This window comes from uncultured Massilia sp. (assembly GCF_913773735.1).
In the GTDB taxonomy this organism is placed as follows: domain Bacteria; phylum Pseudomonadota; class Gammaproteobacteria; order Burkholderiales; family Burkholderiaceae_D; genus Telluria.
The window spans coordinates 170011-225947 of sequence record NZ_CAJYEB010000030.1 but is presented as its reverse complement, the minus strand read 5'-3'; the positions used below and the strand labels follow the sequence as shown (position 1 = coordinate 225947).

At 70.2% G+C, this 55937-nt stretch carries 53 protein-coding genes (2 of these 53 only partly in view); 25 read left to right on the top strand and 28 right to left on the bottom strand.

All coding sequences use genetic code 11. From position 1 onward, the window contains the following. Window positions 1-906 carry the 5' portion of a dienelactone hydrolase family protein gene (locus QZ749_RS15430; RefSeq protein ID WP_296948662.1) on the bottom strand. It extends 651 nt beyond the left edge of the window, so 906 of the gene's 1557 nt are visible here — the first part of the coding sequence; it begins with the start codon at window positions 904-906; its stop codon lies beyond the left edge, outside the window. Window positions 907-1054: 148 nt separating this feature from the next. On the opposite strand from QZ749_RS15430, the gene rpiA reads away from it, so the two are divergent. Continuing rightward, the gene (gene rpiA / locus QZ749_RS15425; RefSeq protein ID WP_296948659.1) at window positions 1055-1732 is read left to right on the top strand and encodes a ribose-5-phosphate isomerase RpiA; all 678 of its coding nucleotides are present in this window, start codon (window positions 1055-1057) and stop codon (window positions 1730-1732) included. Window positions 1733-1743: 11 nt separating this feature from the next. Beyond that, window positions 1744-2097, top strand: a complete 354-nt coding sequence (locus QZ749_RS15420) for a hypothetical protein (RefSeq protein ID WP_296948656.1) — start codon at window positions 1744-1746, stop codon at window positions 2095-2097. A gap of 338 nt (window positions 2098-2435) precedes the next feature. On the opposite strand, the gene QZ749_RS15415 is transcribed toward QZ749_RS15420, so the two are convergent. Beyond that, window positions 2436-2708: an oxidative damage protection protein gene (locus QZ749_RS15415; RefSeq protein ID WP_296948654.1), complete on the bottom strand. Its 273-nt coding sequence runs from the start codon at window positions 2706-2708 to the stop codon at window positions 2436-2438. Window positions 2709-2828: 120 nt separating this feature from the next. Beyond that, a complete protein-coding gene (gene argA / locus QZ749_RS15410) occupies window positions 2829-4142 on the bottom strand; it encodes an amino-acid N-acetyltransferase (RefSeq protein WP_296948651.1) in 1314 nt (437 codons plus the stop codon). A gap of 55 nt (window positions 4143-4197) precedes the next feature. On the opposite strand from argA, the gene hrpA reads away from it, so the two are divergent. Next, entirely contained in the window at window positions 4198-8394 is a 4197-nt protein-coding gene (gene hrpA, locus QZ749_RS15405) for an ATP-dependent RNA helicase HrpA (RefSeq protein WP_296948649.1), read from the top strand. A gap of 22 nt (window positions 8395-8416) precedes the next feature. Here the strand turns inward: hrpA and QZ749_RS15400 are convergent, their stop codons facing one another. Then, window positions 8417-8833, bottom strand: a complete 417-nt coding sequence (locus QZ749_RS15400) for a secondary thiamine-phosphate synthase enzyme YjbQ (RefSeq protein ID WP_296948647.1) — start codon at window positions 8831-8833, stop codon at window positions 8417-8419. 180 nt (window positions 8834-9013) lie between these two features. Here QZ749_RS15400 and QZ749_RS15395 point away from each other — a divergent pair, with 180 nt between their 5' ends. Further along, the gene (locus QZ749_RS15395; RefSeq protein ID WP_296948646.1) at window positions 9014-9448 is read left to right on the top strand and encodes an FKBP-type peptidyl-prolyl cis-trans isomerase; all 435 of its coding nucleotides are present in this window, start codon (window positions 9014-9016) and stop codon (window positions 9446-9448) included. A gap of 132 nt (window positions 9449-9580) precedes the next feature. Beyond that, window positions 9581-10498: a hypothetical protein gene (locus QZ749_RS15390; RefSeq protein WP_296948643.1), complete on the top strand. Its 918-nt coding sequence runs from the start codon at window positions 9581-9583 to the stop codon at window positions 10496-10498. Between the two features lie 6 nt (window positions 10499-10504). Here the strand turns inward: QZ749_RS15390 and QZ749_RS15385 are convergent, their stop codons facing one another. Together QZ749_RS15385 and QZ749_RS15380 are read right to left on the bottom strand one after the other, a co-directional pair. Continuing rightward, window positions 10505-11134, bottom strand: coding sequence for a PRC-barrel domain-containing protein (locus tag QZ749_RS15385; RefSeq protein ID WP_296948640.1), 630 nt, complete (start codon window positions 11132-11134; stop codon window positions 10505-10507). A 363-nt stretch (window positions 11135-11497) separates the two neighbouring features. Continuing rightward, window positions 11498-12511, bottom strand: coding sequence for an SDR family oxidoreductase (locus tag QZ749_RS15380; RefSeq protein WP_296948637.1), 1014 nt, complete (start codon window positions 12509-12511; stop codon window positions 11498-11500). Window positions 12512-12755: 244 nt separating this feature from the next. Here QZ749_RS15380 and QZ749_RS15375 point away from each other — a divergent pair, with 244 nt between their 5' ends. After that, entirely contained in the window at window positions 12756-13127 is a 372-nt protein-coding gene (locus QZ749_RS15375; RefSeq protein ID WP_296948635.1) for a lysozyme inhibitor LprI family protein, read from the top strand. Between the two features lie 48 nt (window positions 13128-13175). Here the strand turns inward: QZ749_RS15375 and yghU are convergent, their stop codons facing one another. The 7 genes from yghU to QZ749_RS15340 all read right to left on the bottom strand — a co-directional run bounded on the left by yghU (window position 13176) and on the right by QZ749_RS15340 (window position 22272). Next, a complete protein-coding gene (yghU, locus tag QZ749_RS15370; protein WP_296948633.1) occupies window positions 13176-14030 on the bottom strand; it encodes a glutathione-dependent disulfide-bond oxidoreductase in 855 nt (284 codons plus the stop codon). 189 nt (window positions 14031-14219) lie between these two features. Continuing rightward, window positions 14220-17027 (bottom strand): Hsp70 family protein, encoded by a 2808-nt coding sequence (locus tag QZ749_RS15365; RefSeq protein ID WP_296948631.1) that lies wholly within the window; start codon window positions 17025-17027, stop codon window positions 14220-14222. Between the two features lie 17 nt (window positions 17028-17044). Beyond that, entirely contained in the window at window positions 17045-18913 is a 1869-nt protein-coding gene (locus QZ749_RS15360) for an Hsp70 family protein (RefSeq protein ID WP_296948630.1), read from the bottom strand. Continuing rightward, window positions 18910-19506, bottom strand: a complete 597-nt coding sequence (locus QZ749_RS15355; RefSeq protein ID WP_296948629.1) for a DUF2760 domain-containing protein — start codon at window positions 19504-19506, stop codon at window positions 18910-18912. The genes QZ749_RS15360 and QZ749_RS15355 overlap by 4 nt, the downstream gene beginning before the upstream one ends. A gap of 116 nt (window positions 19507-19622) precedes the next feature. Continuing rightward, the gene (locus QZ749_RS15350; RefSeq protein WP_296948627.1) at window positions 19623-20096 is read right to left on the bottom strand and encodes a DUF86 domain-containing protein; all 474 of its coding nucleotides are present in this window, start codon (window positions 20094-20096) and stop codon (window positions 19623-19625) included. 24 nt (window positions 20097-20120) lie between these two features. Further along, entirely contained in the window at window positions 20121-21362 is a 1242-nt protein-coding gene (locus tag QZ749_RS15345; RefSeq protein ID WP_296948625.1) for a putative Na+/H+ antiporter, read from the bottom strand. Between the two features lie 139 nt (window positions 21363-21501). Then, window positions 21502-22272, bottom strand: a complete 771-nt coding sequence (locus QZ749_RS15340) for an NAD(P)H-dependent oxidoreductase (RefSeq protein WP_296948623.1) — start codon at window positions 22270-22272, stop codon at window positions 21502-21504. A 94-nt stretch (window positions 22273-22366) separates the two neighbouring features. Between QZ749_RS15340 and QZ749_RS15335 the strand changes: the two genes are divergently transcribed. From QZ749_RS15335 to QZ749_RS15295, 9 genes are all read left to right on the top strand, one after another. After that, window positions 22367-23278: a LysR family transcriptional regulator gene (locus QZ749_RS15335; protein ID WP_296948620.1), complete on the top strand. Its 912-nt coding sequence runs from the start codon at window positions 22367-22369 to the stop codon at window positions 23276-23278. 101 nt (window positions 23279-23379) lie between these two features. After that, window positions 23380-23712 carry a helix-turn-helix transcriptional regulator gene (locus tag QZ749_RS15330; protein WP_296948618.1) on the top strand — a complete coding sequence of 111 codons (333 nt, stop codon included), beginning with the start codon at window positions 23380-23382 and terminating at the stop codon, window positions 23710-23712. Between the two features lie 34 nt (window positions 23713-23746). Continuing rightward, window positions 23747-24259, top strand: coding sequence for an arsinothricin resistance N-acetyltransferase ArsN1 family B (locus QZ749_RS15325; protein WP_296948615.1), 513 nt, complete (start codon window positions 23747-23749; stop codon window positions 24257-24259). A 5-nt stretch (window positions 24260-24264) separates the two neighbouring features. Next, window positions 24265-24744, top strand: coding sequence for an arsenate reductase ArsC (locus tag QZ749_RS15320; protein ID WP_296948613.1), 480 nt, complete (start codon window positions 24265-24267; stop codon window positions 24742-24744). Window positions 24745-24772: 28 nt separating this feature from the next. Then, window positions 24773-26053 (top strand): arsenic transporter, encoded by a 1281-nt coding sequence (locus QZ749_RS15315; RefSeq protein WP_296948610.1) that lies wholly within the window; start codon window positions 24773-24775, stop codon window positions 26051-26053. Window positions 26054-26086: 33 nt separating this feature from the next. Next, window positions 26087-26803 (top strand): arsenical resistance protein ArsH, encoded by a 717-nt coding sequence (arsH, locus tag QZ749_RS15310; protein ID WP_296948607.1) that lies wholly within the window; start codon window positions 26087-26089, stop codon window positions 26801-26803. A 106-nt stretch (window positions 26804-26909) separates the two neighbouring features. After that, the gene (gene imuA, locus QZ749_RS15305) at window positions 26910-27653 is read left to right on the top strand and encodes a translesion DNA synthesis-associated protein ImuA (RefSeq protein WP_296948604.1); all 744 of its coding nucleotides are present in this window, start codon (window positions 26910-26912) and stop codon (window positions 27651-27653) included. Further along, the gene (locus QZ749_RS15300; protein WP_296948602.1) at window positions 27583-29058 is read left to right on the top strand and encodes a DNA polymerase Y family protein; all 1476 of its coding nucleotides are present in this window, start codon (window positions 27583-27585) and stop codon (window positions 29056-29058) included. Before imuA ends, QZ749_RS15300 begins: the two co-directional genes overlap by 71 nt. A 94-nt stretch (window positions 29059-29152) precedes the next feature. Beyond that, window positions 29153-29515, top strand: coding sequence for a translation initiation factor Sui1 (locus QZ749_RS15295; protein WP_296948600.1), 363 nt, complete (start codon window positions 29153-29155; stop codon window positions 29513-29515). Window positions 29516-29598: 83 nt separating this feature from the next. Here QZ749_RS15295 and QZ749_RS15290 read toward each other — a convergent pair whose 3' ends face one another. Next, entirely contained in the window at window positions 29599-30240 is a 642-nt protein-coding gene (locus QZ749_RS15290) for a M17 family peptidase N-terminal domain-containing protein (RefSeq protein WP_296948598.1), read from the bottom strand. Between the two features lie 125 nt (window positions 30241-30365). Here QZ749_RS15290 and QZ749_RS15285 point away from each other — a divergent pair, with 125 nt between their 5' ends. Continuing rightward, window positions 30366-31127 (top strand): S9 family peptidase, encoded by a 762-nt coding sequence (locus QZ749_RS15285; RefSeq protein WP_296948594.1) that lies wholly within the window; start codon window positions 30366-30368, stop codon window positions 31125-31127. Here QZ749_RS15285 and QZ749_RS15280 read toward each other — a convergent pair. Beyond that, window positions 31112-31618 carry an N-acetyltransferase gene (locus tag QZ749_RS15280; RefSeq protein WP_296948591.1) on the bottom strand — a complete coding sequence of 169 codons (507 nt, stop codon included), beginning with the start codon at window positions 31616-31618 and terminating at the stop codon, window positions 31112-31114. The two genes, QZ749_RS15285 and QZ749_RS15280, sit on opposite strands and share 16 nt — an antisense overlap. A 107-nt stretch (window positions 31619-31725) precedes the next feature. On the opposite strand from QZ749_RS15280, the gene QZ749_RS15275 reads away from it, so the two are divergent. Next, window positions 31726-32367 (top strand): CatA-like O-acetyltransferase, encoded by a 642-nt coding sequence (locus QZ749_RS15275; RefSeq protein WP_296948588.1) that lies wholly within the window; start codon window positions 31726-31728, stop codon window positions 32365-32367. Between the two features lie 125 nt (window positions 32368-32492). On the opposite strand, the gene QZ749_RS15270 is transcribed toward QZ749_RS15275, so the two are convergent. Together QZ749_RS15270 and QZ749_RS15265 are read right to left on the bottom strand one after the other, a co-directional pair. Then, window positions 32493-33263, bottom strand: a complete 771-nt coding sequence (locus QZ749_RS15270) for a hypothetical protein (RefSeq protein WP_296948585.1) — start codon at window positions 33261-33263, stop codon at window positions 32493-32495. Window positions 33264-33389: 126 nt separating this feature from the next. After that, complete coding sequence (locus tag QZ749_RS15265; RefSeq protein ID WP_296948582.1) at window positions 33390-35309, bottom strand: M61 family metallopeptidase; 1920 nt, start codon at window positions 35307-35309, stop codon at window positions 33390-33392. A 231-nt stretch (window positions 35310-35540) separates the two neighbouring features. Between QZ749_RS15265 and QZ749_RS15260 the strand changes: the two genes are divergently transcribed. The 4 genes from QZ749_RS15260 to QZ749_RS15245 all read left to right on the top strand — a co-directional run bounded on the left by QZ749_RS15260 (window position 35541) and on the right by QZ749_RS15245 (window position 40004). Next, on the top strand, window positions 35541-36014 hold the full coding sequence (locus tag QZ749_RS15260; RefSeq protein WP_296948579.1) for an Hsp20 family protein: 474 nt from the start codon (window positions 35541-35543) through the stop codon (window positions 36012-36014). Between the two features lie 401 nt (window positions 36015-36415). Further along, window positions 36416-37939, top strand: coding sequence for a DegQ family serine endoprotease (locus QZ749_RS15255; RefSeq protein ID WP_296948577.1), 1524 nt, complete (start codon window positions 36416-36418; stop codon window positions 37937-37939). Between the two features lie 53 nt (window positions 37940-37992). Next, window positions 37993-38655, top strand: coding sequence for a response regulator (locus tag QZ749_RS15250; RefSeq protein WP_296948574.1), 663 nt, complete (start codon window positions 37993-37995; stop codon window positions 38653-38655). Further along, window positions 38652-40004, top strand: coding sequence for an ATP-binding protein (locus tag QZ749_RS15245; RefSeq protein ID WP_296948572.1), 1353 nt, complete (start codon window positions 38652-38654; stop codon window positions 40002-40004). The genes QZ749_RS15250 and QZ749_RS15245 overlap by 4 nt, the downstream gene beginning before the upstream one ends. A 45-nt stretch (window positions 40005-40049) precedes the next feature. On the opposite strand, the gene QZ749_RS15240 is transcribed toward QZ749_RS15245, so the two are convergent. From QZ749_RS15240 to QZ749_RS15230, 3 genes are read right to left on the bottom strand one after another with little or no spacing between them, the layout of a single operon-like run. Continuing rightward, entirely contained in the window at window positions 40050-41885 is a 1836-nt protein-coding gene (locus tag QZ749_RS15240; RefSeq protein ID WP_296948569.1) for a hypothetical protein, read from the bottom strand. Between the two features lie 8 nt (window positions 41886-41893). Beyond that, window positions 41894-42811 (bottom strand): ABC transporter ATP-binding protein, encoded by a 918-nt coding sequence (locus tag QZ749_RS15235; RefSeq protein ID WP_296948566.1) that lies wholly within the window; start codon window positions 42809-42811, stop codon window positions 41894-41896. Then, complete coding sequence (locus QZ749_RS15230; protein WP_296948564.1) at window positions 42808-43221, bottom strand: GntR family transcriptional regulator; 414 nt, start codon at window positions 43219-43221, stop codon at window positions 42808-42810. Before QZ749_RS15230 ends, QZ749_RS15235 begins: the two co-directional genes overlap by 4 nt. A 230-nt stretch (window positions 43222-43451) precedes the next feature. Between QZ749_RS15230 and QZ749_RS15225 the strand changes: the two genes are divergently transcribed. Beyond that, on the top strand, window positions 43452-44075 hold the full coding sequence (locus QZ749_RS15225; protein ID WP_296948559.1) for a DUF6624 domain-containing protein: 624 nt from the start codon (window positions 43452-43454) through the stop codon (window positions 44073-44075). Window positions 44076-44381: 306 nt separating this feature from the next. Beyond that, a complete protein-coding gene (locus QZ749_RS15220) occupies window positions 44382-44780 on the top strand; it encodes a VOC family protein (protein WP_296948556.1) in 399 nt (132 codons plus the stop codon). Between the two features lies 1 nt (window position 44781). On the opposite strand, the gene QZ749_RS15215 is transcribed toward QZ749_RS15220, so the two are convergent. From QZ749_RS15215 to QZ749_RS15195, 5 genes are all read right to left on the bottom strand, one after another. Continuing rightward, a complete protein-coding gene (locus tag QZ749_RS15215) occupies window positions 44782-45543 on the bottom strand; it encodes an SDR family NAD(P)-dependent oxidoreductase (protein WP_296948553.1) in 762 nt (253 codons plus the stop codon). Between the two features lie 54 nt (window positions 45544-45597). Next, entirely contained in the window at window positions 45598-47154 is a 1557-nt protein-coding gene (locus QZ749_RS15210; RefSeq protein WP_296948550.1) for a glycosyltransferase family 39 protein, read from the bottom strand. Window positions 47155-47389: 235 nt separating this feature from the next. Further along, window positions 47390-49777 carry a TonB-dependent siderophore receptor gene (locus QZ749_RS15205; RefSeq protein ID WP_296948547.1) on the bottom strand — a complete coding sequence of 796 codons (2388 nt, stop codon included), beginning with the start codon at window positions 49775-49777 and terminating at the stop codon, window positions 47390-47392. Between the two features lie 146 nt (window positions 49778-49923). Beyond that, window positions 49924-50982 (bottom strand): AI-2E family transporter, encoded by a 1059-nt coding sequence (locus QZ749_RS15200; RefSeq protein WP_296948545.1) that lies wholly within the window; start codon window positions 50980-50982, stop codon window positions 49924-49926. Window positions 50983-51133: 151 nt separating this feature from the next. Next, the gene (locus QZ749_RS15195) at window positions 51134-52027 is read right to left on the bottom strand and encodes a LysR family transcriptional regulator (RefSeq protein ID WP_296948544.1); all 894 of its coding nucleotides are present in this window, start codon (window positions 52025-52027) and stop codon (window positions 51134-51136) included. 117 nt (window positions 52028-52144) lie between these two features. On the opposite strand from QZ749_RS15195, the gene QZ749_RS15190 reads away from it, so the two are divergent. Together QZ749_RS15190 and QZ749_RS15185 are read left to right on the top strand one after the other, a co-directional pair. Continuing rightward, on the top strand, window positions 52145-53020 hold the full coding sequence (locus QZ749_RS15190) for an NmrA/HSCARG family protein (protein ID WP_296948540.1): 876 nt from the start codon (window positions 52145-52147) through the stop codon (window positions 53018-53020). 15 nt (window positions 53021-53035) lie between these two features. Further along, window positions 53036-53524, top strand: a complete 489-nt coding sequence (locus tag QZ749_RS15185) for an AtaL-like protein (protein ID WP_296948537.1) — start codon at window positions 53036-53038, stop codon at window positions 53522-53524. 112 nt (window positions 53525-53636) lie between these two features. Here the strand turns inward: QZ749_RS15185 and QZ749_RS15180 are convergent, their stop codons facing one another. From QZ749_RS15180 to QZ749_RS15170, 3 genes are all read right to left on the bottom strand, one after another. Further along, the gene (locus tag QZ749_RS15180) at window positions 53637-54395 is read right to left on the bottom strand and encodes a type 1 glutamine amidotransferase domain-containing protein (protein ID WP_296948534.1); all 759 of its coding nucleotides are present in this window, start codon (window positions 54393-54395) and stop codon (window positions 53637-53639) included. Between the two features lie 58 nt (window positions 54396-54453). Next, on the bottom strand, window positions 54454-55788 hold the full coding sequence (fliD, locus tag QZ749_RS15175) for a flagellar filament capping protein FliD (protein WP_296948531.1): 1335 nt from the start codon (window positions 55786-55788) through the stop codon (window positions 54454-54456). Between the two features lie 145 nt (window positions 55789-55933). Further along, a protein-coding gene (locus QZ749_RS15170; protein ID WP_296948527.1) for a hypothetical protein crosses the window boundary here: on the bottom strand, window positions 55934-55937 show its 3' end. It continues 242 nt past the right edge of the window; the window shows 4 of its 246 coding nt (coding positions 243-246); the start codon falls outside the window, past its right edge — the gene reads right to left on this strand; it ends in the stop codon at window positions 55934-55936.

Genomic DNA, 55937 nt, shown 5'->3' with positions numbered 1-55937 from the left:
CAGGTCGGTGCCGATGCCGTTCTCGTCGTCGGCGCCCTGGCCCGCGCCCTGCACGCGGTTCACGTACAGCAGCGGGATGTCCAGGCTTTCCGGCGTGACGTAGCGCGCCGCGCGCGGGCCGCCGTTGACGTATTCGACGGCGGCGCGCAGCGAACCGTCCAGGCTGACGACGGCGCGGATGCGGTCGTCGCGCGCGGCCGCCAGCACGTTCGCCAGCGCGCCCCAGCTGTAGCCGATCACGCCGATGCGGCCGGTGTCGGCCTGCGCCAGCGTGTGCGCGTAGCCGACCAGGAAGCCGATGTCGGCGGCCTGCGCCTCGGCGCCTTCGAGGTCCGCCGTCATCGCGTGCGAGCGCGGTCCCAGCGAGGCGCTGGCGACCACGATATAGCCCTGGCTGGCCAGGTATTCGCACAGGTCGGCGTTTTCCATCGCGTAGGCGCTGTGGCTGGGCGCATAGATCACGACGGGGAACTTGCCGGGCCGCTCGGGCGCGTCGCGCAGCGCGCGCACCCGCTGCTCCAGTTCGCGCCGCACGCGGGCGCCGTCGGGACCGGCGGCGCGGCCCTCGACCAGCAGCTCGGTGGCGCGGCGCACCTGGTCCGGCGTGCGGCTGAATTCTTCCTCGGTCGCGACGGTCGCCACGTAGTCGCGGTAGTGCATCGCGGCGCCGCTGCCGATGGCCGGATACCAGACCAGCGTCTGCAGCGGGCGCGAACGGTCGGCGCCGGTGGCCTGCGCCGTGACCGGATTGCGCGCCGGCTGGTAGATGCGCGCGCGGTCGTACTGCTGGCGGACGTGGAAGCCGACGCGGTACGGGCCCGGGGCCGCGGACAGCTGGAAGTCGGCGGCCGCGGCGGCGTCGACGAGGAAATAGGCGAGCAGGAGGGCTGACAGGGTGCGGACCATGGCGGAAGTGGCGGGCAGGGGCGTGTGTTTCTCTTGTTGCAAGTTTATAGTATGAATCGCCAACTGTGCTGACGATGCGGCATTTTTTGTCGGCCGGCAGGACGCATCCGCTAGAATGGCGGATTCTTTGACTCCTACCCACATCATCATGACTCAGGACGAACTCAAGCAGGCGGTAGCCCGCGCCGCCATCGACTACGTGGTCGACGGCGAGATCATCGGCGTCGGCACCGGCTCGACCGCCAACTTCTTCATCGACGAACTGGGCAAGATCAAGGAGCGCATCAAGGGCGCGGTGGCCTCGTCGGAAGCGACCGCGAGCCGCCTGCGCGGCCACGGCATCGCGGTGTTCGACCTGAACGACGTCGAGTCGATCTCCGTCTACGTCGACGGCGCCGACGAGATCGACGCCTCGGGCGCGATGATCAAGGGCGGCGGCGCCGCGCTGACGCGCGAGAAGATCGTGGCCTCGGTGTCCGGCAAGTTCGTCTGCATCGCCGACGGTTCCAAGCTGGTCGAGACCCTCGGCACGTTCCCGCTGCCGGTCGAAGTGATCCCGATGGCGGCGGCGGCCGTCACCCGCAGGCTGGCGGCGCTGGGCGGCCAGCCGCGCCTGCGCACCCGGGCGGGCAGCACCGACGCCTTCGTCACCGACAACGGCGGCTACATCCTCGACGTGGCCGGCCTGTCGATCGTCGATCCGGTGGCGCTGGAGACCACCATCAACCAGATCGTCGGCGTGATCGCCGTCGGCCTGTTCGCCCAGCGCGGCGCCGACGTCTGCCTGCTGGGCACGGGCGAAGGCGTGCGCACGCTGCGCTTCTGAGCGCACGCGCCATGCGCCGCGCGCCCATCCCGGTGTCGATGCTGTGCGCGGGCCTGCTGGCCGCCGTCCTCGGCGGCTGCGCGGCCCGGCATGGCGCCATGCCGGCCGTGCCGGCGCCCGCGGGTACCACGGCCATCACGGCCACCACGGCCACCACGGCGCCGGACGCCGTCCAGCGCATCCCGTTTCGCACCGGCGTGTCGTCGGCGACGGTGGAGAAACTGGCGAAGCAGCAGGGCTGCACGGGCGGGCAGGGCGCGGGACTGGTGACGGAACCGGGACCGGTCGAGGTCTACCGCATGCTGTGCGACGGCGGCAGGGTCTTCATGGCGCGCTGCGAACTGCGCCAGTGCCGCCGGATGTGATGCGCGCGCCGTCGCCCTGGCGCTTCAGCCGGTAAGCCGCGCCGGCGCTGTTACCGCTGCCGAGGACCAGGCCGGGCCATCCCTGGCCGCCGGGCTGCCGTGCGTCGTATTCGTCCTGCAGCCCGGCGCGAGGGCGCACCCGACAAGTTGCAGGCACGCGGCATGCGGCCCGCTGGCGCCAGGGGCAGCCGCGCAAGGTGCTGTTCGATGCGGGGAGCGGACGGGTGCACGAGGTGCCGTGCCCGCCGGACCGGCGGCTGGCCTGCCGGTGGCGGAATCGTCGGATGGCTGGCGCTGCCTGGGCGGCGCGCCGGCGTGTACGCGGTGAGGGGGATGAATCAGGCGGTCGGCGGCACGTAGCCGGCGGCCTGGTCGGCGCCTTCGCCGAAGAAGTGGCGCTCCATCTGCGTGGCCAGGTACTTGCGCGCGCGGGCATCGGCCATGTTCAGGCGGTTCTCGTTGATCAGCATGGTCTGGTGCTTGAGCCAGCCGTCCCAGGCTTCCTTCGAGACGCTTTCGTAGATGCGCTTGCCCAGTTCGCCCGGGTACGGCGGGAAGGCCAGGCCTTCGGCTTCCTTGTTCAGTTTGATGCAGTGGACGGTGCGGGCCATGTTCTTGCTCCTGGTTGGATTTTTGAAACCGTGATTATACGAGGAGTGGGAGAATCGCACCGGGCGCGCGCCGGCCGCCCGGGCCCGCGCCGGGGCGGCCCGGTCGTGCCGCCGCCGGGTCTACAACTGCTTGATCAGCACCTGCGAACGACGCTGCCAGTTGTACATGTGCGCGCGGTCCTTCGGCAGGTCCTCGACGCTGGCCGGCACGAAGCCGCGCTTCTTGAACCAGTGCGAGGTGCGCGTGGTCAGCACGAACAGCTTGGTCATGCCGGCGGCGCGCGCACGGTTTTCCATGTGGCGCAGGATGCGTTCGCCGTCGCCCTGGGTCTGGGCGTCCGGGCTGACGGTCAGGCATGCCATTTCCGCCATCTTGTCTTCGGGGAAAGGATACAGGGCGGCGCAGCCGAAGATGATGCCGTCGTGGTCGATCACGGAGAACTGCTCGATCTCGCGCTCGATCAGCTCGCGCGGGCGCTTGACGAGGGTGCCGTCGGCTTCCAGCGGTTCGATGAGCTTGATAATTCCGCCGACGTCCTCAATTGTGGCAGGACGCAGGCTTTCCAGGTTCTCGTGCGTGATCATGGTGCCCACGCCGTCGTGGGTGAACAGTTCGAGCAGGGCCGAGCCGTCCATCGCGTAGGGAATGACGTGGGCGCGGTCGACGCCGCTGTTGCAGGCCTTGATCGAATGCTGCAGGTAGAATGCCGCGTCCGACGGCAGGAAGCCGGCCTGCAGCACGGCCTCGGCCAGGTGCGAGGACAGTTCGCGGATCTCGGCGCCGCCGGCGTCGCGCATCAGCGGGGTCTCGGTGATGAAGATGAGCTTTTCGGCGTGCAGGGCGATCGCGGCGGACACCGCCACGTCTTCCATGGTCAGGTTGAACAGTTCGCCGGTCGGCGAGAACCCCAGCGGCGACAGCAGCACGACGTTGTCCTCGGTTTCGAGGATGGTCTGGATCTTGTCGGCGGCGACCTTGCGGGTGACGCCGGTCAGTTCGTGGTCGACGCCGTCGATCACGCCGAGCGGGCGCGCCGTGACGAAGTTGCCGGAGACGACGCTGATGTGGGCGTTCGACATCGGCGTATTGGGCAGCCCCTGGCTGAACGCGGCCTCGATGTCCAGGCGCAGTTCGCCGGCCGCTTCCTTCGCGCATTCCATCGCCGCCGTGTCGGTGATGCGCACGCCGTTATGGAAGCGTCCCTCGACGTTGCGCAGCGCCAGCTGGTCGGCGACCTGCGGCCGCGAGCCGTGCACCAGCACGACGCGGATGCCGAGTCCGACCAGCAGGGACAGGTCCTGGGCCAGTACCGGCAGGGCGCCGGCGGCCACCAGTTCACCGGGAAAGGCGACCACGAAGGTCTTGCCGCCGAACGCATGAATATACGGCGCGACGGAGCGCAGCCACTGGACGAATTGGGTAGGGTTTTCCATTTGCCGCATTATAATTGGCTGCGCGATTTGCGCACCAAATACCTTGTAAAAATCAATGTCTGAACAGAGTAACAAGCCTGCGTCGAACCCGGCGCGCGCCGCTTCCCCCGAACGTCCATCGACCCAGCCGCGCGCAGGCCGCGACGGCGCGCGTCCGCGCGGCCGCGAGGGCGCGCCGCAGGGCCGCGGGGCGCTCGCCGATGCGCTGGCGCAGGCGCGCACGCAGGCGCCCGCGCCGGCATCCGGCGGCGCCGGCGCACGCCCGCAGGACGGCAAGCCGCGCGACGGCGAGCGCCGCCCGCAGGACCGCGCCGCGCGCGCCGAGGCGAGGAAGGATGCCGAGCGCCGCGCGGCCGTGCGCAACCCGCTGCCGCCGATCACGTTTCCGGAAGATTTGCCGGTCTCGGGCCGGCGCGCCGAAATCGCCAGGGCGCTGACCGGGCACCAGGTGATCATCGTGTCCGGCGAGACGGGGTCGGGCAAGACCACCCAGCTGCCGAAGATCTGCCTCGAACTGGGGCGCGGCGAAAAGGGCCTGATCGGCCACACGCAGCCGCGCCGCATCGCCGCGTCGTCGACGGCCAAGCGCATCGCCCACGAACTGGGCTCGCCGCTGGGCGAGCACGTCGGCTTCAAGGTGCGCTTCAACGACACGCTGTCGTCCGGCGCCTGGGTCAAGCTGATGACCGACGGTATCCTGCTGGCCGAGACCCAGACCGACCCGCTGCTCAAGGCCTACGACACCATCATCATCGACGAGGCCCACGAACGCAGCCTGAACATCGACTTCCTGCTGGGCTACCTGAAGCAGATCCTGCCGCGCCGCCCGGACCTGAAGGTGATCATCACCTCGGCGACGATCGACGCCGAGCGCTTCGCGCGCCACTTCGGCACGCCGGACAAGCCGGTGCCCGTGATCGAGGTGTCGGGCCGCCTGTACCAGGTCGAGGTGCGCTACCGTCCGGTCGAGCGCGACGTCGCTTCGGCCCCGGCCGGCGCGGCGGACGCCGGCAAGCCGGTGTCGAAGGCGCAGGCCGCGCGCGACAAGCGCGACCTGATGGATGCCGTCGTCGACGGCGTCGACGAATTGTGCCGCCTGGGACCGGGCGACGTGCTGGTATTCCTGCCGGGCGAGCGCGAGATCCGCGACTGCGCCGAGGCGCTGCGCAAGCACCATCCGCCGCACGTCGAGATCCTGCCGCTGTTCGCGCGCCTGTCGGTCGAGGAGCAGGACCGCGTGTTCAGGACCACCAACGCGCGCCGCATCGTGCTGGCGACGAACGTGGCCGAGACGTCGCTGACCGTGCCGGGCATCCGCTACGTGGTCGACTCGGGCCTGGCGCGCGTGAAGCGCTACAGCTATCGCAACAAGGTCGAGCAGCTGCAGGTCGAGCCGATCGCGCAGTCGGCCGCCAACCAGCGCGCCGGCCGTTGCGGCCGCGTCGCCGACGGCGTCTGCATCCGCCTGTACGAGGAAGACGACTTCCTGCAGCGCCCCAGGTTCACCGAGCCGGAAATCCTGCGCTCCTCGCTGGCCGCCGTCATCCTGCGCATGAAGTCGCTGCACCTGACGGACGTGGAGACCTTCCCGTTCGTCGAGTCGCCGCAGGGCCGCGCGATCGCCGACGGTTACCAGCTGCTGCAGGAACTGGGCGCCGTCGACGACGCCAACCAGCTCACCGCCATGGGCCGCAAGCTGGCCAAGCTGCCGCTCGACCCGCGCGTGGGCCGCATGATCCTGGCCGCCGTCGACAACACCTGCCTGACCGAGATGCTGATCATCGCCTCCGCGCTGTCGGTGCAGGATCCGCGCGACCGGCCGATGGAATACCAGCAGCAGGCCGACGAGAAGCACAAGAAGTTCGCCGACGAGAAGAGCGAGTTCCTGAGTTTCGTGAAGATCTGGCGCTGGTTCGAGCAGGCCATCGAGCACAAGAAGACCAACCGCCAGCTGCAGGAGAACTGCCGCGAGAACTTCCTGTCCCAGGTGCGCCTGCGCGAGTGGCGCGACGTGCATTCGCAGCTGCTGACCATCGTGAAGGAGCAGGGCTGGCGCCTGAACGAGCTGCCGGCCACCTACGACCAGCTGCACATGGCGCTGCTCACGGGCCTGCTGGGCAATATCGGCTACAAGATGGAAGAAGAGGGGGCCGGTGGCGCCTACCTGGGCGCGCGCGGCATCAAGTTCCACATCTGGCCGGGCTCGTCGCTGGGCAAGAAGGCGGGCAAGTGGGTGATGGCGGCCGAGCTGGTCGAGACCACGCGCCTGTACGCCCGCTGCATCGCCCAGATCCAGCCCGAGTGGGTCGAGAAGATCGGTGCGCACCTGCTGAAGAAGTCCTGGGGCGAGCCGCGCTGGGAAAAGCGCACGGCGCAGGTGACGGCGTCGGAGCGCGCCACGCTGTACGGCATCGTCGTCTACAGCCAGCGCCGCATCAACTACGCGCTGCACAATCCGCAGGAGGCGCGCGAGATCTTCATCCGCGACGCGCTGGTCGCGGGCGACTACGAGACGCGCGCGCCGTTCTATGCCCACAACCACAAGCTGATCAAGGACATCGAGAACCTCGAGCACAAGTCGCGCCGGCTGGACGTGCTGGTCGACGACCAGCTGATCTTCGCGTTCTACGACAAGGAGATCCCGGCCGACGTCGTGAACGGCGCCGGCTTCGAGAAGTGGTACAAGGACGCGGCGCGCGACAATCCGAAGCTGCTGTACCTGGTGCGCGAGGAACTGATGCGCCACGAGGCGGCCGGCGTCACGACCGAGCTGTTCCCGAAGACGATGAACGTCACCGGCATCGAGATGGGCCTCACCTACCACTTCGAGCCGGGCAGCCCGCGCGACGGCGTCACGCTCACCGTGCCGCTGTTCGCGCTGAACCAGATTCCCCGCGAGCGTCCGGGCTGGCTGGTGCCGGGCATGCTCAAGGAAAAAGTGCAGCTGCTGCTCAAGTCCCTGCCGCAGAAGCTGCGCCGCCACTGCGTGCCGCTGCCGGACTACGCCGCGAACTTCTTCGACCGCAACCAGGATCCGGTGCGCTTCGGGCGCGGCGACCTGGTCGACGCGCTGATCGCCGACATCCATGCGCACACCAGCGCGCGCGTCTTGAGCACGGACTTCAAGCTGGAGACGCTGCCGGCCCACCTGTCGATGAACTTCAAGGTCGTCGACGAGCACGGCCGCCAGCTGGACATGGGCCGCAACCTGGCCACGCTGCAGGCGGAGCTGGGCGGCCAGGCGCGCCAGAGCTTCCAGCGCATGGCGGAATCGACGCCGGCGTCGGGCGAGCGGGTGCAGGCGGCCTTCGGCAAGGGCCAGCCGGCGAAGAGCGCGTCCGCGCCGGCGCCCGCGGCCAGGGGCGGGGCGGCGGCGGGCGGCAATGCCGCGCCGGCCGTCAGCCAGCACACCAACATCACGGCGTGGACCTTCGGCGAGCTGCCGGAACTGCTGGAGATCAACCAGGGCAAGCTGACGCTGATCGGCTTCCCGGCGCTGGTCGACAAGGGCACGCACTGCGATTTGGAAGTGTTCGACGACCCCAACGTGGCCGCGCGCACCCACCGCATCGGCCTGCGCCGGCTGTTCGCGCTGCAGTTCAAGGACCAGCTGAAGTTCGCCGAGAAGAACGTGCCGGGCCTGCAGCAGATGGGCATGCAGTTCATGTCGGTCGGCTCGCCCGACGAGCTGCGCGAGCAGATCGTCAGCAAGGCGATCGACATCGCCTGCCTGCAGGATCCGCTGCCGGTCGATGCGGCGTCGTTCAACAAGCGCAAGGACGAGGGCAAGGGCCGCCTGGGCCTGCTCATCAACGAGATCGCGCGCCTGGTGGGCCAGGTGCTGGCCGAGTTCCACGGCCTGCCCAAGCGCCTGCAGGGCCTGCCGCCGGCGGTGGCGGGCGACATGCAGGCGCAGTTGCAGGGCCTGGTGCACAAGCGCTTCGTGGCCGAGACGGAATACGGCCAGCTGGCCCACTTCCCGCGCTACCTGAAGGCGATGAACATCCGCCTCGAAAAGCTGCGCGGCAACCCGACGCGCGACGCCCAGCTGATGGCCGAGTGGCAGACGGCGGCGTCGCAGTTCCAGCGCACGGTCAAGAACCAGCCGCTGAAGAACCTCGATCCGCGCATGATCGACTTCCGCTGGATGCTGGAAGAGCTGCGCGTGTCGCTGTTCGCCCAGGAGCTGCGCACGCCGATGCCGGTGTCGAGCAAGCGCCTGCAGAAGGTGTGGGAGTCGATGTTGCGCTGATCGGCATGCGGGCCGCTATCCTTCACTCTCCCATCACCGTCACCACCACCGTCCGCTGGTGTTCGGCCACGCGGTGCTCCCACAGGAAGATGCCCTGCCAGGTCCCGAGCAGCAGCCGGCCGCCGCCGACCGGCACCGTCAGCCCGGTCGCCGTCAGCATGCTGCGCACGTGCGCAGACATGTCGTCCGGGCCTTCCTGGTCGTGGACATAGGCCGGGTCGCCGTCGGGCGCGAGGCGGCGCATGATCGTCTCGAGGTCGTGGCGCACGTCCGGGTCGGCGTTTTCCGTGATCAGCAGCGAGCAACTGGTGTGCTGCACGAACACGTGGGCCAGGCCGCAGCGCACGCCGGACGTGGCGACCGCTTGCGCGACCGCGTCCGTGATGTCGCGGCTGCCGCGGCCGAAAGTGGAAAAGGCGAGGGTGGTCTGGTATGCCATGGCGGGCCTCCTGGATAGCCTTGGCCGGCACGGCGCCGGCATGGAGCATGGTAGCGCGTCCGCGCGCTTGTATTCGTCTGTTCGCGCTTTATGACAAATGGATACAAATGTTGCACAGATATGCGCGAGGCGCTGCGGTAATGTGGATAGCTATTCGTTCCACTTTTCCCAAGGACCAGCATGAAACTGAAGCTTCCCCTCGTCGCCGCATTCGTCGCCATCCTCAGCCTGAGCGCCTGCGGCGGTGGCGGCGGCGATTCGTCGAACAACGTGGCCGTCGCCAATCCGGCAGCGTTCAGCAAGACCGACACCACCGTGGGCACCGGCGCCGAAGCCACCACCGGCAAGACCGCGACCGTGACCTACACGGGCTGGCTGTACAGCACCACCGCCACCGGCAACAAGGGCAACAAGTTCGACAGCGGCACGTTCTCCTTCGTCGTGGGTTCGGGCCAGGTCATCAAGGGCTTCGACCAGGGCGTCACGGGCATGAAGGTGGGCGGCAAGCGTACCGTGCTGATCCCGTCGAGCCTGGGCTACGGCGCCAGCGGCTCGGGTTCGATTCCGCCGAATGCCGGCCTGGTGTTCGACATCGAGCTGACCGCGGTCAAGTAATCGCATAGCGCGTCATTCCCCCTTTGACGGAGCCGCCAGGCTCCGTTTTTTTATCGGGCACCGCCCAGCGTGGCGTGGGCGCAACAGCAATTTTGTATAATCGTAAATGCCATCCAAGGAGAGCACCGCACGATGCATGCCAAACGCCTGACCCTGATCGGAATCGCAGCCATCGCGGCGGGGTACGCGTTCCTGTCGAACGCCGGACCGGCCGTCGACCTGCCGCGCCTGAAAGTGGCGGCGGAGGGCGCGACGCCCGCATGCGGCCTGGGGCCGGCGCCCGATGCACCCGATGCGCCCGATGCGCCGCGTGCCAGGGCGCGGACGGCGCAGGATGCCGGACGCACGGGCTACCTGCGCGTCTGTCCCGCCGACCTGGACCGCTTTGACGTGTCCGCCGGATTGAGGCCGCTGCCGCTGGTGCTGGCCAGCCTCGATTTCACCCCGGTGAGCCTGGCCGATACGCCCATGGCGACCCTGACCAGCCTGGGCGGCATGGCCGGGACCGGCGGCAATGCGTGGACGCGGCTGTACCGCAGCTTCCGGCTGCCGGACGGCCGCACGCTGACGCTGTTCGAGCACGACCTGTCCGCCGACGACGGCCAGCGCGCTGCCGGACAAAGCACGGCACAAGGCACCGCATACGGCACCGCATACAGCACCGCATACAGCACCGCACATGGAGCCACGCATGGCGCCACACACAGCGCCCTGCAAGGCGCCCGGCAAGGCCCCGGGCCAGACGCGGCGGACGAGCCGGAGCGCGTCAACGGCCGCCCGGCGCACCTGGTGGTGCTGCAGGACGACGGCGGCAAGGCGGTGTCGATGCTGCGCTGGCGCGAAGGGTACCGTGCCTACGAGCTGTGGGTCGATGCCGACGTCGTGCGCGACGGTTCGCGCGAACGCCTGCTGGCGTTCGCCGCAGCCTTGCCCGCATCGGTGCCGGCGCGGCCGGCGCGGCCGGAGGGTGCCGATGCGGGACTGGCCGGCACGCACGCGCCGGACGGCCTGCCGGCCCTGGCGTCCGGCATCCGGACCAGCGCACGATAGCCGGCTTCAGCCGATATTGCTGCCGCGGATGCGGCTGAGGTCGGTGTCGTCGCCCAGGTTGCCCGCGCGCGGGTCGGTGCTGGCGCCGGCGCCGCCGCCCAAGTCCGCCCCGGCGCCCGTGCCCGCGGCGCCCGCATGCCCGGCGCCCATCGACGCCGCGCCGGCGCCCACGCCGCCGCCGACCATCCCGCCCGTCGCCACGTTCGCACCCGGACCCATGCTGGGGCCGCCGGCGCGGTCCGGATCGGTGCCGTAGAAGGTATGGATCTGCCCGGCCCATTGGGCGTCGGACATGTCGGGCCAGGCATGCTTGTCGAAGCCCGGCGCGGTCTTGAGGCGCTCCTTGTCCACGTTCAGCACGAAGCGCTTGTTGGCGGTGTCGAGGTGCAATGCCTGCCAGGGCACGGCGAACAGCTTCTCGCCCAGGCCCAGGAAGCCGCCGAAGGCCAGCACCGCATAGGCCACCTGGCCGGTCTGCATGTCGAGCATGATTTCCTTGATGTCGCCCAGGTCCTCCTCGGACGCGTTGACGACGTCCTCGCCGAGCAGCGTGTCGGCGCCCATCAGCGCCGGGCCGGGACCGGCGCTGCCGGAACCTGCGTACATGCCGTATTTGTCGCGATCTGCATAGCTCATTGTGTGCTCCTGAATCGATGTGGGTCGAACCGACGGGAATGCCGCAAGCGGCAACCCGTCAAGGGTAAGAGGGGCGGCGGGGGCAAATTTGAGATCGATCAATTGTGCATAGGCCCTGCCAGGTTGACTTTCGCGTGGCGTCGAACGCGGCCTCCTTGTGCGAGGTGCCGTACAGAACATGCCGTACAGCATGATTAATCTGTCAATAAATTGGAGACCACCGACATGCCCATCATCCAGCGCTGCAACCACGCCGGCCCGCTCGGCACCACGATCCCCACCCGCTCCCTGGCGTCGGCACTCGCGTCCGCGCTGCGCGCACTGGCCGGCCTGCGCCGCTGAGGCACGGGCCGGCCGCCGCCGTCAGGGGAATCCTTCGCCGCCGGTCACGCCATACACCTGTCCGGTGGTGAAGCTCGATTCCGCGGACGCCAGGATGACGTAGGCGCCCGCCAGTTCGCCCGGCTGGCCGGGGCGTTTCATCGGCGAGTCCGCGCCGAATTTCTCCAGGTTGTCCTGGGTCTGGCCGCCCGCGACCTGCAGCGGCGTCCAGACCGGCCCCGGCGCCACCGCATTGACGCGGATGCCCTTCGGGGCCAGCTGCTGGGACAGCGCCTTCGTGAAGGCGACCTGGGCCGCCTTGGTCGATGCGTACGCCAGCAGGTTGGGCGACGGCTTGTAGGCCTGCACCGAGGCCGTGACGATGATGGCGCTGCCCGGCTTCAGGTGCGGCACGGCCGCCTTGACGATCCAGAACATCGCGTACAGGTTGGTCTTGAAGTGCTGGTCCATCTCGGCCGTGGTGAGGTCGAGGATCGATTCCAGCGACTGCTGGCGCGCCGCATTGCTGACCAGGATGTCGAGGCCGCCGAGCTGCTTGACGGCGTCGTCCACGAGGCGCTTGCAGAACCCTTCGTCGCGGATGTCGCCCGGGATCAGCACGGCCTTGCGGCCGGCCTGGAGGATCAGCGCGGCGACGTCGCGCGCGTCCGGCTCCTCGGCCGGCAGGTAGTTGATGGCGACGTCGGCGCCTTCGCGCGCATAGGCGATCGCGGCGGCGCGGCCCATGCCGGAGTCGCCGCCGGTGATCAGGGCGCGGCGGCCGGTCAGCTTGCCGCTGCCGCGGTAGCTGGTTTCGCCATGGTCGGGCGGCGGATTCATCTTGCTGGCCAGGCCGGGCCAGTCCTGGCGCTGCTTCTGGAACGGCGGCTTCGGATAGTCCGGCGGGGCCAGGGGACGGGCGCCCGATGCCGCCTGCCCGCCGCCCTGGGCCTGGGCCAGCGCGGGCGCCGCGAGGCCGGCGGCGACGCTGCCCACGAAGCGGCGGCGCGAAGGTTGGACCTGGTCGTCATCGGGCTTGTCGTTCTGCGAATCCATCGGGGCTCCTGTTTGGTGGGTTGGCAATTGAACAAATACTAGCCCCGATCGATATCGGGCCGCGTCCGGTAGACGGCCGGAAACAGGGCATGCGGCGTACCACGCCAGGGAACGGTGGGGAGCGCGACGCAATACTTGGTGAGTTTGTGCGGGCCCGTGCTGGACTACCATAGCCAGCCTGACTCATCATGCGGCAGCGTCAAGCGCGCAGCATTTATCTGTTGACTTTGAAAATGGAGAACACATGAAACGACTCGTCCTGGCCCTCCTGGTGTGCGCAGCGGGCGCTGCGCAGGCGAATTCGGCGTGCGACAAGCCGAAGAAGGATTTCGACGGCCTGTATTGCCTGAACAAGGTGTACCAGGAAGCCGACAAGGAGCTCAACGACAACTACGGCAAGCTGGCCGCCAGGCTCGATGCGGACGGCAAAAAGCGCCTGAAGGCGGGGCAGCTGCGCTGGATCGAGGAACGCAACGGCAGCTGCTCGCGGCGCGACGGCGGGGCCTTCTTCGTCAACCTGGAATGCGCGACGTCGACCACGATCCAGCGCGCGCAATTCCTGCAGGACCGCGTGCGCGAGTGCGCGAGCGCGGGCTGCCAGAACAGCAAGCTGTAGCGCGCCAGCGAGCCTGCGTCGTCCCGGGCACGGGGACGACGTGCCGGTTCAATCCAGGTCCGACGCGGCGTGGCGCTCCGGCACCTGCTGCTCGGGCGCGCCGCGCACGCTGTTGACGCGGCGGCCGCGCTGCACGGCCGGGCGGGCCAGCACCTCGTCGGCCCAGCGGCGCACCTGCTGGTACTGGTGCACCGACAAGAATTCGCCGGCGCCGTACAGTTCGCCCAGCACCAGGCCGCCGTACCACGGCCAGATCGCCATGTCGGCGATGGTGTAGTCGTCGCCGGCGACGAAGCGGCGCTCGGCCAGCAGGCGGTCCAGCACGTCGAGCTGGCGCTTGGTTTCCATCGCGTAGCGGTTGATCGGGTATTCCAGCTTTTCCGGCGCGTAGGCGAAGAAGTGGCCGAAGCCGCCGCCCACGAACGGCGCCGATCCCATCTGCCACATCAGCCAGTTGAAGGTCTCGGTGCGGGCCGGAATGTCCTGCGGCAGGAAGGCGCCGAATTTCTCCGCCAGGTAGACCAGGATCGAGCCCGATTCGAACACGCGCACCGGCGTGTCGCCGCTGCGGTCGACCAGGGCCGGGATCTTCGAATTCGGGTTGACGTCGACGAAGCCGCTGCCGAACTGCGCGCCTTCGCCGATCTTGATCAGCCAGGCGTCGTACTCGGCGCCGCCGTGGCCGGCGGCCAGCAGTTCTTCCAGCATGATCGTGACCTTCTGGCCGTTCGGCGTGCCCAGCGAATACAGTTGCAGCGGATGCTTGCCGACCGGCAGTTCCTGCTCGTGCGTGGCGCCCGCGATCGGGCGGTTGATGCTGGCGAACGCGCCGCCCGAGGGCGTGGCCGGGGACCAGACCTTGGGCGGGACGTAGGGCGTGAACGGATTGCTGTTGCTGGACATTCGAGACTCCTTTTCATCGATGGTGTCGAAACGTCCATGATGCCGGAAAAGCTACTTCCTTGCAGGAGACCAGGCCGTCGCCCCGGCGCAGGCCGGGGTCCAATTTCGCATGCGTCGCGGCTGCGCCCAAAAATCGGGTCCCGGCCTGCGCCGGGACGACGGGTTTCGGTCCAGGAGGGGCGACGTGTCTCAGTGCAGCAGCTTCAGCCCGGGCGGCAGCGCATCGCCGAACATGCGGGTGGCGCTGGCCTGGTCGAGTTCGACCACCTCGCGCACCATCGCGCTCCACGACGGCGGCGCGCCGGCCGCCTGCAGGCGCTGCAGCACCGTCGCGCGCAAGGGCTCCGGAATGTCGCGCGAGCGGTCGCCGGTGCGGCGCGCGATGTGGGCGGCGGCGAAGCCGGCCGGCTCGATCTTCTTCCAGTCCAGCGTCAGCAACGCGTCCAGCCAGCGCGCCGCCGCGTCCGCCGGCGCCACCTCGTGGGCGCTGCCGTGCAGCGAGCGGCGCGTGCCGACGCGCGCCAGCGCCCACAGGTAGCGCGCATAGGTGGCCGCCGCCTTCGGATCGGGTTTCGCCGACACCGGCACGGCCATGATCCGGCCCGTCATCCAGTCGCCGATCTCGGCCTTGTAGGCGGCCGGGATGCGTTCCAGCGAGGCGCCCAGGCGCAGCATGTCGTCCTCGCTGCCGTCGACCAGCGTGGCCGGGCGGCGCGCGCGGTCGGCCGGCTCGGCCTGCAGGTTGAAGGCGAAGTCGTCGAGCAGGCGCAGCTGCATCTCGGTCGACAGGCCGCCGGCCACGCGGCGCCACAGGGTCCACCATTCGGCGCGCACCTGGCTGTCCCTGGCGTACTGGGCGCCGGCCGCGAACAGCGGCCACAGCTGCTCGATGCGCCAGCCGTCGAGCGGGTCGCCGAAGCCGGGGCGCAGGCACCAGCCGGCCAGGTTCAGCCACGCGCGCTCGTGCTCGGCCGAGCGGCGCCGTCCCCTGGCGCGTTCCATCAGCGCGTCGAACAGGCGGCGCAGCAGCGGGGTGTCCCAGCGCTCGCGCCCGCCCAGCAGCTGTTCCAGGCCCGCGCGCAGCTGGCGCACCTCGCGCGTCTCGACCTGCTGGTTGCGCGCGCCGAAGATGCGGTCGATGCGCTTGACGGCGTCGCCGAGTTGCGGCGGCAGGGGGGCGGCCTCGCTCGCATTGTCCGCATCGGCGCCGTCTTCCTGCCCGCGCAGCTGGAATTCCAGTTTCCAGCGCTGGCCGCCCTCCTGCGCCACGCAGTGGATCTCGAGCGTGCCGACCTCGGACAGGCTGGCCGCCAGCCGCACCGGGATCTCGCTCTTGCCCGCGTCGGCGCCGGCCTCGGCACGCAATACGGTGGCCAGCGCCGGCAGGCGCACGACGTCGTCCGGATCGAGGTCGACCAGGTCGCCCGCCCGCGCGGGACGCCCGCCCGGATCGGCGACGCCGGAGGCCAGGTGGAAGCGCACCGGCCGGCCCAGGCGCAGCGCGAAGCTGCGTTCGGCCAGCAGCACCTCGGCGCCGGCGCGGGCGCCGCGCGGCAGCAGGCAGACGGCGCGCATGCCGCGCGTGTCCTCCAGCAGCAGGTAGTAGCTGCGCGCCGAACCGCTCTCGATCGCCGGCGCATCGCCTTCCTGCGCCAGCGAGTAGGCGACCGCGCCGCGCGCCACGGCCACGTCCGGGTCGGGATTGTGCAGCACGCGCACCGGCCGGCCGCGCCAGCCCGACAGCACGTCCGCCAGGCGCCGCGCCAGCGCGGCGGCGTTGAACACGCCGCCGTTGAGCAGCAGCGTGTCCGGGACCGGGAGGCGGCCGTCGTCGTCGAGGCCGAGGGCCGCGCGCGCCGCCGCCGCGTGCTGGCGCAGGAAGCCGGCCAGGTGGCGCGTGACGGCCGGATCGCCCGCATACGGCAGGCCGAATTCGACGATGCCGGCGCGCGCGCGCTGCGGCCCTTCCTGGGTGGCGTTCAGCGGGAAGAAGCCGTCGACGACGATGCGCTCGACCTCGTCGCGCGTGAGCGTCGCGGAGCGGCTGGCGCCGACGAGGCGCGCGCCGCCGCCGAGCAGGGTGACGCCGGCCTGGTCCGGCGCATCCGGCGCCAGCAGGGTTTCCTTGGCCGCGCGGCAGCGCTCCGTCAGCTGGGCCAGGCGACCGGCCGACAGGCGCTGGCCATCGGCGCTGCCCAGGCGCGCCTCGGCCAGGTGGGCCAGCGCGAGGTCCATGTTGTCGCCGCCCAGGATCAGGTGGTTGCCCACGCCGATCCGGGTGAGCGTCGGCAGGCCGTCCCGCGCTTCCACCTGCACCAGGCTGAAGTCGGTGGTGCCGCCGCCGACGTCGGCCACCAGCACCAGGCGCGCGTCGCCGAGGTCCGCGGCCAGCGTGGCGCGGTGGCGGTGCAGCCAGTCGTACAGCGCCGCCTGCGGTTCCTCCAGCAGGCGCAGGCGCGGCAGGCCGGCCAGGCGCGCGGCTTCCAGCGTGAGTGCGCGCGCACCCTCGTCGAAGGAGGCGGGAATGGTCAGGACGATGCGCTGGTCCTGCAGCGGACGGTCGGGATGGCGGTGGTTCCAGGCGGCGCGCAGGTGGGCGAGGTAGCTGGCGCTGGCCGCCAGCGGGGAAATCCTCGGAACGTCGTCGCCGGCGCCCCACGGCAGGATCGCGGCGGTGCGGTCGACGCCGTGGTGCGACAGCCAGCTCTTGGCCGAGGCCACCAGCCGGCCCGGCGCCTGGGCGCCGAGCGCGCGCGCCAGGCGGCCGACGGCGGCCGGCGGCCCCGCGTCGCCGCTGGGCCAGGGCAGTTGCAGCTCGCCCGGCGCCAGTTCGCCGTCGAGCAGGTGGTAGCGCACCGACGGCAGCAGCGGCGCCGCCGCCACCTCGCCGGGCGCCACCAGCTGCGCGATGTCGAAGGTCTCGACCTGGCCGCCGGGCGCGGCCCAGGCCAGCACCGTGTTGGTGGTGCCCAGGTCGATGCCGATGAAGGTCGGCATGGCGGTCGCAGGTGTCGTCACTGGCCTTCGCTGCGGACGTCGAACTCGACCTTCCAGCGCTGGCCGTCGCGGGCGACGGCGGCCAGCGCGAGCGTGCCGGCCTCGGTGGCCAGCGCATGCAGCGTCACCTGCACGACGTCGCCGGGAGTGCGGCCCTCGGTCGGCAGCGTGGCCTGGATCTCGTTCAGTTCCTGCAGCTCGTCCGGGCTCCAGGACGGCAGCACGTCGCCGATCCGGTCCTGGCGGCGCGTGGTGGAGCCGAAGAAGCGGAAGTGCACCGGCTCGCCCACCACCAGGCCGAACTCCTGGCCCGGCAGTTCGAGTTCGTTGCCTTCTTCCATGCCGAACGGCGCCACGCACAGCGCTTCCAGCGGCGGCTCGAAGCCCGGGATGGCGGGCATCGACGATTCCATGCCGACGTAGTAGGAACGCGCCGTGCCGCCGCGGATGCGCACGCCGCCGCCGCGGCGCGCATAGCCGTAGTAGGCGGCGCCGCGCGCCACCGCCAGGTCGAGGTCGGCGCCTTCGAGCATGCGCGCCGGCTCCGCCCCTTCCATGTACAGCCAGTCGTTGATGGTGTCCATCACGCGCTGGGCCAGGATGTCCGACTTGAACACGCCGCCGTTGAACAGCACGGCGCTCGGGTGCAGGAAGGTGTGCTCCGGGTCCACCTTGCCGGCGAAGCCTTCCAGCTCGGCGGTGGCGCCGGCCTGGCGCGCCAGGAAGGCGGCCAGGTGGCGCGTGACGCCGGCGTCCTGCGCATACGGCAGGCCCACCTGCGTCAGGCCGGCGCGCTGGCGCGTGGCCGGGCGCGCGTTCGCTTCCACGCGCGGGAAGAAGCCGTCGGTGATGAAGGCGGTGACTTCGGCGCGCGTGAGCTCGGTGCGGATCGAGCCGCCGATCAGCTTGGAGCCGCGGCTCGGCACGACGATCGGGAAGGCGGCGGCGTCGGCGTTCGCCAGCAGGTGTTCCTTGGCGCCGCGGCAGGCGTAGGTGAGGGCGCGCATCTGCCAGGCGTCGAGCTGGGTGCCGTTCGCGCGCAGCTTGTTCGCCACCAGGTGGGCCAGCGCCAGGTCCATGTTGTCGCCGCCCAGCAGGATGTGGTCGCCCACCGCCACGCGGTGCGGTTCCAGGTTGCCGTCGCGCTCGAGGATGGCGATCAGCGAGAAGTCGCTGGTGCCGCCGCCGACGTCGACCACCAGCACGATGTCGCCGGCCTTGACCTGCTTGCGCCAGCGGCCTTCGCTGCCCTGGATCCAGCTGTACAGCGCGGCCTGCGGTTCTTCCAGCAGCGTCGGGCTGCCGTAGCCGGCGTGGCGCGCGGCCTCGGCGGTGAGCTCGCGCGCGGCCGGGTCGAAGGACGCGGGAATCGTCACGGTGACGGCCTGGCGCTCGAACGGCGCGTCCGGGTGCGCGGCGTTCCAGGCGGCCTTCAGGTGCTCGAGGTAGCGGGTCGACGCCGCCAGCGGCGAGACGCGTTCGACTTCCTCGGGCGCATCCGTCGGCAGGATGGCGGCGCGGCGGTCCACGCTCGGGTGGCTCAGCCAGCTCTTGGCCGAGGACACCAGGCGGATCGGGGTGCCGGCGCCGCGGCTGCGCGCCATCTCGCCGACCACCGGCGCCGGCTGGCCGTCCGACCAGGGCAGGGCCAGCTCGCCCGGCGCCAGCTCGTCCGGATGCGGCAGGTACATGAAGGAGGGCAGCAGCGGCAGCGCCTCGACGGTGCCGGGGCCGCTCAGCTGCGGCACCGGCAGCACGCCCTGGTCGGCCTTCTCGCCGTCGCTGGCCTGCAGGTCGACGTAGGATAGCGCGCTGTGGGTGGTGCCGAGGTCGATGCCGATGGCGTAGCGGGCCGTGTCGTCCGCGGTGTTCTCGATGGTGCTCACAGTTCCACCTCCGCCGGGGCGACGATGCTGGCGTCGTGTTTCTCGGCCAGCTGCGGCAGGCGCACGTCCATCGCGCGCCAGCCGCGGTGGTTCAGGGTGCCGCTGAACGGCGCCTTGCCGACGACGTTGCCGGTCAGGCGCACGCTGGCCGCGTCGAAGCCTTCCGGCAGCGTCACGCGCGCGCCTTCCAGCTCGTTGCGCACCGGCGCGATCGTGAAGTGCTCGCGCAGCACGCGCGCGCAGCCTTCGTGCACGACGCGCGCGGCGGCGCCGATGTCGGCGTCCGAATAGACCGTGATGTTCTCGTTGGCGAAGTCGACCAGGCGCGCTTCGCGTTGCAGCAGGCCCAGCAGTTGCAGCGCCGATTCCGGGGTGGCCACGCGCAGCGGCGCCGGCGTCGGTGCCGCGGTCGGCGCCATGGTCGGCGCGGGCGTGGGGGCGGCGGTCGGCGCCGGGGTCGGGGCGGCGACCGGGCCGATGCCGTCGTCGCGCACGCGCGCGGCGAACCCGGCGTCGCCGAGGGTCTTGAAGAAGGCGCCGAAGGCGAGTGACAGCCGGCTCCAGAAGCCCGGCAGGTTGGTCGATTGGCTCATGTTCTTGTGATGTCCGATGGGGGAAGGCCCGCCCTGGGGCGGGCGGCGGCGGGGCCGCGGTCCGTAAAAGCGCGCATGATACCAGTTGGGAAGGCGGATTGCTGGTGCGCGGGCGCTCAGGCGGCCGGGTCGGCGGCGCCCGCCGGCGGCGCCGCTGGCGCGTCGTCCTGGCGCGCCAGCGCCGCCGCGCCGGCCAGCAGCGCGCGCGCGTAGGCGTCCAGATCGTCCAGTCCGCGCTTGATGATGGTGACCAGGGCCGGCAGCGGCGCTTCCTGCAGGTCCCATTCGGCGCGGCAGAATTCGCCGATGCGCTGCAAGTCCTCGGCCAGCGCCGCCGCGATCCAGCCGTGCTCGGCCAGCAGCGCGATGACCTCGCGCTCGTCCATGGCCGGGCCGAGGTCGGCGTTGGCCAGCAGGTAGTCGCCCATCTCGACCGCCGCTTCCCAGGCGCGGATGACGTTCAGCGTGGCCGCGTCCTGGCGCGTGACGTCGCCGACGAAGGTGGTCGGATCCTTTTCGTATTCCTCGCGCGCGCGCTTGCAGCAGCGTTCGATGGCTGCGGTCTTGTCGATCAACAGGTCGTCGTCCATGGCAGGCTCCTTTCGGGGCATACGTTACAACAAGAACAACAAGGCTGCCACACCGGTGGGACCGAGCGCTCCCAGCAGCAGGCCGACGGCGCCGATGGTTTCCTCGTTGAAGCCGCGCCGCAGCAGCGCCGCGCCGGCCGGGTTGGGCGCGTTGGCGATCACCGTCAGGCCGCCGCCGCCCACCGCGCCGGCGACCAGCATGTACTTGTGGTGCTCGGACAGGCCGTCGATCAGCGATCCCAGGTAGGTCAGGGCGGCATTGTCGGTGATCGCCGTCAGGCCCAGCGCGCCGAAGAACAGCGAGGTCGCGTCCAGCCGCGAGACGATCGGCTGCAGCCACCACTGCTGCATGCCGCCCAGCACCACCAGGCCGGCCAGGAAGAAGCCGACCAGCAGCGCCTCCTTGATCACCAGCGGGTCCTGGTAGCGCGGATAGGCCTGCGTGAAGCCGAGGAACAGCAGGAACAGGCCGAGGAACAGCACCGGATGGTGGGCCAGCAGCACGACGCTGGCGAGGAACAGCAGGTGCGCCAGCGCCACCGCCGGCGGCACCGGCACCGCGGACTCGCCCTCGACCGAGGCGTCGAACGGGCGCAGGTGGGGACGCAGCAGCAGGGTGACGACGCTGGCGTTGACCACGACGGCGACGGCGGCGCGCCAGCCGATGTGGGCGAACATCCAGGCGCTGTCCCAGCCCCAGGCGCCGGCCACCATCAGCACCGGCGGGGCCGCGTAGGCGGTCAGGGTGCCGCCGATCGACACGTTCACGAACAGCACGCCGAGCGCGCCGTATTTCAGTTTCTCCGGCATCCCGGGCCGGAACACGGACGGCGCCAGCATCAGCGCGGCCAGCGTCATCGCGGCGGGTTCGGTGATCAGCGAGCCGGCCAGCGGCAGCAGGGCCAGCCCGAGCCATGTCTGCGCCACCTCGTCGCGCGCCGGCGCGAGGCGCGCCAGCTGGCGCACCAGGGCGCGCGCCGTCTCCAGCACCGGACGCGAGGCGGCGATGACCATCACGGCGAACACGAACAGCGGCTCGGTGTAGTGGCGCGACTCCGCGTATGCCACGGCCGCCGCCCCGCCCTCGACGAAGGCCATGAACAGGATCAGCAAGAAGGCCCAGAAGCCGAACACGACCTCCACTTCGCCGAGCAGGTGGAACAGGCCGGCGTGGCGCGGGCTGCGGTGGGCCAGCGCCTCGAACGCGCCGGCGGAAAACGTGTGGAGCAGGGCCAGGACGAACAGGACCAGGCCGATGGTGTGCATGGTCGTGGTCATTGGCGGCGTGGGGAGAGGTGGGGCGTCGGTGTCGTCATGTGGGAAAGGGGCGATGGGAACCCCCATTATTCCATTTTTTCGCACCGGCGCGGCACACCGTCGCCCCGGGGGCGGCGCCGGGGCGGTGTCAGCGCAGGTGCGCGCGCAGGCCGGTCACGCCCGGCGCGACGTCCGCGGCCAGCTGGTGGCGGTCCGGGTAGTCGCCGCCGTTCTGCGCGCGGTAGGGGATGGCCGGGTCGTCGAACAGGCCGCGCATGCGCGCCGCCAGCGCCGCCTTCGCGTCTTCCACCCCGGCGCCGTCGATGCGGCCGGCGCCGTGCACGGCCAGGGTCGGCAGCACTTCCATGCCGGGATAGAACAGGGTGCCGTGGGTGATCGGGAACAGCAGTTCGTCGAGCTGGCCGTTGACGCCGCGCGGCCCGTAGTCGGCGGCCGGTCCGCCGGTCGTCACCGACAGCATGGCGCGCTTGCCGGCCAGGCCGCCTTCGCCGTAGCGGTGGCGGTTGCCGGCGTCCTTGTGGCCGTAGGCCAGGCCATACGCGAACACGCGCTCGATCCAGCCCTTCATGATGGCCGGCATGCCGAACCACCACAGCGGGAACTGGAACACGACGGCATCGGCGGCCAGCAGCTTGGCCTGCTCGGCCTGCACGTCGGCCGGCTGGGTGCCGGCGCGGAAGGCGTGGCCGGATTCGGCCACGAAGGACAGGCGCGCCGGGTCCAGCCGGTCTGGGAAGTCGGCGGCGTCGTAGACGGCCTTCCAGCCCAGCGCATACAGGTCGGAGCGCAGCACCGCATGGCCCTGCGCGCGCAGGGCGTCGTGCGCGGCGTCGGCCAGTTGCGCGGTGAGGGAGGCGGGATCGGGGTGCGCGTGCACGATCAGGACGGTCTTGCTCATGGGTTCTCCGGTTCGAAAAAAGGCGATGGCCCGATTCTCGGCCCGCCGCTGCCCGCAGGGAATGGCCGCCGGCTTTTGGGGTAGTATCCAAAAAATGGATATCAGCCGCATCGACTTCAACCTGCTGGCGACGCTCGAGGCGCTGCTGGCCGAGCGCAGCGTGAGCCGCGCCGCGCGCCGCCTGCACCTGAGCCAGCCGGCGCTGAGCGCCCAGCTGGCGCGCCTGCGCGCGATGTTCGGCGACGCGCTGTTCGTGCCCAGCCACCGCGGCATGACGCCGACCCCGCTGGCCCTGCAGCTGCAGCAGCCGCTGGGCGCCGCGCTGGCGCGGCTGCGCGAGGTCGTCACGTCGGCGCGCGCGTTCGATCCGGCGCGCGACGCGTTCACGGTGCGCATCGCGGCGTCGGACTACGTGCAGTCGGCGCTGCTGCTCGACGTCGCGCTGGCGCTGCGCGCGCAGGCGCCCGGCCTGCGCATCGCGCTGCGCCCGGCCGACGCGGCGCGCCTGCCGGCCCAGATGGAGCAGGGCGAGGTCGACCTGGCCGTGCTGACGCCGGAGGGCATCGCCGACACGCTGCGTTCGCGTCCGCTGTTCGAGGAGCGCTATGTCCTCATCGCGCGCAAGGGCCATCCGGCGCTGCGGCGCCGGCTCGATGCGCAGCGCTTCTGCGCGCTGGAACACGTGATGGTGTCGCCGCGCGGCGGCAGCTTCGCCACGCCGGTCGACGACGTGCTCGAGGCGATGGGCCTGCGCCGCCGCGTGGTGCTGTCGGCGTCCACCTTCCACTCGGTGCCGGACCTGGTCGAGCGCTCCGACCTGGTCGCCCTGGTGCCGGCGCGCCTGGCGGCCGGGTGGACCGGCCGGGCCGCGCGCCTGCGCGTGCTGGAGCCGCCGTTCCCGGTGCCCGGCTTCGCCATCCACATGGCCTGGCACGACCGCAACCACGGCGACGTCGCGCAGCGCTGGGTGCGCGAGCGCCTGCTGGCGTGCGCGGCGCAGGCCTGACGCGCGGCGCCACAGGGCGCGCGCCAGACGATTCGATAATTGTTGAAATATCGATGCGATACGCTATACTTCGACTATTCTTGAAATATGGATGAATGCACATGGACACTTCCAGCGCCGTCGCGGCCCTGTCGGCCCTGGCCCACGCATCGCGCCTGGCGGCGTTCCGGCTGCTCGTGCAGGCCGGACCGGACGGCCTGGCCGCCAGCCGGATCGCGGAATCGCTCGGCATCGCCGCCTCGTCGCTGTCGTTCCACCTGAAGGAACTCGTCCATGCCGACCTGGTCACGGCGCGCCAGGACGGGCGCTTCGTGATCTACGCCGCCCGCTTCGACCGCATGGACGCCCTGCTGGGCTTCCTGACCGAAAACTGCTGCGGCGGCGTGCCCTGCGCCGCCGCCGGCCCCGCCGCCTGCGCCCCCGGCGCCTGCTGAGCAGGGATTCCACCCACCCGCCCACCGAGGACCCATGCCGACCATTGCCATCCGCCCCGCCGGCAGCGACGACGCCGCGGCGATCGCCGCCATCTACAACCCCTACGTCGCGACGACGACGATCACGTTCGAGGAAGCGCCGGTGACCGGCGCCGACATCGCCGCCAGGATCCGCGACGTCGCCGATGCCGGCCTGCCATGGCTGGTCGCGAGCGTCGACGGCAGCGTGGCCGCCTACGCCTATGCCACCCGGTGGCGCGCCCGCCCGGCCTACCGGTACGCGGTGGAGAGCACCGTGTACGTGGACGAGCGCGCCCAGGGACGCGGCCTGGGCGGCCGCGTGTACCGCGCCCTGCTCGAGGAACTGCGGGCACGCGGACTGCACACCGTCATCGGCGGGATCGCGCAGCCGAACGAACGCAGCGTCGGCCTGCACGAGCGCCTGGGATTTCGCAAGGTGGCCCACTTCGAGGAGGTCGGCTTCAAGCTGGGGCGCCGGATCGACGTGGCCTACTGGCAGCTGCGCCTTGGCGGGGAAGGAGCGTGAGCGCCATGAACGTCCTGTTCCTCTGCACCGGCAATTCCTGCCGCTCGATCATTTGCGAAGCGGTCTTCAACCACCTGGCGCCGGCGCACTGGCATGCCGACAGCGCGGGCAGCCAGCCGACCGGCCGCCTGAACGAGCGCGCGCTGGCGCTGCTGGCGCGCAAGGGCATCCCGACCGTGGGCTACTACAGCAAGTCCTGGGATGCGCTGCCGGCCGCGCCGGACATCGTCGTCACGGTGTGCGCGAGCGCCGCCGGCGAGACCTGCCCGGCCTACCTGGGGCCGGTGCTGCGCGCCCACTGGGGCGTCGAGGATCCCAGCCACGTGCAGGGCAGCGAGGCGCACATCGAGGCCGCGTTCGAGCAGGCCTACGCGATCCTGCGCGCGCGCATCGAGGCCTTCTTCGCCCTGCCGCTGGCCGAACTGGCGGCCGACCGCGCCCGGTTCAAGGCGGAGCTCGACCGCATCGGGCACATCCTGCCGTAGCCGCGCCGGCACACTGCGAAGGAATATCTTGCTGATCGCATCGCTCATCTTCCTGGGAACCCTCGTCCTCGTCATCTGGCAGCCACGCGGCCTGGGCATCGGCTGGAGCGCCGCGGCGGGCGCCGTCGTCGCGCTGTGCGCCGGCGTCATCCACGTGGACGACATCCCGGCCGTCTGGCACATCGTCTGGAACGCCACCGGCGCCTTCGTCGCCGTGATCGTCATCAGCCTGCTGCTCGACCAGGCCGGCTTCTTCGAATGGGCCGCCCTGCACGTGGCGCGCTGGGGGCGCGGCTCCGGACGCCGCCTGTTCGTCCTGCTGGTCCTGCTCGGCGCGGCCGTCGCCGCCGTGTTCGCGAACGACGGCGCCGCGCTGATCCTCACGCCGATCGTGATCGCCATGCTGGCGGCGCTGCGCCTGCCGCCGCGGGCGGTCCTGGCCTACGTGATGGCGGCCGGCTTCATCGCCGACACGGCCAGCCTGCCGCTGGTCGTGTCGAACCTGGTCAACATCGTGTCGGCCGACTACTTCGGCATCGGGTTCGCGCGCTACGCGGCCGTGATGGTGCCGGTGAACGCCGTCGCGGTGCTGGCGACGCTGGGCGCGCTGCTGGTCTTCTTCCGGCGCGACATCCCGGCCACCTACGACCTCGCCATGCTCAAGCCGCCGCAGGCCGCCATCCGCGACCGCGCGACCTTCGTGGCCGGCTGGTGGGTGCTGCTGGCGCTGCTGGCCGGCTTCTTCTGGCTCGAACGGATCGGCATCCCGGTCAGCGCCGTCGCGGCGGCCGGCGCCGTCGCGCTGCTGGCCGTGGCGGCGCGCGGCCACGCGATCTCCACGCGCGCGGTGCTGCGCGGCGCGCCCTGGCAGGTGGTGGCGTTTTCGCTCGGCATGTACCTGGTGGTGTACGGCCTGCGCAATGCCGGGCTGACCGACTTCCTGGCCGCCCTGCTGGCCGCCAGCGCGCGCCACGGCGTCTGGGGCGCGGCGCTCGGCACCGGCTTCGCCGCCGCCCTGCTGTCGTCGGCGATGAACAATATGCCGGCCGTGCTGGTGGGCGCGCTGTCGATCGACGCCACCGGGGCCACGGGCGCCGTGCGCGAGGCGATGGTGTACGCGAACGTGATCGGCAGCGACCTCGGTCCCAAGATCACGCCGATCGGCAGCCTGGCGACGCTGCTCTGGCTGCACGTCCTGGCGCGCCGCCAGATCCGGATTTCCTGGGCCGACTACTGCCGCGTGGGGATCGTGCTGACGCTGCCGATCCTGTTCGTGACGCTGTGCGCCCTGGCGCTGCGCCTTTCCTGACCTCTCATCCCGACGACACCGACGACACCGACCATGGACAAGATCGCCAACCTGCCGAACATCGATCCGGCCCTGCTGGACCTGCCCACCGAGGACAAGCTGGCCCCCGCCGGCCGCTTCGACCATCCGCCGCGCATCCTGATGCTGTACGGCTCGCTGCGCGAGCGCTCGTTCAGCCGCTTCCTGACGGAGGAGGCGGCGCGCGTGCTGGCGCATTTCGGCGCCGACGTGAGGATCTTCGACCCGACCGGACTGCCGATGGTCGGCAGCGTGCCGGAGACCGATCCGAAGGTGGCCGAGCTGCGCGCACTGTGCCTGTGGTCGGAGGGCCAGGTCTGGTGCAGCCCGGAGCGCCACGGCGCCGTGACGGCCGTGATGAAGAACCAGATCGACTGGATCCCGCTGGAGCAGGGCGCGGTGCGCCCGAGCCAGGGCCGCACGCTGGCCGTCATGCAGGTGTGCGGCGGATCGCAGTCGTTCAACGTGGTCAACACGCTGCGCCTGCTGGGGCGCTGGATGCGCATGTTCACGATCCCGAACCAGTCCTCGGTGCCGATGGCCTACAAGGAGTTCGACGACGAGGGCCGCATGCGGCCGTCGGCCTACTACGACCGCATGGTCGACGTCATGGAAGAGCTGTTCAAGATCACGCTGCTGATGCGCGGTCGCACCGACTACCTGACCGACCGCTACAGCGAGCGCAACGAGCGCGCGCAGAAGGCCATCGACCGCCAGATCGCCAGGCTGTGAGCGGCTGCCGGGGGCAGGTTGCGGCGCGACATTCCAAAAGATAAACCTTGCCAAAACCTGATGAGACGAGTACTGTACGTTTATACAGTATTCTTACGCATCACCCATGAATTGCTCAGATTCCACATCTGCGGCGCCGGAATCCCTGCATCCATCGCTGTGGCTTGCCTCGCAACTGGCGCGAGCGGGCACGCGCTGCATCGATACCGGCCACCCGACCCTGTCGGCCCAGCTTCCGGGCGGCGGCTGGCCGACCGGCACGCTGGTCGACCTGCTGCTGCAGCAGCCCGGCATCGGCGAGATGCGGCTGCTGCGGCCCGCGCTGGCGCAGGTCGCCGCGCGCCGCATCGTGCTGCTGCAGCCGCCGCATCCGCCGCAGGCCCTGGCGCTGGCCGCGCTGGGCGTGGCGCCGGCACAGCTGATCTGGCTGCGCGCCGGCCGCGACGCCGACGCGCTGTGGGCGGCCGAGCAGGTGCTGCGCAGCGGCAGTTGCGGCGCGCTGCTGTTCTGGCCGGGGCACGCGCGCCAGGGCCATCTGCGCGGCGAGAGCCTGCGCCGCCTGCACCTGGCCGCGCAGGGCGGCGACACGCTGTTCTTCATGATGCGGCCGCTGGCCGTCGCCCAGGATGCGTCGCCGGCGCCGCTGCGCCTCGCCCTGCGTCCGCGGGCGGGTGGCATCGAGGTCGAGGTCGTCAAGCGCCGCGGGCCGCAGCGCGATGCGCCGCTGTTCCTGCCGCTCGACCTGCCGCTCCCCATCCATCCTTATTCCATCCAACGCCATGCGACTCTGGATCGGCCTGCACCTGCCCCGGTTGCCGCTCGAGGTCTTCGCACCGAGCTGGTCCACTGACCCCGGCCGGGTCGTGCTCGAGCACGAGCGCGTGCTGGCGGCGTCCGGCGTCGCGCACGCGGCCGGCATCAAGCCCGGCATGCGCCGTGGCGGCGTGCTGATGCTGTTGCCCGATGCGCAGGTGCACGAGCGCGCGCCGCCGCTGGAAGCCGATGCGCTGGGCGCGGTGGCGCTGGCGCTGCTGCAGTACACGCCGCTGGTGGCCGAGGCCGAGGAAGCCACCCTCCTGATGGACGTCGGCGCCAGCCTGCGCCTGTTCGGCGGCGTGCGCGCCCTGTGCCGGCGCGTGCGCGCCGACGTGCGCGCGCTCGGCTTTTCCGCCGCGCTGGCCTGCGCGCCCACCGCGCGCGGCGCCTGGCTGCTGGCGCGCGCCGGCGCCGGACGCGCGCTGGGCATGCCGTCGCTGCTGCGCCGGCTCGACGGCCTGCCGTTGACGCTGGCGCCGCCGGCGCGCCCGTTCGACGCCTGGTTCGACGGCATCGGCTGCGCCACGCTGGGGCAATTGCGCCGGCTGCCGCGCCCGGGGCTGCAGCGGCGCTGCGGGCGCGAACTGCTCGACCTCGTCGACGCCGCCTATGGCCTGGTCCCCGAGCTGCACGCATGGATCGTCCCGCCCGAGACCTTCCATGCGCGCCTGGAACTGTTCGACCGCATCGAGCACGCCGACCTGTTGCTGGAAGGCTGCAAGCGCCTGCTGCTGCAGCTGACGGGCTGGCTGTGCGCGCGCCAGCTCGCCGTCGAGCGCATCACGCTCCGGCTGGAGCACGAGCGCGGCCGGGTGGCGCGCCCGCCCACCAGCATCGAGGTGGCGCTGGCCGAACCCACCTGGCGCGACGAGCACCTGGTACGCCTGCTCAAGGAGCGCCTGGGCAAGTTGGTCCTGGAGGCGCCCGCGATCGGCCTGGCGCTCGACGTCCTGCAGACGCAGCCGATGGCGCCGCCGAACGCCTCGCTGTTCCCCGAGCCGGGCGGCACCGAGGACGACCGCATGCGCATGCTCGAACTGCTGGCGGCGCGCCTCGGCCCCGACAACGTGCTGCAGCCGCTGCCGAACGCCGACTACCGTCCCGAGCAGGCCAATGCCTGGGTGCCGCTGCAGGACACGTTGCGCGCGGCCGCGCGCCACGCCGGCATGCCGCCCGACATGGCGAGCCTGCCGCGCCCGACCTGGCTGCTGGCCAAGCCGATCGCGCTGCTGGTGCGCGACCACCGGCCGTTCTACGGCTCGCCGCTGCGCATGGCGTCGGCGCCCGAGCGCATCGAGGCCGGCTGGTGGAACGGTCCCGAAACGCGCGACTACTTCATCGCGGAAGGGCAGGACCATACGCTGTACTGGGTGTACCGGGAACGCCTGGGCGTGGAGGAAGGGGAGCCGCGCTGGTTCCTGCATGGGTTGTTCGGATGAGGCGGGCGGGCGCGTTGGCGTCCGCGTCCGGCCGCGAACGCCCGCCCGCGGGCTGCTACACTGGCGTTTTCCACTTCACCGATCCAGAGCAACCATGAAGCGCAGTTCAAGCGGCGGCCTCGTCTACTCCACCGACGGCGGACGCATGTGTCCCGATTGCCGCCAGCCCGTCGCCGGCTGCACGTGCAAGGCGAATGCCGGCGCGGCCGTCGTCGGCGATGGCGTCGTGCGCGTCTCGCGCCAGAGCAAGGGCCGGGGCGGCAAGACGGTCACGCTCGTCAAGGGCGTCGCGCTCGATCCCGTCGCGCTGGCCTTGCTGGGCAAGCAGCTGCGCACCGCATGCGGTTCCGGCGGCACCGTCAAGGATGGCGTGATCGAGATCCAGGGCGACCATTGCGAGCTGGTCATGCAGGTGCTCGACAAGCAGGGGCATCGGCCCAGGCGTGCCGGCGGCTGACGGCGGCTGACGGCGCCCGGCAATGGTGCGCAGGGTGGGCACGTTTGCGCTTCGTTCATGCTGGTGGGCACGGGGTGCCCACCCTACGCGAAATAATTTCCGGACAAGTGAGCGAAGGCCCGCGCGAACGCCTGGCCGGCGGCCTGCAGGCGCGGCGCCCCGACGTCGAAGCTGCACTGGCGCAGCGCCGGCGCGCCCGCTAGGCCGGCCTCGGCCAGCATGTGCTCGGCGCGCAGGGCGCCCAGCATTCCGTCGAGCATGACCACCTGCATGTCGAGCGCGGCGTTGTCCGTGTGGCCGGCGTCGAGCACGCTGGGCGCGAATGCCATCGACCCGGCGCCGAAGCGCACCGCCTCGCGCAGCGCGACGCGGGTGGCGCGGCGCAGCAGTTCGCCGTCCAGCGCGCCGGGGTCGCCCATGCCGATCACCAGCACCGCGCGCGGCGCCAGCCCCGGGGGCGGCGTCGTCACCAGCAGCGTTTCCAGCGGCTGCGCGCGGAACGCGCCCGCCGCCCGCAGGCGCCCGAGCTGGCCGCCGAGCGCCCGGTCCAGCGCCAGCAGCCCGCCGCGCATGCCGGCGTCGCCCAGCTCGCGTTCGAACATGCAGGCCACGCTCAGGTCGACGTCGGCCTGGGCCGGCCCCCAGGCGACGACGTCGAACGCGACGCCGCCGGCGCTGCCGATGGGCAGGCGGGCGGGAACGGAGGGATGGACGGTATCGGTCATGGCGGCGCTCCTGGTTTCCTTGGTCGCTGCATGCTAGCGTGCCTGGCGCCGCAGCGCATCGGCCGAAAGCAGGGCCAGCGCCCGTGCGGTAGCATAGCGGACATCGCATCCGCACCAGAACCACCATGCTCACCAAACGCATCGACTTCGAAGGCCCGCACGGCAAGATTTCCGCCAAGCTGGACGCGCCGGACGGCACGCCGCGCGCCTACGGCATCTTCGCCCACTGTTTTACCTGCAGCAAGGACGTGCTGGCCGCGACCCGCATCTCGCAGGGCCTGGCCGCCCTCGGCGTGGCCACGCTGCGCTTCGACTTCGCCGGCCTGGGGGCCAGCGCCGGCGATTTTGCCGACACCAATTTCTCGTCCAACGTGGACGACCTGGTCACGGCGGCCGACTTCCTGCGCGCCCGGTTCGCGGCGCCCAGGCTGCTGGTCGGCCACAGCCTGGGCGGCGCCGCGGTGCTGGCGGCCGCGCACCGCGTGCCCGAGGCGAAGGCGGTGGCGACGATCGCCGCGCCCAGCGATCCGCACTACGTCGTGAACAGCCTGCTGTCCGAGCACCTCGACACCATCGCCACGCAGGGCGAGGCGCGCGTGCGCCTGGCCGGCCGCAACTTCAACATCCGCCAGCACTTCGTCGACGACGCGACGCGGCACCGCATGCACGAGCGCATCGCCAGCCTGGGACGCGCGCTGCTGGTCATGCATGCGCCGCAGGACGACACGGTGAGCATGGACAACGCCACCCGCATCTTCGAACTGGCGCAGCATCCGAAGAGCTTCGTCTCGCTGGACGGCATCGACCACCTGGTCACGGGCCGCGAGGACGGCGCCTACGTCGCCGGCATCATCGCCGCCTGGAGCGCGCGCTACCTCGACGCCTGAGCCGCAGGCTGGACCGCGAGCCATGCCATGCGCTGCACGCTGATGTGCGGATGGCTCGCCAGCGGTTCCCGTTCGTCGAGGAAGACGAAGCCCTCGCGCCGGTAGAAGCCGGCCGCGCGGCCGTTTTCCGGTGCGACGTCCAGCACCACGCGCGCATGGCCGCGCGCGACGGCGCGCGCCTTGACGGCATCGACGAGGCGCCGCGCCGCGTCCGAGCCGCGCGCCGCCGGCGCCACCCACATCGCGATCAGGTGGTAGCGCCCCGCCTGGTCGACGCCGCCGCCGGCCAGCCCCACCGGTTCGGCGCCGTCGAAGGCGAGCCAGAATTCGGGCAGGCTCGATGACGCGGCGCGCTGCTTCCAGCGCGCGTCGCTATCGGCGGCCGCGCTTTGGTAGCTGACGCCGAACGCGGTCGGCGCATCCCGCAGGGCGGCCAGGCGGATGGTCTTGAGCGTCTGCCAGTCGTCTTCCTCGGTCGGGCGGATCAGCATGGAGGGTGGAGCCTTGTCGTCGATGGGACAGCCATGCTCGCACGGATGCGCGCCGGCGGCAAGATGCCCGGCCGTGCGACAATATCGCCCCTTCCAGGAGACAGCGCATGATGCAGAACTTCGAACGGCGGCGCGACCGCTTCGACCTTTTCGACCGCATGGACAGCCCCGCGGTCAACCTGTGCTTCACGATGGACCTGCCGGAATTCCGGCCCTGGTGTAAGGCGCAGGGACTGGCGCCCTTCCACGTGATGCTGTGCGCGGTGCTGCGCGCCGTACTGCAGGTCGAGAACTTCCGCTACCGCGTGTTCGAGGGAGAGGTGATCCGTATCGACGCCCTGGTGCCGTCCTTCACGGTGCTGAACGCGCACGGCGACCTGAATTTCGCCATGTTCGACTGGACCGACGACCTGCGCGAATTCGTCGCGCGCGGCCGGGCGGCGCGCGACGAGGCGGCCGCCATGGTGGAACTGAACCAGAAATACCGCACGCTGTCGCCGCGCCGGGCCAAGGAGCAGGTGTTCGTGACCTGCATGCCGTGGCTGGACTTCACCGCGATCCAGCACCCGACGGCGTCCCTGGCCACGCCCGACATCCCGTCGCTGGCCTGGGGACGCATGCGCGACGCGCCCGGCGGCCGCGTGCAGCTGCCGTTCTCGGTGCAGGCGCACCACGGCTTCGTCGACGGTTACCACATCCACCTGCTGGCGCTGCAGGTGGCGCGGGAGCTGGACGACATCATGCGCTGAGCAATACCGTCGCCCCGGCGCAGGCCGGGGGCCAAGTGTTCACGCGCCGTCGCGCTGCGTGCGAATTAGGCCCCGGCCTGCGCCGGGGCGACGTCCTGCTGCCGGCGGCCCGCGTTGGATCGCCGCTAGTCTCCCCCCCCGCCGCAACCGCCGCCGCAGCTGCAGCCGCAACTGCCGCCGCCGCCATCGCTGCAGCTTCCGCCGTCCGCCGCGGCGAACGAACCGCAACCGCTGGACGCGCCGCCGTCGCCGCCATCCGTCCTGTGCGCGCGGCGCTGGTGGCTTTCGAGCAGCGTGCGGTCGATCGCGCCGGCCAGGTACAGGGCCTGCAGCGTCAGTCCGGGATGGGGCGCCGGCCAGCCGGTGCGGTAGCCCTGGCGGTCGAGCCGCGCATAGGCGATCTCGCCGCCGTGCAGGCGGTAGCCGTGCCCCAGCGGCATGCGCAGCGCCGCGTCCAGCCGGAACAGCGCCGGCAGGTGTTGCCTGGAGCGGCGCGCGCCGTCGAGCGAGCGGCAGGCGGACAGCGTGTGCAGCAGCGCGCCGGACCCGAGACCCTCGCGCTCGATGTGCGGCACCGGCCGGCCGAAGTGGGCCTGGCAGAAGCGCGCCAGCCCGGCCGGATCGTGGCGCAGCCAGGCGTGCCAGACCGAGTCCGCGGCATCCGAGGGCAGGGCGCAGGCCCTGCCGCTACGGCGCACCGCGTCGAAGAAGTCCATCAGGCCCTCGGCCGCGCGGACGAAAAAAAAGGCATCCGTCGGGATGCCCTGGTATTCCTGCGGCGCGCTGCGGCGCCAGTACGCTTCCAGCCCCGGCGGCAGGGCCGCCAGCTGCCGCGCATGGCGCGACGTCCGCAGGCGCCGCGCCGCGCGCCATCGTTCGATCCATGCCGTGTTCATGTCGCCTCCCCGGTTGTTGTTGTCGGCGCTTCCAGCGTAACGGCGATATATGACGGTTCGATGACAGGCGTGGCGCGCACGCGTCGCGAGCGGGCGATCGCGCATGCCCGCCGCCCGCGCCGGCGCTTACTTGCGCGCCGCGTAGATGCCGTCCAGGCGATCCCTGGTGCCTGGGATGCGTTCCAGGCGCGGATAGCGCAGGCCGCCGCGGTAGTCGAGCGACACGGTGCGCAGCACGTTGCCCTTCTTGACCAGCAGGCGGATCGGCTTGCCGTCCTTGGCTTCCTTGATCGCGGTCTTGAGCACGTCGGCCTTGTAGACGCGGTCGTTGACGGCCACGATGGTCGAGTTGGCGGCCAGGCCGGCGCGGAACGCCACGCCGTCCCAGATCACGTTGCGGATCGCGCCTTCGCTCGTGACCGTGAAGCCGAGCGAGTAGCTCAGGTCGGTGTACTTGCCGCGCTCGTCGGCGCCCTTGACCAGGTCCGTCGGCGTGTCGGTGTAGACCAGCTTCCAGCCGGCGCGCGCCAGGCCGTCGAGCGGGGCACCCGGGCCGTGGCCATCCAGCCTGGAACGCAGGAAGCCGGCCCAGTCGTAGGGCTGGACCTTGTTCAGCGTGGCGACCACGTCGTCGAAGCTGTAGAAGGCGGGAAGGAAGCTGCCGTCGTCGATGCCGTAGAAGGCGCGCGCGAAATCGTCCAGCGAGCGCTTGTCGCCGGACAGTTCGCGGATGCGCGTGTCGACGTCCAGCCAGATCAGCTGGCCTTCCGAATAATAGTCCTCGCTGCGCTGCCAGTTGGCCCAGCCGAGCGGGCGGCGCGCGTTCAGGATCGGGTCGTTGACGGTGTCCTGCACGGCGCGCCAGGCGCGGCCGGCGACGCTGTCGTAGCGCGCCGCGGTGGCGGCCAGCGCGTCGCGCGCGCCGGCGGCCGAGACCAGGCCCGAACGCGCGGCCAGCACATTGCCCCAGTACTGGGTCTGGCCCTCGTAGACCCACAGCTGCGCGTTCTGCAACGGGGTGTTGAAGTTGGGGACGTCCTGGCCGTCCGGACGGCGGAACTTGCCGTTCCACGAGTGGGTGTACTCGTGCGGCAGCAGGTCGCGGCCCGCTTCGCTCTTGGCCCAGTCGGTGAAGTAGCCCGGCTTGACGCCGTTCTCGCTGGACTGGTGGTGCTCGCGGCCGATGCCGCCGAATTCGTCGGACAGCGCGAACAGGAAGTCGTAGTGGTTGTAGTGGTGCGAGCCAAACAGTTTATACGCTTGTTGCACCAGCTTGCGGTGCGCCTCGATCTGCTCGGGTTTCGCTTCCAGGCTTTCCGGCTTGTCGGCGAAGACGTTCAGGCGCACCGGCACCTTGGCGCCCGGATCGAGGTCGAAGGTCTTCGCGTAGCGGCCGGCGAACAGCGGCGAGTCGATCAGCGTTTCCAGGTCGTGCGGCTTGAAGTGCACCTCGTCGCCCTGGCGGTCCTGCGTCTCCAGCGCGCTGGCGAACTGCCAGCCGGCGGGCAGCTTCAGGTTCGGCTGCACGGTGATGCGGCGCGCCACGTAGCCGGCCGGGTACAGCGTCACCGACGGCCATTGCACGCCGAGGATGTCGTCGGTCATCGTGATGCGGCCCTGGGACGTGTCCAGCGGCGACAGGTACTGGTACTCGGCCTCGAGCGTCGTCGCGCCTTCCGGCACGGTCACGTGGAAGGCGAACACCTGCACCGGGTCGCGCGTCCATTCGACCGGCTTGCCGCCCGCCGTGAACTTCAGCCCGGCCAGCTGGGTGATCGGACCGTTCGGACCGTGGTTGGCCGGCAGCCATTGCGGATACAGCAGGGTCAACGGACCCGGCTTGACCGGGATCGACATGCGCATCTGGAAGATCTGCTGCGACAGGTTGGTCGCATCGACGTTCAGGACGATGGTGCCGGGATAGGGCTGGTCGACGGGCGCGGGCACGGCGGCGTGGGCCGGGAAGGCCAGCGCGAGGGCCAGGGCGACGGTGGAAGCGGAACGCGTGGCGAGCGTCCTGATGCGCTGCGAAGTACGTACGGACATGACGAAAACCTGTGGTGGGGGGAACAAACGATCGAGTGTAGCACGCAGGATTGTCGGAAAAGTCATCGGATTTCCTGCCTGCAGGATTGCAAATAATATTTGCATATTCTGATTAAAATCCGTATTTCGTATGCCTTGAAAACGCCCGGGCGGGACATTAGATTGGTCCCAACGGATGCTCAACATGAGGTCCGGAAACTTATCGCTTGATTTCTTTAAAGGATATTTGCCATGCGTACTTTTGACCTGTCCCCCCTGTACCGTTCCGCCATCGGCTTCGACCGCCTGGTCAACATGCTCGAACAGCGCGCCGAATCGGCCCCGAGCTACCCGCCGTACAACATCGAGCTGGTCTCGGAAGACAAATACCGCATCGTGATGGCGCTGGCGGGCTTTACCCGCGACGAGATCGAGATCGTCTCCGAGCGCGACACCCTGCACGTCGCCGGCCGCAAGAAAAAGGACGAGCAGCAGCGTACCTTCCTGCACCGCGGCATCGCCTCGCGCGATTTCGAACAGCGCTTCCAGCTGGCCAACCACGTGAAGGTCGTCAGCGCCGGCTTCGACAACGGCATGCTGACCATTGAACTGGCGCGCGAAGTGCCGGAAGCCTACAAGCCGCGCAAGATCGCGATCGCCGATGCCAACGGCAATACCGACAACGTGCAGGTGCTGGAGCAACCGAACCAGCAGGCCGCCGCTTGATCGCTTGACGATCGCGGCACGGTAGGACAAGAGAGGCGCTGCGGCGCCTCTTTTCACGTCCGGCGCCGTTGCAGGCGGCGCGGCGGCATCGTGGTGCGCACGGGGTGCGCACCCTACGGCATGGAATACCGGGGCGCGGCGGCATCGTGGTGCGCACGGGTGCGCACCCCACGGCATGGAATACTGGGGCGCGTCGTTCGTAGGGTGCGCACCCCGTGCGCACCGGGCGTCCGCCCGATCGCGTCGCCGGCATCGCGGTTAAGGTTGCCTTAATTGTCGACCCCGTCCGGACCCCGGAAAATTAAGGATGATCTAAGACTGCTGGGCCAATATACTCCCTACCAAAACGGTCTTTTTCGAACCAGTTTTTCGAACCAACTTTCCAATCTGGGAGCACGTCCATGCAAACCGAAGGTGCCGTCACCGCCATCACCGCAAAACGTCTCACGCTGGCCCTGTGCGCCGCCGGCGTCATCGGCGGAGCGGTTGGCGCGATCGCAGTCAATCACAATAACGCCACCGCCCAGGCCGCCGCCGCGGCTGCCGCGCCCGCCGTCCAGGCCGCGGCCCCGGTCGCCGCCAAGCCGGCGCAGGTGGCGGGCAATCCGTCCGCCGCGGCCTTGCCCGACTTCACCCAGATCGTCTCGCACAACGGCCCGGCCGTCGTCAACATCCAGGTCATCGGCTCGACCAAGGTGTCGCAGCGCCAGATGCCGCAGTTCGACGAGGACGATCCGTTCTACGAATTCTTCCGACGCTTCCAGCCGCAGCAACCGCGCGGCGGCGGCCGGGAACTCGTCCGCGGCGCCGGATCGGGCTTCATCGTCAGCCCGGACGGCGTCATCCTCACCAACGCGCACGTGGTGCGCGATGCCGACCAGGTCACGGTCAAGCTGCAGGACCGCCGCGAATACAAGGCGAAAGTCCTGGGCTCGGACCCGAAGACCGACGTCGCCGTGCTGAAGATCGACGCCAGGAACCTGCCGGTGGTCCCGCTCGGGAACACGCGCAACCTGCAGGTCGGCGAATGGGTGCTGGCGATCGGTTCGCCCTACGGCCTGGAGTCGACCGTGACGGCCGGCGTGGTCAGCGCCAAGGGCCGCACGCTGCCGAACGACGCCGTGCCGTTCATCCAGACCGACGTCGCCGTCAACCCCGGCAACTCGGGCGGTCCGCTGTTCAATACGCGCGGCGAGGTGGTCGGCATCAACTCGCAGATCTACAGCCAGACCGGCGGCTACCAGGGCCTGTCGTTCGCGATCCCGATCGACGTGGCGGTGCGCATCAAGGACCAGATCGTCGCCACCGGCAAGGTGCAGCACGCCAAGCTGGGCGTGTCCGTGCAGGACATCAACCAGGGCTTCGCCGATTCGTTCAAGCTCGATTCGCCGGACGGCGCGCTGGTGTCGAGCGTCGAGCGCGGCAGCGCGGCCGACAAGGCCGGCCTGAAGTCGGGCGACGTGATCCGCAAGATCAACGGCCAGCCCGTCATCGCCGGCGGCGACCTGACCGCGATCGTCTCGATCGCCAGGCCGGGCGAGAAGGTGGCGCTGGACGTCTGGCGCGAGGGCAAGACCGTGCAGCTGAACGCCACGCTGGGCAATGCCAGCGACAAGCCGGCCCCGTCCGACAACGAGGGCCTGGCCAGCCTGGATGGCGGCGCCAAGCTGGGCCTGGCCCTGCGTCCGCTCGAACCGGTCGAGCGGCGCCAGTCCGGCCTGCCGTCCGGCCTCGTGATCGAGGATGCCGGCGGCGCGGCCCTGGCGGCCGGGGTGCAGCCGGGCGACGTGCTGCTGTCGGTGAACGGCAAGCCGGTGAGCTCGGTGGCCCAGGTGCGCGAGGTGGTCGGCAAGTCCAGCAAGTCGGTCGCCTTGCTGATCCAGCGCGGGGATGACAAAATCTTCATTCCCGTGCGGATCGGTTAAGGAAGCGGAGTGACGTCTTCCATCCGCATGGTTTCAAAGAATCGGGGGATTTGATGCGGCTGCTGCTGGTGGAAGACGATACGATGATCGGCGAAGTGGTGCTCGACCTGCTCAGGGCCGAGCACTACGCCGTCGACTGGGTCAAGGACGGCGAGATGGCCGACACGGCCCTGGTGCAGAACCAGAACTACGACCTGGTGGTGCTGGACCTGGGCCTGCCGCGCCGCGACGGCCTGGAAGTGCTGCGCGCCATGCGCGCCCGCAAGGACCGCACGCCGGTGCTGGTGGCCACCGCGCGCGACGCCGTGTCGCAGCGCATCGCCGGGCTGGACGCCGGCGCCGACGACTACGTCCTGAAACCCTACGACCTCGACGAGCTGCTGGCGCGCATCCGCGCGCTGCTGCGCCGCGCCGCCGGCAGGGCCGAGCCCATCTTCGAATACAAGAACATCTCCATCAATCCCGCCACGCGCGAAGTGCTGGTCGACGGCCAGCCGATGGTGCTGTCGGCGCGCGAATGGGCCGTGCTGGAAGCGCTGGTGGCGCGTCCCGGCGCCGTGCTGTCGCGCGCCCAGCTCGAGGAAAAGCTGTACAGCTGGCGCGACGAGGTCAGCAGCAATGCGGTCGAGGTCTACATCCATGGCCTGCGCAAGAAGCTCGGCAGCGACCTCATCCAGAACGTGCGCGGCGTCGGCTACATGGTGCCCAAGGCATGAAGCGCATGCAGCGCATGAAGCGCATCGCCGTGACGCACTCGCTGCGCGGCAGGCTGCTGTGGTTCCTGCTGGCGGCGATCACCATCGCCGCGGTGGCGCAGGCGTCGATCGCCTACCGCACCGCGTTGCAGGACGCCGACCAGATCTTCGACTACCACATGCAGCAGATGGCGCTGTCGCTGCGCTCGCGCGTGCCGCTCGCCAACAGCGAGGAGGCGACCAACGTCGACACGCCGGTCGCCGGCAACGACGACCTGGTGGTGCAGGTGTGGTCGCCGGACGGCGTGCAGGTGTTCAAGAGCGTGTCGCACGCGCGCCTGCCACAGCGCGCGGTGCTGGGTTTTTCCAACGTGCGCGCCAACGGCACCACCTACCGCATCTTCTCGATCCAGAGCAACAACCAGACGGTGCAGGTGGCCCAGGACCTGGCCGTGCGGCGCAGCATGGCCAGCAACCTCGCGCTGCGCACGCTGGGGCCGATCGCGGTCATGATGCCGATCCTGATGCTGGTCGTGTGGTGGGTCGTCAGCGGCTCGCTGGAACCGGTGGCGCGGGTGCGCAAGCAGGTGGCGTCGCGCCAGGCCGACGACCTGTCGCCGGTGTCCGAAGCCGGCCTGCCGGACGAGGTGCGCCCGCTGGTGCAGGAACTGAACCTGCTGTTCGGCCGCGTGCGCACGGCCTTCGACGCCCAGCAGCATTTCGTCGGCGACGCCGCCCACGAGCTGCGCACGCCGCTGGCCGCGCTCAAGCTCCAGGTGCAGAGCCTGGAGCGCGCCAGCGACAATCCGGAAGCGCGCAGAATCGCCATCGGCCGCCTGACGGCCGGCATCGAGCGCGCCACGCGCCTGGTCGAGCAGTTGCTGGTGCTGGCGCGCCAGGAAGCCAGCGCCGCGGGCGGCGCGCCGCGCCAGCCGGTGGACCTGGCCGGCGTGGCCAAGCGCGCGGTGGCCGACCTGGCCGGGCTGGCCCAGGCCAGGAGCATCGACCTGGGCCTGCAGCGCGCCGACAGCGCGGACGTGGAGGGCCAGCCGGATGCGCTGATGATCCTGGCGCGCAACCTGGTCGACAACGCCATCAAGTACACGCCCAACGGCGGCACGGTCGACGTGTCGGTGGTGGCCGATGCGCATGCAGTGCGTTTGACCGTGGAGGACAGCGGACCGGGCATCCCGCCCGAGGAACGCGAGCGCGTGTTCCACCGCTTCTACCGCGTGCCGGGCAGCGATGCGGCGGGCAGCGGGCTCGGGCTGGCCATTATCAAGTCGATCGCGGAGCGGCACGGGGCCACGTTGGCGTTGGGCGAATCGCGGTTGGGCGGGCTGGAGGTGACGGTGACGTTTCCCGCGTGATCGTCGGCGCGTGAATGGTGGGCACCCCGTGCCCACCATCGCCGTTCACGCCGCCGCGGCCGGTTCTATCGCCGCTACCGCACGCACCCGCACGCGCGGCTGCAGCACCATCAAGGACAGCAGCGCCGGCACCCCGAGCAGCAGGCAAGCCAGGCACCACGCGACGCGCGCCCGCGCCGTCATCCGCGCCGCCCGCGTCCACCACATGGCCGCCAATCCCGCCACGAATGCCGCCGCGATCGCCGCCGCCCACACGCCGGCCGGACGCTCGCGCAGCAGCGGGGCGAAGCGGCTTGCGCCCTCGTCGGGAATCGTGCCCGTATCGACCAGCAGCGCCGGCAGGCTGGTCAAGGCGTGCAGCGCCGGGGACGCCCACCAGTCCTTGTGCTCGAACAGCACGGGCAGGTCGTGCGCCAGTTCGCGCCGGCCCACCTCGCTGACCCGTCCGGCGCCGTCGACCAGGTAGACCACCTGGGGCATGGCGGCCACGCCGTCGAGCATGCGCATGCCGAACACGAGGGACACCAGCGTGCCGTCCGCGACCTGGGCGGCGTCCGCGCGCGCCAGCTCGCCGAAGGGACGCGGCAGCGCGATCTGCGCCGGCGCCGCCGTCGATGCCGCCGCAGCGGCGGGCAGCACGAGCACGCGGCGGTTGGTCAGCACCAGCATGCGCCCGCCCAGTTCCGCGATGCCGCCGCCCAGCTGCTCGCGCCCGTCGATGTGCAGCACGTGGCGCAGGCGGCCCGTGGCTTCCTGGTCGTACAGGTCGTGCGCGGTCATCAGGTAGCCGCCGCCGCGGTTGCTGCGCGCCGGCACGGGCTGCGTATCGAAGGGCCCGGGCAGGCCGCGTCCGCCGGTGCCGAGCCAGCCGAGGGCGGCGTGCGTGCGCAGGTGGTGGCCAGCGTACATCATGCGGTCGTGGCTGAAGGTCCATTTGTCGGTGCCGTCCACAAAAGTGGGCGCGGCCCGGTTGGTCATGACGCCGCGCACCGCGAACCGGTCGACCGTGGGGCCGAGGCCGGCCGTGGCGCGTCCGTCGAGGGCCGTGCGCCAGGCGCCGGCGCGCGGGTCCGTGCTGGCCGCGAGTCCGGCGCGGAAGACTTCCGGACGGTCGGCGCGCTGCATCTCCACCAGGCCGCCGCGCGGCGCCGTGTCTCCCATCGTCGGATGCGCACCATTCAGCATCAGGGCGCCCTGGAACAGCATCGAGCCCGCCCAGACCAGGACGAGATACAAGCCGATCTGCAGTGCCAGCGCGCCGGCGGCCGTGCCGGGGGCGTCGCCGTCCGTGCAGCGGTTCGGACGGAACACGGTGTAGAGCAGGAACAGCAGCATCGCGTTGCCGGCCAGTGCGAGCGCGAGCATCGTGCTCCAGGTGGCGAGGTGCATCGTCAACAGCAGCGGCACCGCGAGCACGAGGAAGGCCCAGCGGCTGCGGTGCAGCACGATGTAGCCGCCGGCGAGCCAGGCCGACAGCGTCGACAGCGCGAGCCAGGCGGCGCCGGCGTAGTGGCGCGTGTCGACCACGCGGCCCGTGACATGGTCCAGCGCGGCCAGCGTGGCGAACAGCGGCAGCGCCATCGCCAGGACGATCAGGGTGGCGGCGGCCAGCACGATGGCGCCGAGGATATGCGCGCGGTGCAGCGGCCGGTGCTGCAGCCAGATCCAGCGGCCGGGCTGGCGGTAGCTGGCGAACTGGTAGACCGCGAAGCCCAGGCCGGACAGCGCGTACAGCAGCAGCACGACGAGATGAAAGCCGATCTGCGCGCTCGGCAGGTCGACCAGCTGGTTCAGCAGCAGCAGCGCCAGCAGGCTGGCGGCGGCGTAGATGGCGGCGCCGTGACGGAAGCGCCGCAGTTCGGAGAGATACAAGTCGAGCATGGTGATCCTTATGCGGCGCGCGCCAGGCGCTCGCCGGCGTGGCCACGGGAGAGGAAGGCGTTGACCGCGCGGTCCAGGCCGAGCGGCATCGATTGCACGGTGCGCGCGCCCAGCAGCTTCAGGCGCGCTTCGATACCGTCGTCCTGGTCGAACACGACGATGTGCGTCAGCCCTTCGATGTGCTGCAGCTGCAGCACGCCGGGCAGGCCGCGCACCTCGGCGGGCATCTTGAACGGGAATTCCGCCACCCACAGGCGGATCCGCCCGCAGAAGTCGTCCGGGCCGTTCATGGTGCGCAGGCGCCCGTGCTCCAGGATGACCAGGTTGTCGGCCACGCGCTCGATCTCGTCCATCTGGTGCGAGCAGTAGACGATGGTCGCGTCGTCGTCGACGGTCGCCTGCAGCATGGCTTCGAGGAAGGCGCGCTTGGCGACGACGTCCAGGCCCAGCGTGGGCTCGTCCAGGATCAGCAGTTCCGGACCTTGCGCCAGCGCCAGCGCCAGGTTCAGGCCGGCGCGCTCGCCGCGCGAGAGCTGGCCGACCCGCTGCCCGGGCAGCACGTTGAAGTGGCACAGCACCTCGTCGTAGCGGGCGCCGTTCCAGCGCGGGTACAGGCGCCGCTGCATGCCTTCCAGCTCGCGCACCCGCATCCAGGCGGGCAGCGTGTGTTCCTCGTTGACGAAGCCGATCCGGCTGCGCAGCGCGGGCGTCAGGCGCGCGCAGTCGTGGCCCAGCACGCGCGCGCTGCCGCTGCTGGCCGGCTCGAAGCCGAGCAGCACGCGAAACAGCGAGGACTTGCCGGCGCCGTTGGCGCCGACGAAGGCGTGGATGCCGCCGCGCGGCAGGCGCAGGTTCAGGCGGTCGAGGGCCGGCTTGCGCTTGTAGTAGAGGCACAGGTCCTCGGTCTCGATGACGTAGTCGCTCATGCGCTTTTCCTTCCGGTGGCGTAGTGCGCGAGTTCGCCGGCCACGCGCTCGACGACGGTCTCGGCCGGGTAGTCGAGGCCGATGACGTCGCTGACGAAGCGGTCGACCGCCTCGTCCAGGCGCCGCCCGCGCTCGGCGTCGGACAGGCGCTGGCGCTGCTCGGCCACGAACAGGCCCAGGCCGGTGCGCGCGTGCACCCAGCCTTCCGCCGTCAGCTCGGCATAGGCCTTGGCGACCGTGTTCGGGTTGATCGACAGCTGCTGGGCGAGGCCGCGCACGCTGGGCAGGGCGGCGCCGGCGGCCAGGTCGCCGCTGGCGATCAGGCGCTTGATGCCGTCGCCGATCTGGCGGACGATGGGGCGTGGATCGCCTGTGACGATCTGCAGCATGAGGGGGGAGCGTCGGGTCATCGGATACCTTGGTGATTTAACTGTACTAGTATTGTTGGTACAGTAGCATCGTCGGCGTGGCGTGGTCAAGCCGGCAATGCGGGGTTGTTGTCGGGGCGCTCGGGATCGGTACGTGGGTGTTGCTTGGTTGCTTGGTTGCTTTGAAAGCAACGGGGTCATACACTGGCTGATGATGGCCGCCTGGTATCGGCCAGGTGCGGACACCAGCCCAAGAACATGGAAAGCTTCTAGTGAAGATAAGAATCATCCTCGTCGGCTTACTCGTCATTGCGTTTCAGGCTCAAGCCGGCACGGTCGATTGTAAAGACGTCGGCGATCAACTGAACGGCCTGGCCAGTGCGGATCAGAAAATCCGACAAGAATGGGAATCGCTCAATCAGAATTTGAAATTCTGGACTGCCGATCACGATGCCCTACAGAAGCGCTGGCGCGACATCGATGCTGAAAATCTGAAGCAGGTCAAAGACATCATCGGAGCATGCGGTTGGCCCAAGACGAAAGAAGCCAGTCACAGCGCTTGGCTGTTGGCCCAACACGCTGACAGCGATCTCAAGTTCCAGCGTCTTGCGAGAGGGATGTTGGAAACATCTGTCAAGGCCGGTATCGCAGCACCCCGTGATCTTGCCTACCTTGCCGACCGTATCGCAACCAACGAACACCGGCCGCAAGAGTATGGAACACAGTTCTCGCAGCCAGATCGCTGCCATTTGGTGCTTAGCGAAGTCGATGACCTGGCGTTGGTCAAGCAACGTCGGCTAGCGATTGGACTGCAAAGTCTTGAAGACTACGAGGCGGAGGGACGCCGACGTCTCATTCCGGCCGACTGCGCAACGGGTGAGCGTCACAACCAATGACGGCTTCGGCTCGAAAGCCGCCCCGCAAGACACGTACACTCGACCGCAATCAACCATGGACAACGTGCTCCAGCTTGCGCCAACACAGCCTCGTCCCTGCCTTCCGACGCATGTGACGAGCGGGAAGCACGATGAACGCACGGGAATCCAACGAGGCCTTCGCCCGTTCACCGGTCGCGCCGTCCGCCACACGCCACTCCCTCCACGTCGGAAGACTTCGTTGGCAAGCGTGTCGATATCGCCCCCCGTCATCCGTCGCTGGATTGCAGCACCGATGGCCCATCCCACCCCAACCAAGGAATCGCGATGAAACAGCAGATCATCCTCAATTTGCCAGTGAAGGACCTGGACAAGTCCAGGGCCTTCTTTGCCGCGCTCGGCTTCACGTTCGACGACCGGGTCAGCGGCGAGCACGCGGCGTGCATGCGCATCGCCGGCGACACCATCCAGGCCATGCTGACGACCGAGGCGTTCTTCGCCTCGCTGATCGACAAGCCCGTCGCGCAGGCGAGGGACGCCAATGAAGTCGTCATCTGCCTGCGCTGCGACAGCCGCGAGGAAGTCGATGCCCTGGTGGCCCGGGCCGTCGCCGCCGGCGGCCGCACGCCGCATCCGCCGGAAGACCATGGCGTCATGTACGACCAGGGCTTCGAGGACCTCGACGGCCACCTGTGGAACCTGGTCTGGGCGGCGCCCGAGGCGTGAATTACTGGGCCGGTTGCCCGTTCGACGCCCGCAGCCCCGCATCCACCGGCAGGTTGACGCCGGTGATGAGGCGCGCATCGTCGCTGGCCAGGAACGCCATCGCCGCCGCGACGCCGTCCGGATCCTCCGGCGCGCCCAGCGGCATGCGTTCCTGGAACTTGGCGACGAGTTCGGGATCGCTCACCATGTCCTCGGTCATGCCGGTCTTCGTGAAGCTGGGATTGACCGCGTTGACCCGCACGCCATCCTTGGCCGCATCCATCGCCATCGCGCGCACCATATTGCTGACGGCGCCCTTCGACGTGTTGTAGGCGAACATCTCCCAGTCGCCGCCCAGGCCCGAGACGGACGAGGTCATGACGATCGACCCGCGCGTCTTCACGAGTTCGGGCATCGCCGCCTTCGCCATGTGGAAGTAGCCGGTCACGTTCACGGCCATGACGCGTTCGAAGTCGGCTTCGCTCGTCTTCATGATGTCGCCCTCGCTGGCCACGCCGGCGTTGTTGACCAGGATGTGCAGCCCGCCGAAGCGGTCGACGGCCGCCTTCACCGCGGCGGCGGCGGTCGCCTGGTCGGCGGTGTCGCCGACGTGCGCCAGCACGCGGTCCTGCGGCAGCGCGGCGGCGGCTTTCTTGAGGCTGGCATCGTCGATGTCGAGCATCACGACACGGGCGCCTTCGTCGAGGAAGCGGCGGGCGGCCGCCAGGCCGATGCCGGAGGCGGCGCCGGTGACGAGGACGGTTTTTTCTGCAAAACGGTTCATGCTTTCTCCTTGGATGTCGGCGAGGGTGGACACTGCGCCGGAGTGACTGACGACTCAGGGACGCTCGTACAGGCGGATCGTGCCGCCGATGCCGTCGATTTTTTTCACCAGCCGGTAGCGCCCGCCGAGTTCCCGCATGACGAGGTCGTCCGGGTCGTACAGGTTCGCCAGGCGCTCGATCAGCCACACGCGCCGGTAGCGCGGCAGCAGTTCCCGCAGGTGGTCGATGTCTTCACGCGCGATGTTCGGCGCGCCCGAGTTGCCGGTGTAGCGGCGGTCCAGGCCCAGCGCGGGGAACGGCCCCGGCAGGTAGGTGACCGAGGGCGCGCCGGCATGCTTCATGTAGTAGGTGACGGGCATCTGCACTTCGTTGGGGAAGGCGAGCACCAGGTCGCCCGGGCGGCTGTCGTGCGCCAGGCCGGCGAGCATCTCGCGCCAGTTCTCGGTCTGCGAGCGGTAGAAGTTCGCCACCGACCACGCGGACAGGACGAGGATGACGGCGATGGCCGGCAGGCGCCAGCGCGGACGCAGGGAGAAGACGCCGAGCGCCGCCAGCACCATGCCCAGCGGCGCCAGCCACTCGAACACGCGCGACAGGAAGACCGGCTTGACCAGCAGGCTGTAGCCGGCCAGCGCCAGGATCGGCAGGGCGAGCACGCAGCCCAGCAGCCAGAAGTGCGCACGCGCGCGCTTCCACAGCCAGGCGAAGCCGAGCAGCACCAGCAGCGCGACGGGATAGTGCATGACGGGCGCGCCGCTGATCACGCTCCAGGCGGCGATGGTGTTGGCGGGCTTGAAGCGGATCCAGTACGACAGGTGCGCCATGGCCGCGTTCTGCTGCACCAGTATCGGGATGAACGGCGACCACACCAGCAGGGCGCCGACGCCGGCCGCGGCGACGGCCAGCGCCTGCCGCCCGCGCGGGCCTGGCACCGCCAGCAGCAGCGCGGCCGTCATGCCGGTCCAGATGCCGAAGGCGGCGAAGATGCCGGTGTTGTGCAGCCACAGCGTGACGCCGGCCGACAGGGCCAGGCCCACGATCCAGGTGCGCAGGCGTTCCTGAGGCTGCCGATGTGCCAGTTCGCGCACCAGCATCGCCGCGAAAAATACGGCCAGGCCGCCGCTCAGCGCCTGCAGGGCGTAGGGACGCGCCTGCTGGGAAAAATTGATGGCGTAGGCGTTCGTGGCCAGGAACAGCGCGGCCAGCAAGGCCACGCGCTCGGCCCGTCCGCCCAGGCGCGCCAGGCGCGCGCAGGCCGGCAGCAGGAACACGGTGAGCACGCCGCCCAGCACCGACAGGCTGCGCATCGCCGCCTCGCCGTTGCCGAACAGGGCGATCCAGCCCTTGAGCAGCGTGTAGTAGAACGGCGGATGGGTCTCGTACAGCGGCACGCTGGTCCACAATTCGCGCAGCGGCACGGCGGCGAACCAGGCGCTGTAGGTCTCGTCCAGCCACAGCGAGCGGCTGGCCAGCGTGGGCAGGCGCAGGGCCAGCGCGAGCAGCGCGACCAGCGTGCACAGCAGCCAGAAGCGGGCGGCGGAGAGTGCGGTGTCGGCGTTGGCGGGCGCTGCGGCGTGAGGAGGAATCGTGTCGGCGAGCGTGGCGGTCATGGGTCAACGTGGTTGGTCGTCGGCCCGATCAACATAACACATCCGTTGCGGATGCGATTTCACGTTGGTGTGCGATGAGGGATGATGCTTGGTAGATACGTGAAGATGGGTGTGGCAACGTATGCCAGCCCGTCGTCCCGGCGCAGGCCGGGACCCAATTTCGCATGCGTCGGCAGCAATTGGCCCCCGGCCTGCGCCGGGGCGACGTGTTCGAGCCCGCGCCGCGGCGACGTGGTCAGAACTTGTGCGACAGGCGCGCGAAATACGCCGCGCCGTTCAGGCCGAACTGCACGCTCTCGTACTTGAAGCCGTTGTCGGTCTCGTTCGGATCCTGCTCGGTCGGATGCACGTTGAAAATGTTGGTGCCGCCGACGGTGAGCTTGGTCTTTTCGGTGAACGACCAGGTGAAGGCCAGGTCGGCCGAGGTCTTCGACTTGTAGTACTGGTTCGGCACCGGCGGACCCGAGAAGGTGCCCAGCGTCTGCGGACCGTAGTTGACGATGCGCAAGTCCGTCTCCAGGCGGCCCAGGATGTAGTCGAAGTCCAGCGTGGCCTTGCGGCGCGGGCCGCCCTGTTCGATGAACAGGCGCTCGCGCTCGGACAGCAGCACGTCCTCGTAGCCGGCCAGCGCGCTCGGCGCGTGCACGCCGGTCACTTCGGTCTTGCTGAAGTTCATGGCCAGGAAGGTGTTCAGGCGGCCGCCGCCCAGCGGCATGCGGTGCGAGGCGGTCAGGTCCAGGCCGCGGGTGCGGGTGTCGACCGAGTTGACGAAGAACTGGGCCTGGCCCACGCCCAGGCTTTGCAGGATCGCGCCCAGCGCCGGGTAGTTGTCGGCGTCGAAGCGACCCGACAGCACGATGCGGTCGTCGATGCCGATCTGGTACAGGTCGGCCGTCACCGAGATCGCCGCGGTCGGCGTCCAGGTCGCGCCCAGCGTGAAGCTCTTCGACTTTTCTTCCTTCAGCTTCGGGATGCCGGCCGCGTTGGCGACGGCGCCGCCGTTCGGCGCCAGCACCACGTCGAGCGGCACGCCGCTGACGAAGTCGGTGAAGGTCGACGAGAAGTAGGCCTGCTGCAGCGACGGCGCGCGGAAGCCCGTGCTGGCCGAGGCGCGCAGCAGGACGTCGTCGGTGGGCTTGTACGAGCCGGCCAGCTTGCCGGTGGTGGTGGAGCCGAAGTCGGAATAGCGCTCGTGGCGCACGGCGGCCTGCAGCTTGGTGCGCGGCGCGACGTCGGCCTCGAAGTCGAGGTAGGCGGCGGTGCTGTGGCGCTTGCGCTTGGTGGCGTCGCCCGGCTGGAAGCCCGGGAAGCCCTGGCTGCCGGCATTGCCGCCGAAGCCGACGCCGTCGGCGTCGATGTAGGAGCCCGGCTCGCCGGCGAAGATCTTGTACTGTTCGCTGCGGTATTCGAAGCCGAAGGCCGCGTTCAGGCCGCCCAGCACGCCGTCGTAGAAGCGGCTGAAGTCGGCGTTGGTCGTCGCCTGGCGGAACTCGAAGCCGCCGGCGTCGAATTGCGAGGGGCTGATGCCGCGCCCGCCGTTGATCAGGTCCAGGTTGGCGATCGAGGCGTTGAGCGTGTGCGCGATGGTGTAGCGCATGCGGTTCGCGCCATAGGTCTGCGAGAAGTCGCCGGCCCATTCGCCGAAGCGGGCGCGGTAGCCGACGGTGCCGTAACGGTCGTCGACGGTGGCGTCGATGAAGGGGACGAAGCCGTCCGGGTACATCGCGGCCGAGTTGCGCGACGGGATGTCGTCGGAGCCGATGCCGCCGCGCGCCCAGGCGGCGGACGAGGCGTCGCGGTCCTGGGCGCCGGCCGTCAGGTACAGCTTGCCCGGGCCGACCGGGAATTCGCCGTTCAGGTAAACGGTTTTGTTCTTGACCTTGGAGTCGCCGATGATGCGCGGGTTGTCGGCTTCGGCGCGGTTCGAGCGGCCGCGGTCCAGGTATTCGCCGGTGATGCCGAGCACGCCGCCGCCGACGGCCACGCCGCAGTAGGCCGAGGCCAGCCAGTTGGTGCCGTCGCCCTCCGAATACTGGCCGCCGCCGAGCACCGATTCGCAGCCCAGGGATTTCTTCAGCTGGATGTCCATCACGCCGGCGATGGCGTCGGAGCCGTACTGCGCGGCGGCGCCGTCGCGCAGCACCTGCACGTTGCTGATCGCCAGCAGCGGGATGGCGTTCATGTCGGTGCCGGTATTGCCGCGGTTGCGCGCGCCGAACAGGTTCACCAGCGCCGTCGTGTGGCGGCGCTTGCCGTTCATCAGCACCAGCGTCTGGTCCGAGCCGAGGCCGCGCAGGGCGGCGGAATCGACCAGGTCGGCGCCGTCCGCGCCGGTCTGGCGGGTCGAGTTGAACGAGGGCGAGATGTTGGTCAGCGTCTGCGCCAGGTCGAACTGGCCGCCCTGTTCGGCGACCTTGGTCATCGGGATGACGTCGACCGGGACCGGCGTGTCGATGGCCGAGCTGGCGCCGACGCGGCGCGAGCCGACGATGTTCACGCTCTGGATGGCGGCGTCGCTGGCGGCCGGCGTGGAAGTCTGGGCGAAGGCGGCAGGCGCGAGAGCGAGCGCCGCACCGCCAGTCAGGCCAAGCACGATGGCCTGGCGGATCGGGGTCAATTTCATTCGTGCTCTCCTGAGAAAAATTGAATGCTAATCAATTAGTCTCAGGGCAACAAATCCTATGTCGCATAACCGCAACGACTTAGAAGATAAGCTCTAGGCATGCACTGTCATGACGCACAATATGTTCGTCGGTGGTGCATGCGTGCTCATTCCGAGTGAAATTCCTCGGCCGAGGCGAACAGGTCCCAGGCCGCGATGAACAGGGCGGCGACGACCGGTCCGATCACGAAACCGTCCAGGCCGAACAGCGCCATGCCGCCCAGCGTGGACAGCAGCACGATATAGTCCGGCATCTTGGTGTCCTTGCCGACCAGGATCGGGCGCAGCACATTGTCCACCAGGCCGATCACCAGTACGCCATACACCATCAGGCCGATGCCTTCCCACAGCGAGCCGGACACCATGAAGTAGATGGCGACCGGCGCCCACACGAGGGCGGCGCCGACGGCCGGCAGCAGCGACAGGAAGGCCATCACCACGCCCCACAGCAGCGGACCCTGCACGTCGAGGAACCAGAACGCGATGCCGCCCAGCGCGCCCTGCGCCGCGGCGACCAGCACGTTGCCCTTGACGGTGGCGCGGATCACGGTGGTGAAGTTGTCGAACAGGCGCTGCTTGTAGATGCGGCCCAGCGGCACGGCCTGGCGCACGCGCCGCGCCAGGTGGTCGCCGTCGCGCAGCAGGAAGAACAGCAGGTACAGCATGACGGTCAGGCTGACCAGGAAGTCGAGCGTGTTGCGGCCGAAGTTGAGCGCATAGGTGCCGACGACCTGGCTGATCTGGGACGCGACGGCCGCCAGCTTCTGCTGGATCGTGGCCAGGCTGGTGAGGTCGAAGCGCTCCAGCAGCGCGATCAGCCATTGCGGCAGCACGCCCATGACCTGACGGAAGTAGGCGCCGAAGTCGACGTGGCCGGAACTGACCCGCGCATACACCCCGGCCGCCTGCTGCACCAGCGACACGGTGATCAATGCCACCGGGATCAGCACCAGCACGACGATCGCCAGCAGCGTGAGGATGGCGGCGCCGTTCCTGCGCTGCTTCATCCTGGCCAGCAGCCAGCGGTACAGCGGCACGAACAGGATGGCCAGCACGACGCCCCAGAACACCGCGCCGGAGTAGGGCAGCAGGATCCAGCCGAAGCCGATCGTGACGATGGCCAGCAGGAGCAGGAAGACTCTTTGTTGCAGCGTGAATTGGTTCATAAAAATAAATGATGTGATCTCGGCAAGTCTTTGGAGGCATGATAGACGATCCGGGCGCCCGTGCGCGTTTCGGGGCGTGCGCGAGGCGCTGCCGATGCCTGGTGGGCACGGAAGTGACCACCCCACGGACCATCCGACTGCAACAGGATCGTCATTCGCCCAGGTACGCCGCCAGCTCTTCCGGCGTCCCTCGCGGAAACGCCTCCTTCAGGTAGTCGAGGAAGGCCGACACGCGCGCACTGAGCAGCCGCCGCGACGGATACAGCGCCCATAGCGCGATCTCCGGCGCGTCCGCGTCGCCCCACCGCACCAGCGTGCCGGCGGCCAGGTCGCGGCCGACCAGCGACACCGGCAGGCGCGCGGCGCCCACGCCCGCGCGTACCGCGTCGCGCACCATGACCAGCGACGACAGGCGCAGCACCGGATCGACGGCGAGCCGCGTGCTCCCCGCATCGTCCGTCATCCCCCAGGCCGCCGGCTGCGCGCCGCCGCCGCGCACCACGGCGGGGACGGCGGCGCCATCGCGCGGGCGCGCCAGGCCGGGCGCGGCCACCACCACCAGCCGGTCGCGCAGGATGACGCGTCCGACGAGCTGCTCGTCCGGCGCGGGATCGACGCGGATCACCAGGTCGACCGCTTCCTCGACCATGTCCACGGCCCGGTCCTCGCTCGTCACCTCCAGCCGCACGTCGGGGTAGCGCAGCGCGAAGCCGGCGGCCAGCCTGCCCATCGCGGTCTGCGAGAACAGCAGCGGCGCGCTGATGCGCAGGCGGCCGCGCGGCCGGTCGCCGCCCGCGGCGATCGCGGCGGCCGTCTCGTCGATTTCCGTCAGCAAGGCCCCGGTGCGCTCGTGCAGCGCGCGGCCTTCCTGGGTCAGCTTGAGGACGCGCGCGCCGCGTTCGAACAGGCGCAGCCCGAGCGCGCCTTCCAGTTCGGCGACGCGGCGCGACAGCGTCGCCTTGGGGCGGCCGCTGGCGCGCGCGGCGCGGCCGAAGCCGCCGTGGCGGGCGACGAGGTTGAAATCGGCGAGGGCGAGCAGGTCCATGGTCGAGTGTTTCGCTGGCGAGACGGGATGTCCAATTATGCCGTCTATCGACACCGTTGTGGAACGCCTACCATGGACTCGTCGATCCTGACCTCAACACTCAACCGGAGAACCAGCATGACCATCCTCGTAACCGGTGCCACCGGCACCATCGGCCGCCACGTCGTCGAACAACTCGCCAGCCGCGGCGCCGCCGTGCGCGCGCTGGTGCGCAACCCCGCCAGGGCCGCCATGCCCGCCTTCCCGGCCGGCGTGGAGGTCGTGCAGGGCGACCTGCTCGACGTCGACGCGATGCGCGCCGCGCTGTCCGGCGTGTCCACGCTGTTCCTGCTGAACGCGGTGGTGCCCGACGAATTCACCCAGGCGCTGGTCGCGCTCAACCTGGCGCGCAAAGCCGGCATCGAGCGCATCGTCTACCTGTCGGTGATCCACAGCGACCTGTATGCCGACGTGCCGCACTTCGCCGGCAAGTTCGGCGTCGAGCGCATGATCGAGACGATGGGCCTGCATGCCACCGTCCTGCGCCCGGCCTACTTCATGGGCAACGACCTGGCCGTCAAGGACGTGGTGCGCGGCCATGGCGTCTATCCGATGCCGATCGGCGCCAGGGGGCTCGCGATGATCGACGCGCGCGACATCGGCGAGATCGCCGCCATCGCACTGCTGCGCCGCGAACGGGCCGCCGGACCGCTGCCGTTCGAGCGCATCAACCTGGTCGGTCCCGACACGCTCACCGGCGCCGGCGTGGCCGCGATCTGGTCGGACGTGCTGGGCCGCCCGGTGGTCTACGGCGGCGACGACACGGCCGGCTTCGAGCGCAACCTGCGCCACGCCATGCCCGCCTGGATGGCCTTCGACATGCGCCTGATGAGCGAGCGCTTCCTGGATACCGGCATGCTGCCGGAAGACGGCGACGTCGCACGCCTGGAGACGCTGCTGGGGCGGCCGCTGCGGTCCTACCGCGCGTTCGCGGCCGAAGCGGCGGCGGCTTGAGCGAAGGAGCACATCATGATTCATTCCACCGCCACCGTCCCGGTCAACCCGCAGGGCGCGACCCCGCTGACGCGCGCCCAGGCATGGGCCGGCCTGGTCAGCAAGGCGCGCGACGCCCGCCTGTTCCTGCCGCCCGGCCTGTGCACCCGCTGCGACGTCGTGGAGGAAAGCACGACGCACATCGTGCGCGACGCCACGATCGGCGGCCAGGACCTGCGCGAGATCATCGTCTTCGAGGAAGAGAGCAAGGTGTCCTTCTTCCAGGCCGGCGGGCCGCGCGAGGGCGTGATCGTCAACGAGCTGTTCGAGGACGCCGCCGGCGTGCTGCAACTGCGCTTCTACTGCTACCTGGGCTTGCGCGGCAAGGCGCCGGGCGGCCCGGAGGAGCAGGCCGAGCAGGCCTGGATGGATGGCGACCGCGGCTACCGCAGCGCGCTGCTGTCGACGCTCGCGCGCACCCGTGAGCTGCTTGGCGCGGGGCAGGTCGTGGGCGGCTCGATCTGAGCGCCAGCCGTAGCGATGGCACTTGCGAAGATTGGCCCCCGGCCTGCGCCGGGGAGACGGCGCAGGGATGCGGGCGCCCGGCGCTCCGCTTTCGGCACTCCGTTCCCGGCACTCAGTTCCCGGCGCCTTCCGACGGCCCCGCCTCCTTGCGCCGCCGGTGATTGGCCGCCACCACGCCGACGCCCAGCAGCGCCAGGCTGAGCATGGTGCCGATCGACGGCGCCGACAGCCAGCGCAGCGGTTGTTCCGGGGCCTCGGACGGGATTTGCCGGGGCGGGTCGGAGGCGCGGGGGGCGGGGAGGGCGGGCAGCGCGGCGCTGGCCGGCTCGCCCGCGAACAGCGCCACCATCTCGCGCGCGAACGCGCCCGCGTCCTGGGGCGTGCGGCTGGTGAGGAGCTGGCCGTCGCGCACGGTGTCCTGGTTCAGCCAGGTGGCGCCGGCGTTCACGACGTCGTCGCGCACGCCCGGCCAGGCAGTCAGCAGGCGGCCGGCGGCCAGGCCGCTCGACACCAGCACCAGCGCCGCGTGCGACATGGCCGCGATGGGCTTGCCGGCGGCGTGGAAGGCGCGCACGAAGTCGCGCGCGGCGGCGGACTGGCGCAGCAGGTCGGGACCGATGTAGCCGCCGGGGATCAGGAGGCCGTCGTAGTCGTCGCAGCACACGGCGTCGATGGCGGCGTCGACGCGCAGCAGTTCGCCGGACTGGTGCACGTGCATGCCGCGGATGCGGCCGCGGCGCAGCGCGACCAGCGTGACGGCCGCGCCGCACTGCCTGAGCGCGGCGGCCGCCGCATCCAGTTCCGCCTGCTCGAAACCGTCGGCGGCGAGCAGGGCGATGCGCTTGCCGGCGAGCTTGTCTGGATCGTTCATGGTTCCTCCCGGAGACATGCGGCAGATTCGCCGGGAGGGGATTAGTTCCGCGAGGCCCTCAGGCCATGAAGTCGAACAGCGACATCGGCCTGGTCGCGCCGCCCAGGCCATACAGCGCGTTGCCGCCCGAGCCGATCAGCGCATACTGCTGCGCCAGCATGCTGGCCTGCTGGTTGACGATGTCGGTCATCTGCGTCTTCTTCGCCGTCAGCTTGTCGACTTCCCCCTGCAGGGCCGCGGCCTGGTCGGTCAGGAGGCCGCCCTTGCGCATCTGCTGGTCGATGCGGCTGGTGAACTGGTCGGCCAGGCCGGTGCCGGACTTGGAGAACAGCTGCGTCACCTTGTCGGGATCGGCGGCCACGGCCGCCTTCAGCCTGGCCTCGTCCAGCACCAGGGCGCCGTTCTTGCGCGTGATGCCCACGTCGGCCAGCGCCTTCTGGTCGGCGCCGTCGATCACCTGGCCGACCTGGGCCTGCACCTGGCGCAGCAGGATGTCGTTGGCCGTGTCGCCGGTCTTCAGGTCGCCCAGCCTGGTGTTCATGGTGTTGAAGGCGGCGACGACATCCTTGACGTTGGCGGTAATCGCCGACGGATCGCGCGCCACCTTCACCTCGCTCTTGCCGACCTCGTTGAGCGTGAGGGACACGCCCGGCAGCGCCGCCTCCAGCTTGTTGGCGGACGCGGTGATGGCCTTGCCGTCGACGACGACCTGCGCGTCCCGGGCCGCGGCCTTCTGCGTCATCGCGCTGTTGACGCCGGGGCCGTAGGAGAACAGGCCCTGCAGCACCGGATCGCCGGAGACGCCGATGCGCATCGTGTTGGCCGCGCCGGACTTGCCCGTCAGGCTGAGCGAATAGCCCTTGCCGTCCTGGACCACGGTGGCATCCAGGCCGGCGTCGCGCATGGCCTTGGCGATGCCGTCCAGCGTGTTGTTGCTGCCGTCGATCTTCAGCGTGGTGGAGGTGGCGCCGCTGCCCGTGCCCATGTCGATCCTGATCAGCGTGGTGGCGCCGCCGCCCAGCGCCGCGCCCTTGTCGGGCAGCGCCTTCGTGGCCAGTTGCTGGCCCTGGGCGAGCTGCTTGACGTCCACCACGTGGGTGCCGGCCGTGGCCTTGCTGTCCGTGAGCTGGGCCGTGACCGCCTTGCCGCTGGCGCTGGCCGCCGCGTCGAGCTTGTCGCCGCCCAGCTTGCCGGCGCTGGTGCGGAACGCGTCCAGCGCCAGCGCCAGCTTGCCGATGCCGGACAGGCGCGCGTTGTCGCGGCTGATCTGCGCATCGATGGTCTTGATGCCCGGGTTCTGCGCGAGCAGCGATTTGGTCGCCGACGTGTACAGGTCGGCCAGTCCGCTGGTGCCGCCGAGGCCCGGCGCGGCGCTTGAGATGGAGGTCGTCATATCAGCATTATGCGCCTGGAAATTGTCGCCTGGTGTAAAGAATAGCACCCGATTGTCGTGCCAATTATCGGGATGGCATGTGAGCAGGGCGCGTTGTCGCGGCGCCGCCGGTGGCATCGCATGGCCGTGGGCCGGGCGCGACGCGCTAG

Coding starts and splice junctions, on each gene's coding strand:
- rpiA (WP_296948659.1), top strand. CDS start 1,055: ATGACTCAGGACGAACTCAAGCAGGCGGTAGCCCGCGCCGCCATCGAC.
- QZ749_RS15420 (WP_296948656.1), top strand. CDS start 1,744: ATGCGCCGCGCGCCCATCCCGGTGTCGATGCTGTGCGCGGGCCTGCTG.
- QZ749_RS15415 (WP_296948654.1), bottom strand. CDS start 2,708: ATGGCCCGCACCGTCCACTGCATCAAACTGAACAAGGAAGCCGAAGGC.
- argA (WP_296948651.1), bottom strand. CDS start 4,142: ATGGAAAACCCTACCCAATTCGTCCAGTGGCTGCGCTCCGTCGCGCCG.
- hrpA (WP_296948649.1), top strand. CDS start 4,198: ATGTCTGAACAGAGTAACAAGCCTGCGTCGAACCCGGCGCGCGCCGCT.
- QZ749_RS15400 (WP_296948647.1), bottom strand. CDS start 8,833: ATGGCATACCAGACCACCCTCGCCTTTTCCACTTTCGGCCGCGGCAGC.
- QZ749_RS15395 (WP_296948646.1), top strand. CDS start 9,014: ATGAAACTGAAGCTTCCCCTCGTCGCCGCATTCGTCGCCATCCTCAGC.
- QZ749_RS15390 (WP_296948643.1), top strand. CDS start 9,581: ATGCATGCCAAACGCCTGACCCTGATCGGAATCGCAGCCATCGCGGCG.
- QZ749_RS15385 (WP_296948640.1), bottom strand. CDS start 11,134: ATGAGCTATGCAGATCGCGACAAATACGGCATGTACGCAGGTTCCGGC.
- QZ749_RS15380 (WP_296948637.1), bottom strand. CDS start 12,511: ATGGATTCGCAGAACGACAAGCCCGATGACGACCAGGTCCAACCTTCG.
- QZ749_RS15375 (WP_296948635.1), top strand. CDS start 12,756: ATGAAACGACTCGTCCTGGCCCTCCTGGTGTGCGCAGCGGGCGCTGCG.
- yghU (WP_296948633.1), bottom strand. CDS start 14,030: ATGTCCAGCAACAGCAATCCGTTCACGCCCTACGTCCCGCCCAAGGTC.
- QZ749_RS15365 (WP_296948631.1), bottom strand. CDS start 17,027: ATGCCGACCTTCATCGGCATCGACCTGGGCACCACCAACACGGTGCTG.
- QZ749_RS15355 (WP_296948629.1), bottom strand. CDS start 19,506: ATGAGCCAATCGACCAACCTGCCGGGCTTCTGGAGCCGGCTGTCACTC.
- QZ749_RS15350 (WP_296948627.1), bottom strand. CDS start 20,096: ATGGACGACGACCTGTTGATCGACAAGACCGCAGCCATCGAACGCTGC.
- QZ749_RS15345 (WP_296948625.1), bottom strand. CDS start 21,362: ATGCACACCATCGGCCTGGTCCTGTTCGTCCTGGCCCTGCTCCACACG.
- QZ749_RS15340 (WP_296948623.1), bottom strand. CDS start 22,272: ATGAGCAAGACCGTCCTGATCGTGCACGCGCACCCCGATCCCGCCTCC.
- QZ749_RS15335 (WP_296948620.1), top strand. CDS start 22,367: ATGGATATCAGCCGCATCGACTTCAACCTGCTGGCGACGCTCGAGGCG.
- QZ749_RS15330 (WP_296948618.1), top strand. CDS start 23,380: ATGGACACTTCCAGCGCCGTCGCGGCCCTGTCGGCCCTGGCCCACGCA.
- QZ749_RS15325 (WP_296948615.1), top strand. CDS start 23,747: ATGCCGACCATTGCCATCCGCCCCGCCGGCAGCGACGACGCCGCGGCG.
- QZ749_RS15320 (WP_296948613.1), top strand. CDS start 24,265: ATGAACGTCCTGTTCCTCTGCACCGGCAATTCCTGCCGCTCGATCATT.
- arsH (WP_296948607.1), top strand. CDS start 26,087: ATGGACAAGATCGCCAACCTGCCGAACATCGATCCGGCCCTGCTGGAC.
- imuA (WP_296948604.1), top strand. CDS start 26,910: ATGAATTGCTCAGATTCCACATCTGCGGCGCCGGAATCCCTGCATCCA.
- QZ749_RS15300 (WP_296948602.1), top strand. CDS start 27,583: ATGCGACTCTGGATCGGCCTGCACCTGCCCCGGTTGCCGCTCGAGGTC.
- QZ749_RS15295 (WP_296948600.1), top strand. CDS start 29,153: ATGAAGCGCAGTTCAAGCGGCGGCCTCGTCTACTCCACCGACGGCGGA.
- QZ749_RS15290 (WP_296948598.1), bottom strand. CDS start 30,240: ATGACCGATACCGTCCATCCCTCCGTTCCCGCCCGCCTGCCCATCGGC.
- QZ749_RS15285 (WP_296948594.1), top strand. CDS start 30,366: ATGCTCACCAAACGCATCGACTTCGAAGGCCCGCACGGCAAGATTTCC.
- QZ749_RS15280 (WP_296948591.1), bottom strand. CDS start 31,618: ATGCTGATCCGCCCGACCGAGGAAGACGACTGGCAGACGCTCAAGACC.
- QZ749_RS15275 (WP_296948588.1), top strand. CDS start 31,726: ATGATGCAGAACTTCGAACGGCGGCGCGACCGCTTCGACCTTTTCGAC.
- QZ749_RS15270 (WP_296948585.1), bottom strand. CDS start 33,263: ATGAACACGGCATGGATCGAACGATGGCGCGCGGCGCGGCGCCTGCGG.
- QZ749_RS15265 (WP_296948582.1), bottom strand. CDS start 35,309: ATGTCCGTACGTACTTCGCAGCGCATCAGGACGCTCGCCACGCGTTCC.
- QZ749_RS15260 (WP_296948579.1), top strand. CDS start 35,541: ATGCGTACTTTTGACCTGTCCCCCCTGTACCGTTCCGCCATCGGCTTC.
- QZ749_RS15255 (WP_296948577.1), top strand. CDS start 36,416: ATGCAAACCGAAGGTGCCGTCACCGCCATCACCGCAAAACGTCTCACG.
- QZ749_RS15250 (WP_296948574.1), top strand. CDS start 37,993: ATGCGGCTGCTGCTGGTGGAAGACGATACGATGATCGGCGAAGTGGTG.
- QZ749_RS15245 (WP_296948572.1), top strand. CDS start 38,652: ATGAAGCGCATGCAGCGCATGAAGCGCATCGCCGTGACGCACTCGCTG.
- QZ749_RS15240 (WP_296948569.1), bottom strand. CDS start 41,885: ATGCTCGACTTGTATCTCTCCGAACTGCGGCGCTTCCGTCACGGCGCC.
- QZ749_RS15235 (WP_296948566.1), bottom strand. CDS start 42,811: ATGAGCGACTACGTCATCGAGACCGAGGACCTGTGCCTCTACTACAAG.
- QZ749_RS15230 (WP_296948564.1), bottom strand. CDS start 43,221: ATGACCCGACGCTCCCCCCTCATGCTGCAGATCGTCACAGGCGATCCA.
- QZ749_RS15220 (WP_296948556.1), top strand. CDS start 44,382: ATGAAACAGCAGATCATCCTCAATTTGCCAGTGAAGGACCTGGACAAG.
- QZ749_RS15215 (WP_296948553.1), bottom strand. CDS start 45,543: ATGAACCGTTTTGCAGAAAAAACCGTCCTCGTCACCGGCGCCGCCTCC.
- QZ749_RS15210 (WP_296948550.1), bottom strand. CDS start 47,154: ATGACCGCCACGCTCGCCGACACGATTCCTCCTCACGCCGCAGCGCCC.
- QZ749_RS15205 (WP_296948547.1), bottom strand. CDS start 49,777: ATGAAATTGACCCCGATCCGCCAGGCCATCGTGCTTGGCCTGACTGGC.
- QZ749_RS15200 (WP_296948545.1), bottom strand. CDS start 50,982: ATGAACCAATTCACGCTGCAACAAAGAGTCTTCCTGCTCCTGCTGGCC.
- QZ749_RS15195 (WP_296948544.1), bottom strand. CDS start 52,027: ATGGACCTGCTCGCCCTCGCCGATTTCAACCTCGTCGCCCGCCACGGC.
- QZ749_RS15190 (WP_296948540.1), top strand. CDS start 52,145: ATGACCATCCTCGTAACCGGTGCCACCGGCACCATCGGCCGCCACGTC.
- QZ749_RS15185 (WP_296948537.1), top strand. CDS start 53,036: ATGATTCATTCCACCGCCACCGTCCCGGTCAACCCGCAGGGCGCGACC.
- QZ749_RS15180 (WP_296948534.1), bottom strand. CDS start 54,395: ATGAACGATCCAGACAAGCTCGCCGGCAAGCGCATCGCCCTGCTCGCC.
- fliD (WP_296948531.1), bottom strand. CDS start 55,788: ATGACGACCTCCATCTCAAGCGCCGCGCCGGGCCTCGGCGGCACCAGC.